Genomic DNA, 52524 nt, shown 5'->3' with positions numbered 1-52524 from the left:
CTACGCCACGATGAGCAGCCTTGTCACGTTCGCCGCGGTGTTCGCCGCGACGTACGCCCTGCATCCCGCCGCCGACCACTGGGTGCAGACCCAGAACCAGGCCGACCACAAGGGCTGCGACCCCGACCACGGCACCGGCCGGCACCAGCACTGCTCGACGCGACGGTCCCGCTGGTACTGCGTCAAGCACGTCGCGACCTACGGGCTCACCCAACTGGCCGGAATCGCCGTGCTGGTCGCGGCCTTCGGGCTCCGGCTCTCCCCGCTGTCCCTGACCGTGGGGATGGCGATCAACCTGGGCACCCACTACCTCGCCGACCGGCGGGTGCCGTTCCGGGCGATCGCCGAGCGGCTCGGCTCCGGGGGCTTCTACCAACTGGGCCTGCCCCGGGCCGGGCGGGACGACAACCCGTCGCTGGGCACCGGCGCCTACGCCCTGGACCAGTCCTGGCACATCGCGTTCCTGTTCTTCAGCGCGGTGGTCATCGCACTCTGACCGGCGCAGCACGAAGCCCTCCACCTTGAAGGTGGAGGGCTTCGCTGTACCTGGCGCCCTCAGCCTGACGGCGGGGGCGCCGCTTCGCGTCTCGGGGCGCAGTCCGGACCGATCGGCGGGTCCTGCTGGACGTCTCCGCAGTCGCCCCACCGGCAGGCGAGCACCAGGTGTCCCCCGCAGTCGCAGTTCAGCCAGCCGCGGGCGGATCGGGTGGCGGAGCCGCCGTCGTAGGGGTGGCCGCGCCGGCACGTCGCCGGCGGGTCGCCGACGAGTTCCCGCACCGGCCGGTGCTTGACGGCGGTGACGTCGGGGTGCGCGCGGGCCCAGGCGACCAGGCGGCCGACGGCGGCGACGCTGTCGACCCGGCGGGCGGAGAGCCGGTCGCCGGGCAGGCCGGGACGCCATCGGACGTCGACCTGCCAGCGGCGTACCCACTCGGACACGATGCGACCCTATCGAACATGCGTTCGATAGGGTCGCTGACCTGCCGGGGTGGACACTCGGGGGTCATGCCGCGCGGCGCAGTTGCCACCACTGGTGCGGCTCGGCGGCCTCGACAGACACGCCTGACAGCCCGGTACGGTGCCAGCCGTCGGCCTCATGCAGCGGGATCGGCTGGGCGAACAGATACGTCTCCCCAGGCAGCCCGCTCGGCTGAACCACGGTGGCATGCCGATGGGCATACGCCGCGGCGTACAAGTCGCGCCCTCGGTAGCCATGGCGCTCATAGTTGTCGGAGCACCGCAAGACGTCGGCCTCAGCCACGGCCGCAGCCCACGCCGCAGGCACCCACCCTCGCCCATCATGGACGATCGCTACGGACCAAACCTTGTCCGGCCGCTCATCGAGGCGGTGCTCGGCGTCGGCCCACATTTGGGCCAGCAGTAGCTGATCGGTGCGGATCTGGCCGAGGAGTTCCTCGTACCGCGAGTCCCCAGCCCGCACCAGGATGACGTCGCTTCTCACTGCGGGGACTCGGCGGCGTTGCGGATCTGGTACAGCCGGGCCGGGGTGAGGCGGGCTGCGCTGGCGATGTCGTCGCGGCGCAGCTCGGTCTTCATCAGGGCCCTGATCAGGGTGTCGCGGCGCTCGGCCAGCGCGCCGATCTGGGCGGCGGTTTCCTCCAGCTGCACGAGCAGCTGGGCCGTCCGGGTGGCCACCGCTCCGATGCTGTAGCTCTTCTCGATCGCGGTGGTGACGAGTTCTACGCCTGCCGGCGTGAGCGTCAGGGTGATGTCGTCCCAGAGGTCAGCGTCGTCCCGGATCTGATCGACGTGGACGGTCACTACGTCGCGGGCGGCGTCGAGCGTACCGATGCCGTGCAGGTCGCGGATGACTGCGGCGAGGTCGTCGATGCTGGTCCCGGCGGCGTGCTCGGCGGCCGGCTCCGTACCTGTGTCGGCATCGGGACCGGTCCAAACGCGGACTCGCCAGTTGCTGCCCTCCGCGAGGTTTTGGTCAGCGGCGACGGCGGCCGCGAACTGCGCGGCCGTGGTGTCGTCCTCGTCGCTCTCGACGGTCTCGGCGGGGTGGAGTGCCTGCCAGATGCTGCCGTCGGCGTTCCCGGCCTCGATTTGAACGGTGAAGGTTGCCATTGCGGTCTCCTGAGGTTGCCGTCGCTCTCGACAATCAGACTCTATAGCTGACTATAGGAATCAGTCAAGCCGGCTATAGAGTTAGATACCGATCACTGGGCCGCCGCCGGCGATACCGCCGTACAGGCCGGGCTGGCCGCTCAAGACGTGACACCCCAGGTCGATCGCTGCGAGCACTGCCGTGGCCGCGTCGACCCGGCCCACGGTGTCCAGCGTGACCGCGAGGGCCTGCCAGCTGTCCGGATCCGGGCTGAGCACCTCGACGGCGCGGTGACTGACGAGCAACGCCAGACGGTCCTGGTCAGTGACGACACGAGCCGCCTCCGCGAGACACAGCACCGGCAGGCCGACCACGCAGCCCTCTTCGTCGGCGACCTCGGCGATGACCTCACCCACGCCGATGGACTCGCGGCAGAACGCGACGATGGCGCTGGAGTCGAGGACGACCCTGACGGTCGGGTCGGTCACGCGGCGCGGGCCGGCAGGCCGAGCTGCTCGCGGGCCTCCGCCTCCAGCGCCGGCGTCCACCGGTCGCGGGCATCGTCCAGGCGGCGCCGGGCGCGCGCTTTACCCTCCTCGGTCACCTCGATACCGACTGCGGCGAGCATCGCCGTGGTGTCGGTGCCGGTGTCCGGTTCGTGGCTGGCCATGTCCGCAGAATACCCCTGGTCAGGCGGGTAGTCACCCACGACGTGGTGCGGCCCCCAACCCGCGTCAGGTTGGGGGCCGCGTTTCGCGGGTCGAGCGGGACTGAGCGTACTGCGCGGCGCGGAGGTGGTGGCTGGTGAGGCGGATGACGGCGGACGTGGCACGCCGCGTCGGGGCGACACCGTTCAGGCCAGGTGGCAGACCGCTCGTACCCTCAGCCCTGTGTTCCTGTCGCCCTACGTCTGGCCTGCGACGCTGCTCGCCCGGGCTGAGCTCGGCGACCTGGCGACGTGGATCGGCGCGATCGCCAACGTCGCCACCGTCGTCCTCGCATTGACAGCATCCCTCGTCGGTTTCCGGGTGTACCAGATCGAGTCCGGCCGCGACCAGCGGGCGGAGGAGGACCGTCGCGAACGTGCCGAGATCGAGCGACGCGGCCAGGCCCAGCTCGTCTCCGTGTGGTTTGACACGTCGACCCCGCCGAAAGAGATAGACACTGATGCACGCGGGCGCAAGATCTGGCCGGGAATTGTCCTGCCGGTTGACGGGGCCGGGCACCTGCTCAATGCATCCAACCTCCCCGTACACGACGCGGAGCTTCACTTCGTCGTCGTATATCCCGATGAGGCGCACATTCGCGCGGACCCGTGGGCTGATGCTCCTCTTCGTACCAGCCGCGGTGTGGCCTCGATCGGCACCGTCCCTCCTCACCGAGGGATTGTGAGCGTTCCGATACGGCCCTACCTGACCGCGGAGGCCGAGCACTCATTGTTGTGGCATCGCATAGAGGTCAGCGTCATTTTCCGCGACACCGCAGGGAGGCGCTGGCTACGTAACGCTGAGGGCTACCTAGTCGAAACGCCGGCACAGCCACCACCGCCCTAGAGTCACCGGCTCACGGCTCGCTGGTGCAAGTGAACGAACGGTCCGCGCACCCCTGCGCTGAAGTGCGCGGCGGCTTCGAGAGCGGTGCGGATCCGCCGGCCCGGCGGCTGGCCGGCGGTGGCGTACAGGGCGCCGAGGGCGATGTCCTGGCCGCAGCCCACCGCGGCGTACCCGTCGGCTGGTTGGGCGACCTGGAAATCACCCCAGACCTGGAAGAGGCGTCCACTGACGCCGACCAGGAAGCTGCCGCCCTCCTCGCGGCCGCGGTCGCGGGACAGCCATCCGCCCTTGTCGAGGCAGGCGCGTACGGCGTCGACGAATGTGGTGGCCATGTGCCGCTCCAGCCGGTCCGTGCCGGTCGGCGGCCGGGGGGCGTCGAGGGCGTAGCGGAGCAGCTGGCCCATGCGGAAGCTGTCGGTGAAACCCATCAGGTACGGGCCGGCCCTGAATACCTTCGCGTCGGCTCGGACGCTGGATGACCAGCCGGGACCGACGCCGGCGGAGTCCCCGCCGATGTGCACCGCGCCCTGGTGGACGAGGCCGACGATGGCGGTCACGCGAGCATCCGGCCGGTGCGGGGGTCGTACGGGACGGGCACGAGGACCCGCTCCGGCGGACGAGGGGTGAAGTGCAGATGGACTCCCACCGCCGCGGCGTTGGCGATGCTCGCGATCGGCCGACGGAGGTGGTCGATCGCGTCGAGGGCGGCCGTCACGGCGTCGGTGGGGTCGTCGGTGTCGGGCACCGTGATGCCCCGGTCGGCGAGGCCGATCCGGAGCTGTTCGATGGCGCTGCTGGCCGTGCTCACTGGATCGCCTCCCACGCCGTCCGCTCGATGGCGTCGCTGATGCTGGAGAGCAGGTCGGGTCCGGGCGGTGTGAGGTCGGCGTCGGTTACGACCGTCGCGGGGGCGGCCGGCGCCAGCCTGGTGTCTGCCTGCACCGGCTGGTGGCCACGGCCGGCCCGGTACGCGCGCAGCAGCAGCCCGCCCTGCACGACGTGGCCGTAGGCGGCCGGCTGCTCCTGGTGGAGGCGGGCCAGCTCGTCCTCACCGGGCCGGTACCACTCCCACGCTGGGGTCCGCGGGGCGCGGGCCGGCCACACCTTCGGGTAGCCGAGGCTCACCGCCATCTGCTCGCAGCTGCCGTCGCCGGCGCGACAAGCGAGCATGGACGGGGTGGTGCCCCGCGCCGCGTCGACGGTGACGGTAAAGCCGGTGCAGGTGGTGCAGTAGTAGGCGTTCAGAGCCCCGCCGAGGTGGGCGACGGTGAAGGCGTTGCGGGTATCCACCTTCGGTCCGCGGGCCAGGCGGCGGCGGAAGGCGCGGCTGTTGCTCATCGGGTCGGGACCTCCCGTGGTTCGGGGTGCTGGGTGGTTGGCCAGGCGACGGCGAGGCAGCGGCGGGTCAGCGCCACGGCCGGCGCCTCACCGGTGCTTGTCGGCCGGGCGGCCGAGGATCAGGTGGCCCTGCGGGTGGGTGAGCAGCACGCCGAGCGTCACGGACACGGCCGCGCCGAGCAGAGCCAGCCGGGACAGCCAGACGAAGCCCTGGTCGTGGAGGTAGAACGCGGCGACGACGTACACCGCGGTGGTGACGGTCGCCTGCAGGGCCACCATCCACTTGCTCATGAACCTGCGGCTGGGGAACAGGTCGACCGTGATGATCGCGAGGGACGTCAGCGCGATGCCGTGACTGACGCCGGTCGGGACGGGGGCGGTGAAGGCGGCGAGGGTGAGCGCGGCGGCGGCGAGGTTCAGGGCGAGGCTCGTGCGCTGCGTGTTGCCCCGCGGGAGGCGCAGTTTCATCAGTGCTCCACAGAGTCTGGGCGGGTAGTGGGACGGCGCGGCCGCCGTGGTGCTGCGGCCGCGCCGTGGTGGCTATCGGTTGCAGGTGGGGTCGTTCGGCACCACGGTGATCGCCGCGTACGGGCTGTCGCCGTGGTACGCGGAGTAGATCCGGTTGCCGTGGTCGCACTTCGTCGCCGCGTTGGAGAACCCGTCGGGGAAGGTGATGAGGTCGGCCGGGGTGCTGTTCTCGACCTTGGAGCGGGGGGCGTCGTTGAACGGCTCGGTGAGTTTGTTGTCGCAGCCGAACAGGGCGGTCAGTGCGAGCACGCCGGCGGCGGCCAGGGCTGCGGTGCGGTGTCGTTTGGTCAGCGTCACGGGATCCTCCAGGGGTCAGGCCGCGGCGGGCGCCGGCGGCTCGTACGGGATGGGTCGGGCGTTCGCGGGCAGGTACAGGGGGTGTCCGGGGTGGCCGGCGTTCGTGATGGCCAGCGCGGACAGCTGGACGCCGTGGTGGGCGGCGAGGTGGGCGACGTGGCGGCCGCGGTCGAGGTGCGTGGCGTGTGCGCCCCACGCGGCGATGATCGGACCGTGGCCCAACTGGTCGCCCGTGGCCGTCGCCTGGTGGGCGAAGAAGTCGTCCAGCAGCTGGTCGGTTTCCGGGCCGACCGGGTCCGGGTGCCGGCGCAGCGCGCGGGGGTCGGTGGACCGCAGGCCGAAGACGTTCAGGACGAGCAGGGCGCCGCAGTTCCAGGCGCGGGCGTATCCGAGGCAGCGGCGCACGGTCGGGTCCAGCGCGAGCGCGTCGGCGGTGCTCGGGTTGAGCATGACGAACGTCGCGGCCGGCCTGGTCTCGTTCCAGGCGCGGGTGAGCCGGTATCGGTACGGGTGGCAGTCGGCGCAGGCGGTGGTCGGCCCTTCGGGGTGCCGGCGGCACGCCTGGGCGGGCCCGAACGTCGCGGTCGCGGTCTCCCCCAACGCCGGGGTGTCGTGGTCGACGACGAGGCCGCCGGTACCGCGCCCCGGTGAGCGGTGGCCGGGTCCGGTCATCGGGCGGGTGCCGCGTCGCGCAGGTGGAAGGCGAGCCGGCCGCCGTAGTAGCGGGTGATCCGCTGGGTGGTGCGGAAGGTGACACCGGGCGCGCAGCTCTCCCAGGCGCAGATCGCGTTGCGGCTGATGCCGAAGGCGTCCCCGACGTCGAGCTGGGTGAGGTTGAGGCTGCGGCGGATCCGGGTGAGGTCGTTGATCAGGATCTCGCGGGCCAGTTCGTCCGCGGCCGCCGCGGCGGTGGGGCGCATGGTGGCGTACAGGGCGGCGAGCGGGTCGCCGTCGTCCGGGACGGCCAGGCCGGTGATCTCGATGTCGAGGCACCGGTCGTACATGCGGGCGAGGGTCTGGATGGTGCGGATCTGCCAGCTGGTGGCCTTCTCGGTGGCGTACAGGGATCGGGACTCGATGGGGTCGAAGCCGCGCTGCGCGTAGCGGGCGCTGACCTGCTCCCGGGTCAGTCCGAGGTCCTGCCGCAGTTGCCGCAGTTCGGCGCCGAGGGCGGCGCGGGCAGCGCGGTCCTCGGGGTGGTCGGCCTGGCTGTGCCAGGAGTTGGGGTCTCGCGGGCGGGAGCGGTACCGCCGCGTGGGGGTGGCGAGCATGGGGTGCCAATCGACGCTGGGGAGGTGCGGGGAAGGTAGAGCGCGCGCGGGGTTAGTGGCGCGCGCCGGTGATGTCAGCTCAGCGGCGGACGGTGAGCTGCGCGGTGACGGCGGCGTCGGCCGCCGGCGGGAGCAGCCACGGGACCGCCTGGAGGACTCGGCGCGGCAGTTCGGCGGCGAGCATCGGGCGGTGGGCGGGGAACACCGTGCCGTTGTAGCGGCGGCGCAGGTGCCGCTGGAGTGCCCGGTAGGAGGGTGCGAAGGTCCAGCAGGCGCGGCGGGCGTCGTCGGTCCCGGTCACGGCGGGCAGCTGCCCCCGGCCGTCGAACTCGCCGAGGTCGGTCGTGGCCAGCACGGTGACCATCCACGCCTCGTCGGAGGCACGGGGGTCGGGGACGTAGCGGGGCTCGGACACCCGCCAGGCGGCCATGGGCAGGCGCAGCCCGGTCTCCTCGGCCAGCTCCCGGACGGCGGCGTCGGCGGGGTTCTCCCCGGGGTCGACGTGCCCGCCGGGTAGCGCCCAGCCGTGGTCGTCGTCCCGCTCGACCATGAGGATCCACCGGTAGCCGCGGACGGTGGCGCTGACGAGGGCGTCGGCGGCCAGGGCCTCGCCCCAGTGGCCGAGCTCGTGGCGGCCGTACCGGATTCCGGTGGGCGCGAACGGGTTCACCGGGCGCCCGTCGACCACGTCGAAGGGGATCGCGGCGCGGTTCCGCCGCTCGGCCCAGTCGATGCGGGTCGGATCCATTTCGGGGTCGGCCCAGGCGGCTCCGGCGGCGATGCCGGCGAGCACGCTGGGATGGGTGTAGGTGAGGCCCTGGCCGATGTTGGATGTGCCCATGACGGGCTCCTTCCTCCTGGCGGGTCGCTCACCCGCACACACGCATTCTAGTTGATGCGTTCGACCCGGGCAACGGCCTGGGCGTGGCGAAGCCCCGCAGAACGCCAATACCTGCGGGGCTTCGACAGACGAGGCTACGCCTCGGGGTCGACCTTCGACGGACGACCGGGCCTGCGGGTCCAGGTGCGGTTGAACGCGTCGATGTCCTCGGCCCGCCAGATCCGGCCGCCGGCGAGCGGCAGTACCGGCTTCGGGAAGTCGGGCCGCTCCTCCAACTGCCGTACCCGGGCGGTCGAGACCCCGAGCCGGGCGGCAACCTCGGCGGCGCCGAGGAAGTCCATCTCCCGGGCGCGGGCGGCGGTGGACTCGACGAGCAGCCGGTCAGGCCCGTTGAGCATGTGCACGGCGGGCAGCAGCGTGACCCAGCCGAGCGCCTCACGGACGGCGTCGGTGTAGGTCTTGGCGTCGAGGATGCTGCGCAGTCGCAGCACCTGGGCGTGCTCGTTGTAGTGCGCGATGTTCGCGCTTCCGGCGGCCTCTTCCAGTTGGTCCCGCGTGAGCGGACCAGTGAACTCGGCCTCTGCGTACCAGTCCACGGTTGTGTTCCCCTTTCCCTGCGTTCGGGGAGGTGAGGGCGCTTGGAGATCGGAGGCTGGCCGGGACCGGCGCGTGGCCGGTCCCGGCGACCTCGGCTAGTCCTTGAAGGACCAGTCGAGGCCCGCGCTGATCAGGACCCGCAGGATCTCCAGCACGTGGGCAGGTTCCTTCGCGGCAACGAGCCAGTTGTCGTTGCCCTTGCGGAAGTGCCACATGCTGGTGCGGGTCTGCCGGACGAGGAAGCCTTGGCGCTCAGCTTCCTCGGCGATCAGCCGCATAGCCTCTCCGATTTCCATCCTCACCTCCTCTCTGTCCCCTTGATCATATCAAAAACCCTTACGCACACGCAAGGGTTTTGATCTGGGGCGGGATGGCATAAGGCCCCCCACCGCCAAGCGGTGAAGGGCCGTCGCCGACGAACCCGTCAGTCGGGAAGCCGGTCCCCGATCCACAGCCGGTCGCCGATGTCGTTCAGCTCCACCGGGAACCGGCCCACCACCCCGGCCAACACACCGGCGCCGAACTCACGGTCGACGACCGCCCTGACCGGGCACTCACGGAGCACCTCGCAGTCGGCGGTGTGGCGCAACACCCGACTGCCGTCGGCGCGCAGCTCCAGGACGTGCCCCTCCTCGTCCTCGTCGGGCGTGGCCTCGCCTACTTGGGCGGCGAGCCGGTCCCGGTCAGCGACCAGCTGGTCGATGTACGCCTCAAGGTGAGTCGTGCCGTCGTCCTCCAGGCCCAGCGCGGCGAGCAGCTTCTCTCGCAGCCGCGCGTTCGCGTCGATCGCCATGGTCCGGGTCGCCGCGGCCCGAGCCTCGGCCTCGTTCCGCGCCCGATCCGCCTGCAGCCGCAACTCGTGCGGGGACAGGCCCGTCGGCCGGACGAAGATCGCCTTGCAGTGGGTGCCGTCGCCGAACGCCAGGTCCGTCTCGACGTAGTTCTCGCCGGCGTGCTCGTCGAGGAGGTCCCGCAGTGCGGCGCCCATCGCCTCGATGAGCCGAGGCCCTCGCTTGATGACCACCTCGAAGTGTCCGGCCCCGCCGGGGCCCATCCGCACCAGGTGCGGCACCTCGTCCTGCAGTTCGGCGACCTGCGCGCGTAGCTTCCGCAGTTCCTCGGGCTGGTCGACGTCGGCCTTGACGCAGGCGGGGCAGGCCACCCACGCTGCGACGACCGCGGGGAGCATCGGCGCGGACACCGGGTTGCCGCAGTTGGAGCAGCGCAGCGGCCTCAGCTCGGCGTCCGCGTACAGCAGCTGCCCCAGGGCAGCCGTGACCCCGACGAGCAGGAGGTGGTTGTCGGCGATGCCAGGCGTGTACCCGCCGGCCTTGACCGCCGCCCGGGCGGCCTCGAAGGCGGGGTCGACGAGCTCCTGCGGCACGGGCGGGATGATGTGGTTGGTCTGCTCAGGCACGGGAGGTCTCCTTGGTGTTCCGCCGGCGGAGCATGGAGCGCCGGTCTCCGGGCGCGGCGGCACGGACCGCGGCGGCCCGCTCGGGTGGCACCCACCGCATGGCGCCCGACCGGACGCCGTAGTCGTCGAGGCTGCCGTCGAGGGTGAGCGCCGTCGAGGACCCCGCAGTCGACGCCGGGGTGGGGGCGGCCTTCGGGTGGCACGTCGGGCAGTCGGAAGCGAGCAGCCGGCCGCCGGCGATCGCGGCCTCGATCTCCGCGTCGGTGGCGTCGCCGAGGTGGGTGCCGCAGTCGTGGCAGTACCGCTGCACGGTGATCCGGGTGCTTTCGGTGCCGTCCGCGTTGCGGATGCGCTGGGGTGGCGTGTGCGGCCGACCGGCCGCGGTGATCGTGACGTCGATTGCGGGCTGTTCGGCGAGGCGTTCAGGCGCCATCGGGGCCTCCGGGTAGGTCAAGTAGGGGCATCTGGGCGGGGTACACGGCTGGCGCGGCCGTGGCCGGGCCGGCGTTGTCGGGTCGGGCGCACCGGTCGCACATGGCGGTCCGGGCGCCGTCCGGTGTGGTGGGGCTGAGCCGCCAGCCGGCGGCCCGGGCCTGTTCCTCGATGTGGGCCGGGCCGGCTCGGTGGAGGGTGCGGCCGCAGGTCGGGCCGGTTGGCCGGTCGTGGCCGTCGCGGGCCCGGCCGGCACACACCAGGACGTCGGTCATGCGGTGGGCGGGAGGCCGAACAGGTCGACCTGCCCGGCGCACTGGTTGAGGGGGTGGTCGGCGGGGAGTTCCTGCGTGGGGTCGGCGCCCTGCACCAGGGGGACGACGTGGTTGGCGGAGGCGGGGCCCCACTGGAAGAGCGCGTGGTACTCCTCGGCGGTGCCGCCGTGCTCGCCGGCGGCGTCCTCGCGGACCCGCTGCCACAGCCACCAGCCGAGGTACGCGCAGATCGCGGTGTCGTCGAGGTCGCACTCGCCGCTGATGTCGTTGAAGTAGCCGAGTATCCCCAGGTTGCCGTTGTTGGCCTTCCAGCTGGTGGCGTACCACTCGGGCCAGCGGTCCCGGTAGTCGTGCAGGTGCAGTCGCAGGTAGGTGGGCACGTCGAGGAACGTGAACGGTGTCTTGCCGTCGTTGCCGAGGTGGACGAGGTATCCGTCGCTGAGCATGGGGAGGTGCCGGTTGAAGACGCCCGGCCGGTCCGAGTCGCGCGGGCGTCGGCGCTCGACGATGAGGTACAGCTGTCCGTCGGCGAGCGGATCCTCCTCGTCCTCGTCGTCGGCCGCGGCGGCCGGCTCGGTTTCGGCCTCCGCCTGCGCGGTCTGGAGTTTCGCGGACTGCTCGGCGAGGTACTCGGCGACGGCCGGGTGCTCGGCGGGCCAGTCGACGAGGTCGTAGTGGCGGCCGAGGTAGCAGCCGTAGTGCAGGCTCCACCCGGACGTCGTCAAGGCCATGGCGGTCTCACGGTCGACCTCGGCGATGACCGCCTCGTTGCGCGGCGCGTCGGCCTCCTCACGCGGCTGGCGTTTGGCCCGCCATACCTGCCCAACCGCGACCAGGACGATCGGGTCACCGTTGTCGTACGCCGCGGTGGCGTACCGCAGCGCCGCGTCGGGGGCGAGGCCCTGCTCGAGGATGAGCCGGTCGGCGGCCGCCCGGATCAGGTGCTCACGCCGGTCCGGGCCGATGATCGGGTTCGCGAGGGTCATGTTGACGCCCACCGAAGGGCTCCTTCCAGGGGCAGTTGCAGAACGGGTGAGGTGCCGGCCGGCGCCGCCGTGGCGTGGGTTGGGCGGCGCCGGCCGGGATGGGTCAGGGCTTCTTGCCGCCGTCGCGGGCGCGCTTCTCGACGTCGGAAAGCTCGTAGCCCTCCGACTCGATGAAGCGGAGGTACTCGGACGGGCCCGGGTCGCTGCGGCGCCACGCGTCGCGGGGAAGGTTCTCCTCGTACGCGGCGAGGATCATCACCAGGGTCAGCATCTGCGCCCGGCCCTCGCTGGTGCACAGGTCGACCAGGAGCTGGCCGCGGTGGTGGTCGGAGCGGAAGCTCTCGTGCTCGACGCCGACGAGGTCGCGGGCGAACTTGTGGCTGCCCTCCATGGCGGTGCGGATCTGGTGGTCGCAGGAGGCGATCGCCTTGGCGATGAACGCCGCGGCGGTCTTCGGTGGGGTCTTGCGGGTGGCGAACTCCTTGAGCCACGCCTGGCGGACCTTGAGGGCGCTGTCCCACGCCTTGTTGGACTGGATGACGTCACGCCGCTCGGCGCGGGCCTGCTCGGCCTCCTCCGGGTCCATGTCGGCGAGCTTCGGCCGCTCGCCCAGGCCTGCCCCGTTCACATACGCGTGGGTGTGCTCGTAGCGCGGGTAGTTGGTGCAGGCGTACCCGACAACCCACTCGTAGCCGCCCTTGCCGTCCTTGACCACGTAGTCCTGATGCACGAACGCGGCGTGGCCCTTGCACTTCTTGTGGGTGGCCTCGGTCGCCTTCCGCGCGCCGATCTTCAGGTTCTTCAGCGACGCGACCTGGGGGTGCATGGTTCCCGGCCGGTCGATGACCTTGAGGCCCTTGCCGGTCAGCTCGGCGATCAGCGCATCCTGCTGCCGCTTCGACTCTCGCTCGTCGCGCAGCTGCTGTAGTTCGTGCTGGAACCTGCCGTTCTCGGCGGCCATCACCAGGACCTTCACGGCCTCGTCGTCGCCGTCGAACTCAGCGATGGCGGCGGCCTGGGTCAGGTCCAAGAACTCCCACTTCTGGGTCGCGGCCTGGGCCACCTCGCTGCCTGCCACGGCCAGCGCGGCGTCGACGACTCCCTTCGGCCGGGCAGTTCGCTTCGCGATCGCGCCGGCGGGCACGCCGAGCGCGGCCAGCTGATGGAAGGCCTTCGCGTCCTCGTGGGTCGTCAGGGCGGCACGGTGGTGGTTCTCCGCGAGCTGGTCGACCAGCCGGTCCGCTTCGTCTTGCTCGGTGGTGATGACGACGGGCACGGTGGGCCGGCCGGTCTGCACGGCGGCGAGGGTGCGGCGCTGTCCGTAGAGGACGACGATCTGGCCGTGGTCGTCGCGGTAGCCCACGATCGGGACCTTCACCCCGCGCTGGCGGACGCTGTCGATGAAGTCCTTGTCGAGGCGGGCGTCGAGGCGCACGTTCGCGCCGACGATCAGCGTCGCGGGGTCGACCTGGACGAGGGTCATGGTTTCGGTGGTGGCAGTGGGAGTTTCGGCGGTCGCAGACACGGCGGTCCTTCCAGCTCGGTTGCGGGTTGCGCGGGGTGGGCGATCAGGCGGGCCAGTAGCGGCGGGCCTCGTCGGCGATGCGGGGTGCTTCGGCCGTGACGTGGTTGGTCAGCCGCTTGGTGTTCTGGGTCGCGGCGTACTCGCTGGCCATGGCCTGGATGCGGTGGGCCGGCACTCGCTCCCGCAGCGGCCGGGCGGCCTGGCGGCGGATGCAGTCGGCGACCGGCACCGTGAGGAAGTCGTCGACGACCACCAGGCGGGCGCCGCACCGTTGGGCGAGTTCCTCCCAGAGGGCCATGCTCTCGTCGCGGAGGTTGGTGTCGTCGGTGACGACGGTGATCCCGGCGCGCAGGAGCGCGGCCACCGCGGCGTGCTGGGCGATGGTCACCTCCCGCTCGTGTTCGGGGGTGTAGTCGCGCACGCCGTGCATCTGGTCGCGAAGGTCGTCGCGGTTGAGGCGGGTGCGGCCGGTGGCCCGCGCCCAGGTGGTCTTCCCGGATCCGGGCAGGCCCACGGTCACGTACAGGACCGGCGCCGAGCTGGCCGTGAGTCCGCCGAGCGCGGCCCGCCAGGCGTCGGCGTCCGGGTGGTTCGGGTTGAAGTACAGGTCCTCGGCCAGGTCGCCGCAGACCTCCAGGTCGTAGTCGCGGTCGCTCACAGCTGGGCGCTCCCCTCGATGGCGACGGTCGCGCTGAGGACCGGGTGGGGCTGAAACGAGACGTCGGCGTGGAGGATCCGGCTGCGGGAGGCGACCTCCACCAGCCGGAGCGTCTCGGCCAGGTCGCCCAGGTTGGCGACCAGGCGGGTGGTCGGCTGGTCGCAGAGCAGGTCGGCGGTCACGTGGCGGATCGCGGCCGCGGTGGTCCAGTAGAAGGCCTCCGCGAGTTGCGCCGTGTCGAACGGCTCCATGCGGTGGGCGACGGTCGCGGCCCAGGCGGGGATCCGCGGGTCGCGCCGGTCGCGGATCGTGTGGTCCGGCAGCGGCATGCCCTTGGCCGGCAGGCCGGCGGCGGCCCGGGCGGCGGCGCCGTCGACCTTGGCGAGGGTGATGGGCCCGGCGTTGGTGAGCGCCCGGGTCCGCCGAGTGTGGTCGGCGGCCGTCCACGCGACGGCCAGTAGCACCAGGGCTTCCGTCCAGTCCTGCGGTCGGCTGGTCTTCGCGGTGGCTCCCGGGCCGGCCGGGGTGCTTCGTGTTGCGGTCGACGGGCCCGGCGCGGTGAGCGCACGGATCTCGTCGGCGAAGTCGCACATGGCGATGCCGTCGGATGGGGCATCGGAGTTTCTCCCGCGTAGGTCCAGCCGGTTGGCCAGGTCGCGCAGCGCGGTGTGGAGTTGCCGCCGGTCGGAGGTGAGCCGGTCGACCTCGTCGGAGGCCTCGTCGTGCATCCGGTGGGCGCGGTCGGCGTCGGCGCGCGCGTTGGCCAGGATCGAGTCGCGGACCTGGCGTGCCCGGTCGACGTCGGCGGCGGGCGGAGCGAACCTGGCGCCGCTGGCGAGGGCGTCCAGCACGGCCTTGGCGATCTGCTTGGGGGTGGTGCCGGGTGCACTCCAGATGGCCGCGAGGGCCATCTCGGCGGTGCGGACGTCGCCTTCGGTGTATGGCGTACTCACTGGTGCGGTCCCTTCGCGGGGTTGGCGTCGATCAGGGTGCGGATGGCGCGGATGGAGGGCCCGTCGTGCGGGGCCGCGTGGCCGGGGACGCGTGCGAGGACCCGCCCGAACAGGCGGTAGCTGCCGGTGCCCCGCGTGTGCCAGGTGACCTCGTACGCCCAGATGGCGCAGCAGTGGCAGGGCCCCGAGCGGTTGTGGACGGCTGGCGGGTTGGGGTGGGCGACCTGGACCTTGAGGTACGGGTGGCCGCTGGTGTCGTGGTGGGTGACGGCCAGGAGCCGCCAGCCGGCTGCCCGTGCGGTGTCGAGCAGCTGCGCGGCCGCGCGGGGCATCTCGGGGCAGGTGTGGCGGTCGTGGCGGTCGCGGGGGTCGCCCGGGGGGATGTCGAGGACCACGGTCGGGCGGTCGTCGACGTCGCCGTCGAGGACCACGCTGTTCGGCCCCGACGTGCCGGGGTGCGGGTCGATCCGGACCGGGTGGCCGTCGGGGGTGACCGCGTAGGCGAACTCCTGGCCGCAGCCGGTGCACCGGGCCCGGTTCGCGCGCCGGTTGGCGATCCGGGTCGCCCACTCCTTCGCGAGCTGGTGGGCGGTGGGGCCGCCGGGCAGCTCGACCAGGCCGAGGCTGGGCAGTTTGTCGCGCAGAAAGTCCGGCATGGCAGCGGCGTTGGGGGTGACCGCGGTGAGGTCGCCGGCGGTGACGGCGTCGAGGTCGGTGTGCCGCCACCACTGCGGTGCCAGCCGGTCGAGACCGGTGGCACCGCTGGCGACGGCCTCGTGGGCGGTGCGCTGGTCAGGCACGGACGCCGCCCTCGTGCAGGATGTAGCGGACGAACTCGGCGTTGAACAGGGCGTGGGGGCTGCGCTGGCGGCGGATGCGGCGGATCGCCTCGTGCGGGGTGAAGCCCAGGCGGGTCAGGGTGAACGCGACCACGAGGCCGGAGCGGTTGAGGCCGGCCTGGCAGCGGACGAGGACCTTGCGGCCGTCGCGTACGTCGTCGGCGACGCGGTCGGCGATGCTGCGGACCGTGTCCAGCTCGTTGTCGTCAAGGTCGCCGTCGATGATGCGCAGGACGGTGTGGGGGATGCCGGCGTCGGGGCCGTGGCCGTCGCGCTGGTAGAGGCTGACGACGGAGTCGAATTCGCCGGCCACGATGGCGGGGGTTGGGTCGTACAGGTCGCCGTAGTCGTGGCCGCCCATCCACAGGTTCGGGATGATCTCGTGCCACGGCTGGTTTGGGTACGTGGGCTGGAGCATGGTCGGTACACCTCCCGAGGCGGGTCGCTCACCCGCACACATGAAGTTTATCAGGCTGGTGGTGTGGACGCCACCCCGCGAGCGGGGCGCTCGCGGGGCGCGGCAGCCGTCGATCGGCGCTGCCGCGCCCCGCCCGGTCAGTCGGCGTCGGGGATGCGCCGCCGTACGGCGACCTCGGCCGCCCGGTGGCAGGTGAACTCCCGGCCGTCGGCGGTCTCGATCTGCACGTACTCGCCGCGCGGATGGACCTCGGACACCAGGTCGAAGACCGCGACCCCCAACTCCTCCACCAGCTCCGCCGTGCCGACGAACGAGCAGATCCATGCTTCCTGGTCGAGGATCAGCACGTCGCCGTCGTTCAGGTCGGCAGCCGGCGGCGCGGTGATCTCCGTGGAGATGTCGCTGCCGAGGTCGTTGTTGGTCATTCTCATCCTCCAAACCGCCGGGTCGCTCACCCGCACACATATATTTTAGCAGGGTGGGGAGGGTGCGGCAAACCGTAACCGCACCCCCGCCCACCCCGCCGCGCACCGGCTACTCGCCCTCGTCCGTCGCGTCGACCAGCCCGCCGGCGGCCGCCCGGACCAGCCACGCCCACGCCACCGGCGCGTCGACCGGCTCCCCCTCCTCGTTCTCCCGCATCCACCCGCCGCCGCGCAGACGCACGTACAGCGCCTTGGTGGCCACGTCCCGCACCGCGATCACGTCCCGCCCCGGCTCGCCCGGCACCACCCACGACCGCGGCGCGGCCGCCGGCGCCGGCTCCTCAACGCGCGCCCGCAGCTGCGCGGCGACCGACCCGGCGCCGTCGCGCCACCCGCACTCCCGCTGCCCACCGCTCGGGCAGGCGCAGCGGCCCGGCTGCTGGTTGGCCACCCGGTCGGCCAGGCGGGCCGCGTCGCGCAGCACCACGGCACGGATTTCGACCAGGCGCTGCGGGGTGAGGATGGCGCCGGCGTCGTCGAGCGCCCGGTAGACCTGCGGCACGTAGTCGCCCGGCTCGGCGACGCGCAGGGCGTCGGCGATGACATCCCGTAGCCGGGCTGCCGCGATGGTGCGGGACAGGGCGCGGGTGCCGGCGTGGATCTCGGCCAGTGCCGCCCTGACGTCCGCCGGCCGACTGGCCAGGTCAGTCTGGTTGGCCCAGGCGAGAACCCTGATGAGCGGGCTACCGGGGACGCTGACGCGGCCCTCTGGTGGCAGCACAACCTGTTGGTCGACGACGGTCATCGCGATTCCTCGGATCCGGGGGTAGCGGGCGTTGGTCGGTTCTGGTCGGGGGTCCAGCCGTCAGGCGGAACCCAGTGGGCGTCCATGCGGTAGGGGTGGTTGCGCCGCGGCTGCGGGTGGTAGTGGCATGTGGACCGGCAGCCGTCCGGGCCGAACGCGCAACCGTGGTCGCTGAACAGCGCGTACGCGGTCATCTCGATGGCGCCGCAGTGGCAGCACCGCCAGGCGGGCACGAGGTCGCCGGCCTGCGGGGTCGGCTCCCCTGGACGTGGGCCGGTGGCCCACGTCCAAGGGGTGCGGTACTGGCCGATCTGGTGCGCGGCGTGCCATGCCTCAGCGCGGGCCTGCTCACCCCAGAGGTCCAGTGCCAGCTGCGGGCTGTCGAGCATCAAGCGGTTGCCTCGTCGGTGAGTTCGGCGACGAGCAGCTCGACGGCGAGGCGGCGCAGCTCCGCCAGGGCGTCGTTGGCGTTAGGGCACACCGTGCCGCTGGCGCCGATCTCCACGACCCACCGGCCACGTCCGGTGATGTTGCGGCGGTTCGCCTCTCCGATGGGCGTGGGGTCGTCGTCGGGGCCGGTCTCGGCCACGATGTGGGTGCCGTAGTTGCGGATCCGCAGCTGCTTGTGGGCCCGGCCGAGCGGGGTGACCTGCCAGTAGTCGCCGGCCCGGGTCGGATTGCGCTCCACCCACTCGGCGGCGTGCATCTCGTTGATCTGGGCGGTGACTTTCCGGTCCCCGGAGACGTAGTGGTCACCGATCGCGTCGGTGAAGACACGGCCCTCGTCGACCTCGTCGAGGAGGCCCGCGCGGGTGGGGGTCATGGCCAACTGGTTCACAGGGCACCTGCCAGGGGGGTCGGGACGGTGTCGGGGCCGGGCTCGCCTGCTCCGGCGAGCGCACCAGCGGCCCCGTCGCGGTCAACACCAGCGGCGTACGGGTCGGCGGCGATGCGCCGGACGGTGTCCCAGTCGGCCCGAAGGATCGCCGCGTAGAGGGCCTGCGCGGTCTCGGCGGCGTAGTGGTCCGGACCGCCGGCGGCGAGCACGTGCGGCGGGTAGGTTTCCTCCGCCTCGGCGCGCGCGGCCGCGATCGCCGGCGGCACGGCGGGCAGCCGCAGGTCGGCGACCGATTCGCCCCGGCCGAACAGGCCCTCGGCGTACGCCACCGCGAGCTTGCTGGACAGCGTCGACCAGGCGGCTTCCGTGAGGTCCACCGCCGGGATGACCATGCAATCGCTGTCGTAGAGCGCGGCCAGGCGGACGTGCCCGCCGGCGACGCTGACGACGACCACAGCGGCAGCGGGGTAGGCGGCTCGGATCGCGGCGGCGAGGTCCCTGACGGCGGGGTGGTGGGCGTTCGCGGTGCTGCGGTGAGCGAGGGCCTGCTGTTGCGCGGTGACGCCCGTGACGTCGGCGACGCTGCTGTCGCCGCAGCTGCACCGCCAGCCGCTGCTACCGGCGGGCAGCCGGTACACCTCGGTCTGGTGCAGGGGCGCTACCGGCATGGTCTGGCCCAGCTCGTTGGCGATGATGTGCTGGAGCCAGGCGGGGACCGGTTCGCCCTGGAAGTCGATCGGGGTCCGGGTGCGGATGGCGCGGACCAGCGCGCGGATCGCGTGGTCGACCGCCGAGTCGGGTGCCTGCATCAGGCAGGCGGTGCAGAGGTCGCCGGTCATCGGGTCGAGCCCGGCGGCGATCTGCTCGGCGTCGGTGACCCACTGGCAGCCGCCGAGGCAGGCAGCGTCCTCGGTGCAGCCGCAGAGGCGACACCGGGCGGCGTCCGGGTCCACGTCGACGACCTGGCCGCTGGCGCGCAGCAGCCGTTCGAGGGCGGCGGCGGTCTCCAACCGCAGCGAGCCCCGGTCGATGGCCAGGCCCTCGGTGTTGAGTCGGTCGCCGAACTCGTCGGCTCGGGATGGGTTGTGGAACGGCCCGGCGGCGGCATGGTCGCCGTTGGGCAGGGTGAAGATGCGGACGAGCTTGTCCAATGTCGTGTCCTTCCGTTGCCGGTCGCTCACCAGCTGCCACCGATTCTACCAGAATGCGCAAGTACTTGCGCACCTGCGCTGTGGTCACACTCCGTCGACCAAAACCCGGAAAACCGGCTCCAGGCCCGGGGATCCGCGACACCCGCGATCACTGGCCGTCACCCTCGTTGACGATCTCGGCGTCCTGGACGTCGTCCTCATCCCGGCCAGCCGCCAGAGCCGCCGCCACCCGACCCGCCAACGCCTGCACCCGCTGCGCCGTCGCCAGCTCGATCGGGCCGCCCTCCGGCCCAGACACCTCCATCGCCGACCGCTTCGCGTAGTCAGCCGGCCAGATCCGCGACAGCAGATCCAGGCCCAACCGACCGTCCGGCGGCGCGAACTGCTCCTCGTTCTCCGGCTCCCCATCACGGCCGTACCTGGTCACCCGCTTCGTGACGAACCCACCCTTGATCGACTCCATGATCGAGTTGAGGACGTCGACCTGAAGCTCCGCGCGCGCGCGTTCGATCTGCTCCGCAAATTCCAGGAACTCCGGACGGGGAGACTCCTCGCGTGCCTCTGCCATCCACTGGTGGAAGGTGCTCTCGCCGATGCCGGCGTAGAGGGCTGCGTTGCGTACGGTGGCGCCGGCCTTGATGGCGGCGAGGAGTCGCTCGATGGTCTCCTCGGTCAGCTTGGAGGGCCGTCCGGGTGGGCGAGTGTTCTTCCGCGCGCCGCTGCTGGTGGTCATGGTCGCCGATGGTCGCTTTCTGGACTGGTCAGCGTCCTGCGCGACCGAGCTGGTAGAGGTGGGCGGCGAGGTCTCGACGTGCCCGGCCGGGGGTCCAGCCGTGGCCGCAGCGGGTGCCGCTGGTGCGGTGCTCGGCGAGGTAGCCGTTCAGGTACTGCCGGGCCTCACGCCAGCGGCGGCCGCGGATCCGGTCGACCTGGCGGCCGAGGGCGCTGCGGAGTCGTCGCCAGGCGCGCGGATCGCCGACGGCGAGGGCGTGGCGGAGCTGCCGAACGTCGCGGAACAGGCCGACCGGGTACACGTCGACCTGGTCCTCGATCGCCTCGCTGAGCCGGTCCAGGGCGCGCTGCGCGGCCGTGTGCAGCTCGACGAACTCGGCGGGGGTGATGGTGGCCGGCGGGGTGAGGTAGGCGGTGCAGGCGTCGACGGCGGCGCGGGCGCGGTGGTCGAGGTTCACTGTGGACTCCAGGGTCAGCTGGCGTTGCGGGTGCGGTGGACGGCGCGGGCGCTGAGCTGCTCGTCGAGCCACCGGCCGCGGGCGCGTTCCTGGGCGGCGGTCGGGGTCATGGAGCGCCGCCAGGGCTGGTCCGGAAGGTTCTGTCCGGCGGGCAGCGGCCGGTAGGTGGTGCGGCCGGTGCGGTCCCACACGTAGTTCCGGGAGCGGTGCACGCCGGTGTGGCCGGCGCGCAGGGCGCACCGCCAGTGGGCGTATCCGCCTCCCTGACCCGGGATGGGATGCCAGGGGGCGTGGTTGCAGTAGCCGGCGGCGCGAGCGCGGAGGTCGGCCCACCGGTTGTAGGTGCGGTGCCGCCAGATGTGCATGCGGGACCGGAGCCGAATCACGGCCATGACGGTGTCCTTCCGGAGCGGTGGGAGGAGGTGAGGCCTGCGGCTGCCTGGGCTACGCGGCCGCGGGGACCGGTTGCGCGGCGGCCGCCGGCGGGAGCGGCGAGGCTGCGGCGCGGGCGTCGGCGTCGTGCTCGGCTTCGATCACTGGGTCGCAGAGCAGGGCGTGGACCACGTCGTCGTAGATGAGCGCGGAGACCAGCGGGCCAGCGGGCAGTGGCGCGGCGGTGTTGAGGGGATCCGGGGCGCGGCCGAGGACCTGCGTGGGGCCGTCGACGGCGCGTGGGGTGCGGTCGAGGATCCGGGTGGGGCCGTCGAGAACCTGGGGGGAGGTCGTCATGGCCGGGACCATGCACCGGGCCGGGGGTTAGTGTCGCGGCGGCTGAAACGGGCCGACGCCCAGCACCTTGGGCAGGTGCTGGGCGTCGGGTGGTGGCGGGATCACTCCCCCTGGGCGTCCTAGGAAGACTGGGGCGTGGAGGTGATCGCGGTGACCGAAGCCGGCGCGTAGATCTGCTCGCCCGCGGCGATCCACGGCACGGTGAGCAGGGTGTACTCGGCGTCGGTGAGGAGGTCGTCGACGAGGACCGCCAAGGCGACGGCGTAGGCGCCCTCGCAGGTCTCGTGCAGCTCCTCAAGGAGGCCCCACGTGAGGCCGGGGCGCTTGTAGTCGTGGGGGTTGACGCGGCCGGACCGTACGGCGGCCTGGTAGGCCGTCTCCCGGGCGTCTGCCATTACGTCGGTCGTGCTCCGCTCGACGAGGGCGTTCAGCGCGGCGCGCTGGTGCTCGGGCATCTCGCGGACTCGCTCGATGATCCGGTGGAAGTCGCGTAGCTGCTGTGGGGTGGCCGGGTTGCTGAGGCTGAAGGCCGGCGTGCGGCGCTTGAGCAGGGTCAGGGCGGCCGCGCCCGCGAGGACCACCAGGCCGAGCGCGACGGCGAACGCCGCGTAGATCAGCGCGGTCCGGTAGAAGGTCGTGTCGGTCCGGCTGCCGATGGCGACGGCGGCCATGATGGCGCCGATGCTGACGGCCTCGAAGCCGCTGCGCCAGCTGGTCGTGGTGTAAAGCCAGCGTTTCAGCGGGCTGGTGAGTGGGGTGGGTTGGGGGTTGGCGAGTGACATTGGTCTGGGTCTCCCTCCTGATCGCCACCGGTGCGGCCGGATCCTCGTGGTGACGGTGCCGGCCGCACGGCGAGGCGATCAGGCCGCGGAGGCCAGGCCGCCGAGCACGCGGGCGGAGAAGGGGGGCTGATGGCGGGGGCGCTGGTTGGCCGGGTAGCTGGTGTAGGCGACCGCGTCGGGGCGGCCGAGGGCGTCGGTGGTGACGACGTCGCGCATCCAGACCTTGACGTAGTGGCCGTCGGGGGCGCCGACGGCGAGCTGGTCGGCCAGGAGGCGGGGGTCGTCGAGCAGGGTCTCGCAGGTCTCCAGCTGGCCGAGCGGGCCGGGGCCGATGCGGCCGGGGCGGTCGGTGGCGGGCTGGAAGGCGTACGTGGCCGTGAACATGGGTGACACTCCTCTTCCGTCTGGCGGGTCGCTCACCCGCACACATAGACAGTAGGGCCCCGGGGCGTGGTGACGCAACCCCGGGGCCGTGATTACTGTGCGAGATTTCGTTTCACCCGACGGACCATGCTCTCGATGACCTCCTCGACGGTGACGTTTCGCTTCGCGGCGAGGGCCTCGGCGAGCTGCAGGGCGAGCCGGACATGCCGGTCGCGGTTGTCCGGAAGGACCTGGGGGTTTGCCGCCCACCACAGGTGGTCAACGTAGGCGGCCTCAGCGACCCGGACGGTCGGGATGAGCTGGTGGTCTACGCGCAGTTCGGATCCGTCCGGTCCGCCGATCAGCTTCGGGTCGGTGAGGCGGGCGACGCGCATCCGCTCGGCGGCGTGCGCGGCGTGGGTGTGCTTGCGCATCAGGCCGGAGCGGCGGTTGACCGGGACGTGGGTGGCTGTGCAGTCGGGGCAGCGGCCGTAGGGGCTGGCGACCCAGCGGACGTCGACCGGTGTGCGGGAGAGGCACTTTCCGGCGGCGTCGGCCTGGGCTTGGGCGCGGCGGCCGGGTCCGTTGAAGGCCGGAAGGGTCGGCGCACCAGGCACACATATGGTGCAAATCCTCCATCCCTCTTCGGTGACCGCCGCGGCGTGGTCTGCGCCGGACAGCGTGAAGTGCCATCCCCACAGGGTGGTTGGGTAGCAGCTGGAGCAGGCCCTACTGGTGTGAACGTGGCCGCCCGCCACGGCGTACCACCGCTGCCACCGGTGGGCCTCGTAGATCGCCTCCAGAGGAGCCATCCGGGCGAGTTGGGCGTTCAACTGCTCGGCGAATCGGGGGTGGTCGTCGACCAGGCGCTCGTCGTCGAGGGCCGCGCGGATGCCGCCGGCGGTGAAGTCGGCGTAGTACAGCTCGGTGTCCACCGTGGCCGGGGTGAGTACCAACGCGCGGCCGCTGGCGTGCGTCGGGCAGACCGGGCCGCGCACCTTCCCCTCCGCCGGGTAGTCGAGCTGGCGGGCTTGCTCCGCGCACTGGCCGCAGACTGCGGTCAAGATCGCGTCAGGCGTGGTGATCTTCTGCATGTGGCCTCTTCCGGGCAGAACGGGGCCCGCCCTGGCCATTGACCAGGGCGGGTGAGGATCTTGGGGTGAGGGGCTGCCACTCCCCTGGGCTACTGCGGCAGCGCGACCTGCTCGGCCTGGCCGACCCAGTGCTTCACGTGGGTGGCCGCTTCTTCGCGGGTGAACTGCTCGTTGCCCGCGCCACCGCCCTCCCCGCAGGTGCAGGACCAGGCCCAGCCAGCGTTGAACCTGTGGTCGACGTACTTGACCTTGATCTCGTGGCCGGAGCGCCCCGGGTCGCCCTTCGGGAAGGCGCGGACCCCTTCGACGCGGGCGCGTGCGTCATCGGTGATGCTGAGCCCCTTCTCCGCGTTGTACTTGTCCGCGAAGACCTGAGCGTCGCTCTTGTCCTCGAAGACGCCGAGGATCGCGTACTCGTCGTACTCGCCCTTGCACACCATCGGAAGGCTCAGCATGGTCACTCCCCTCATCGCGGGTCGCTCACCCGCACACACATAGTTTAGGGGATGGGGGAGCGGGCCGCAACCCCGTTCGCCACCCAAACCGCGAGCGATCCGCCGTGATCGCCGAACGCGGACGTCGCCGGCGGCGTCCGACCTGGCCGTCATGACGGCTGGCAACACGTCATGACGGCCTGCCGGCCGGGCCAGGGAGCGGCGACCGCGCGGGGGACACCAGCGGGCCGCGCGGGAACCGCGCCCACGCGTGGCGCGCACGGGGACGCCCGTGGCGCCCGCGAGCGTGACGCAGGGTGAGACACACACACGTGTGTTCCACGGAGACACAGCAGGATTTCGGGGCCCAACGCGCCCAGCCGCGCGCGGGCGCGCGCGCGAGATTACACAGTGACCGTCCGTAATGGAAGCCGTCGAGGCGAGAAGAGGCCCCGCAGACAGCACTGCGCCCCCACGCACGGGCGTGGGGGCGCAGTGGGCCCGGCGGGCTGGCGCTCAGGCGGTGGCCGTAGCGGGCTCCCGGTCGACCAGGGCGACGTCCAGGTCGTCGTCGCCGGCGCCGGCGGGCGGGACCACCCGCAGCGGCGGGCGCGGCGCCGGGACCGACCGCGGCTCGGACTCGTCGTCGATCACCGCGTCATCGGCGGCGTCGACCGCCGGCGACTCTGCCCGATCGCTCGATCCGTCCTCGTCGGGGCGATCGTCAATCACGGCGCCGGGGTCGTCCTGACCGCTCGCCTCGCCGTGGACCCGGGCCCCGTCGAGCACCTTCGCGATCGCCGGAGGCAGGTCGCCGATCGGTCGACGATCGCCCGACAGGTGCTCGGCGGCGTACCGCTTGCGCCAGTCCGCGCGGATGTTACGAACGCGCGGCTCGCTCAGCTTGATCTTCGCGGCGATCGTCCCGGCGGTCGGCTCGAACCCGTTGCCCCGATCGATCGCGGCGGCGTACTCGCGGTACGCCTTCTCCCTGAGCTGCGACGATCGGTCGCCGCTCGCCTCGTCACGATCGCTCGACCCGCCGTCCGTGCCGTTCGCCGATCGGCCATCGCCGCCCCAACGCGATCGGCGATCGGTGCGGCCGCCCGATCGACGATCGGTGCGCCGATCGGTGCGGCTGTCACCACGATCGGTCTCCGGCTCCGATCGCCGATCGGTCGGGCCGTCACCACGATCGGTCTCCGGGTCCGATCGCCGATCGCTGGAATCGCCGCTCGGCGGGTCCGTCCGATCGTCGTCCGGGGTTGCGTTCGGGGCGTTCGGCGGGACCGGCTGGCCTCCGCTCGCCGGCGGTTCGGCGATCGCTCCCAGCTTCTGCTCGAGCTTCTGCTCGACGATCCGGCGGGCGAGGGAGCCGAGCCGAGGGCGCTTCTCCTCCGGCTCCGAGCCGATCGCCGATCGCGAGCGGTTGCGGTACTCGGCGAGCCGCTTGAGTCGCCCGGCGAGGAAGTGCAGGCTCAGCAGCTGCGCGATCGGGATGATGGAGGCGAAGACGCCGATCATGACGACCTGCCAGACGTGGAACTCAAGGGTTTCGCCGGGAACCAGCCGGCCCTCGTGGACCGGCAGGATGAGCGTCAGGACCCGGTAGCCGACGTTCGCCCCCAGGGTCACGATCAGCGCGCCGTAGGACACGAAGCGGGCGATCCGCCGCTGCTTCTTGGTGGCCCCGTCCATCTGCCGCAGGGCGTCCTCAAGGGAGCCGACGAGGAGGAACAGCTCGACGAGCGGCCAGACGATCCAGGCGTGCTCGGGATTCCAGCCGAACAGGATCGCCAGGCCCCGGAAGGCGAAGAAGCTCTCGAAGCCGGCGCCGGTGGAGATGGCCAGGGTGGCCAGGATCTGCGGGATGCTGAGCCAGACGACCGCCTTGAAGCTGGCGCCCGTCGGCGCGGCCGGGGTGGCCGGGGTCGTGGCGGTCATCGGGGTGGCGTCTCCTCGGTCGGGGCGGGGTCGGGGCCCGCCGTGTTCGCGTTGTTCAGCAGGTAGCGCAGGTTGCTCTCGGGCCGGCCCAGATCGCGTGCGACCTCTCGTAGCGGCAGGTCCAGCCCGTCGGGGTTGGTCAGCTTCATCAGGGCGTCACGGGCCTTGGCGCGCTCCTGGTGGTAGAGGTCCTTGAGCCGGTCGGCCTCGGTGAGGTGAGTCCTGGCGGCGGTGATGAGGTGATCGCGAGAGGTCATGTGGATCACGGTAGGTGCGGACCCCGACACCGCTGCGCAAGTGTTTGCGCGGCGGCGTGTCGCGGTTCTCTGTGGCCGGTGGCCGGGGCCCGTCTGGCCCCGGCCACCGCTCCTTCCGGTTGTCGGGTCGCTCACCCGAGCCCTTCCGATCGTCGGGTCGCTCACCCGGCTGCTCCTTCTCTCATTGGTGATGGCCGGCGATCGCCGGCAGGCGGGGTGGACTGTCCGCGCGGGCGAACAGCGCCACCCGGTGGGCGGTGGTGGCCAGCTGCTCCAGCAGGTGCTCGGCGTAGAGGGTCTGGTGCTCGGCGGGAGCGTCGGGCACCGTCGCCGAGACGGTGACCTCAAGCGCCGGCTGCCGTTGCTGGTACTGGACGAGGGTCATGACGATGCGCCCGAATTCGGGGACCTGGGCGACCATCGGTGGGCTGCGGTGCCCGCCGATGGCGCCGGTCAGGCCCGCCTCGCAGCGGAGCGCGTCGCACCACGTCGGGTGCGTCAGCTTCCGCGTCCACCGGCGCCCGGTGATGTTCACGCTGCCTCCCCGACCTGGACCTCGGCGTACTGGTGCTTGGTGGAGATGTCGCCCCAGACGCTGTGGCCCAGGTCGACGACCTCGTTGTTGTTGGCGGCGCGGCGCAGGGCGGTCGACACGGCGTTGGTGGTCGCGTCGATCGCGTGGGCGATCGCGCCGGTGGTGGCCCGGCCGTACTCGTGCTGCGCCAGGAACGCCAGCGCTCGCTCCCGCACCGATCCGTTCGGGATCCCAGCGGCGGCCGCCGACGGGGGCGTCGGGGCGCTGTCGCCGGCGTCCTGCTGGGCGGCGCGCGCGGCCGCGGCCTCGGTGGCCTTGCGGGCCCGCTCGACGCGCTCCTCCTGCCGGCGGCGGATGGTGTCCTCCAGCGCGGTGCGGCTCATGTCGTCGAGCTCGCGCAGGTTCTCGACCGCCCGTGCCGCCCACTGCCATCCGTCACGCTGGAACACGATCCGCCCGATCGTGGGTCGCATGGACCCCGGCGCTGACGACTGCACCACCGCCAGGCCCTTGGTGGTGGCTCCGCTGACCAGGGTCAGCGGGATCTCGTGCGGGGGCGGCATGTGCGAGGAGAGGATCATGTTGCCGGTCTCCTTGGAGTTGTTCCGGCAGCACACGATGTTCTGGCTCAGGTTGGTACGCAGCGCCATCGACCCGCCGAGCTTGTCGGCCGATGGGTACTGGGTGTCCAGGTTCAGGCGCATACCGAGCTTCGCCCAGGTGGCGACAGCGTTCTCGAACGACTCGGCCATCCCCGGTACCGCGAGGAACCGCTGACCCTCGGGGATGTAGATGTCGAGGATCGGCAGCTCCGGCAGCATATGGGGGTCGTAGAAGCCCATGCCGCGGACCGTGCGCCCCGCCGACGGCTCCCACTCGCGCAGCTTCATGTACCGCTGGCGGACGCCGGCGACGGCGTTGAGGCCCATCCACAGGTCGACGACATCGTCCATGTTGTCCTCGTTACCGGTGGCCTTGTACGGCGCGAGGCCGTCCTCGCCGCCCCAGGCCGGCATGGAGAGGCCGTCCTGGGAGTCGAGGATCACCGGCACGGTGAGTCCGGCGGCGACGCCCTGGACGCAGCTGACGCTCATGCCTTCGCTCTTGCCGGTGCGGTTGTCGCCGGAGTGCAGGGCGTGGGTGACGCCAGAGCGGCGCTCGTAGAGCCGCAGCCGGCCCCGCTGCCCGTCCGGGTACATGTGGAACAGGTACGTGCCGTCATCGTCGACGCCGAGCCACGTCTCGTCGAACTCGACGACCTCGCTGGTCGGGTTCCGCTTCGCGACGGTGACGTGGCCACGGTTGTTGCTGTCGTCGCGGGCGCCCTCGGCGACCACGGCGTAGGTGGGCATGCTGTACGCGGAGGCGATGTCACCGGCGGCCTGGATGAGGTGCTTGGTCTGCTGGCGGCGCAGCACGACGTCGAAGTCGAAGTCGTCGGGGCCGCGTACGGTCAGGTTTTCCATGACCGCGCCGCGCAGTGGGCCGTTCGGGCAGGCCAGCTCCTCTTCCCAGATCTGCTCCTGCTCCAGGGCGATGTCCTCGCCCTTGCCGCGGATCCGGTGGTGCCACAGCCAGATCGAGCCGAAGGCCACGGTGCCGGCCACGAGGGCAGTGCGGGAGGGCACGGTGGTGACGCCGTTGATCGCGGCGATGATCAGCCACATCGTGGCCGTCAACCACATCGACCAGGCGTACATCAGCTTCTGCGCGTCTACGCGGTCGCGGCGGGCCCAGAGGTCCCGGTGGGACATCTTCCGGACGCGCGCCCAGCTGTAGACGCCGGCCGCGCCGACCGCGCCGATGGTGGCGGCGGTCTCGGGGCCGTCGGGGGTTTCGTGCAGGATCGCGGCGACGCCGGCGAGGATCACCGCGGCGTAGATCGGTGCGAGGCCACGGCGGTGGGTGTAGGCCCGCTTGCTCGCCCACCAGGTGCCCTTGGCCGTGCCCCGGATGACGCGGGCCAGCCGGCGACGCGTGCGCCGGTTGACGGACGGCGTCTCCTCCTGCCGGTCCGGGAAGTTCCGGGAGATGACGATCGGCACTGCGGGCTCCTGTCTCAAGTCAATGGGGGTTGGGGTGCCTGCCCGGGGTCGGGGGCGGGCAGGCACCCCGGCTCGGGCGTCAGCTGCTGTAGGCGCCCTGCTTGGCCATGCCGCCCAGCTCGGCGGCGCGGGTGGCGAGGTCGTGGTGACCCTGGAAGAGGGTCACCAGCCGCCGGGCGGCGTTCATGGCCGACTCGGCGGCGGTCATGCGCTGCTGGGCGGACGTCGCCCGCAGGCGGCTGGCCTCCATGCAGGTCGCCGCGGCGTTCTTGATGTTCTGCGGGAAGTCGAGGCTGCCGACGCTCGCGGCGAACCGCTCGTCGACGGCGAACTCCTCGCGGGCCCGGGCGTAGTCCGCCGTCGCGTCCTCGAACTCGGTGGTCGACCGCTTGAGCTTCGCCTGGGCCTCAAGCAGGCCGGTTTCGGTGTTGACGACCTCGCCGCCGGTCACGGTGTGCACTGCCATCGGTTTTCCTCCACTGTGGGTCTGGGTGTTGTCGGCCACCAGGCGCAGGTTCGGCTTGGTGGGTTTTGCCTGTTCGCCAGTGAGAACCTCACGAATGGCCTTCGCGAGGGTCGCCTGGCTCCAGTGACTGCCGTGACGGCCGGTGGCGATTCCGAGAGCGGCCTTTTCCACGTCACCGGGGCCGTAGCCCTGCTTCCTGGCGTCGTGCACGGCGGACTCGGCTGCCAGCCGGAGCTCGGCGCTGGCCCACTTGTCGATCTTGGCGAACTCGTCCTCGACGGTCGGCTTCTGGGTGGGGGCGGTCGGGGTCGGCGCCGGCTTCTGTGCGGGGACGGTCGGCCGTTTGCCGGCCAGGTAGTCCTCCGGCGTGACGCCGAGGTCGATGTCCTCGGCGAGCGGCGTCTTCCGCCGCTCCCACCAGTCGATCGTTGCGTCCCGGCCGGCGTCCCAGCCGACCTTCGCGCCGGCCCAGCCGGCCCTGCCGTAGAGCGCCGCGCCGTAGAGCAGGCCGGCGGCGACCTGTCCGGCCTTGACGCCGGCGGGTGCCGGCTCGGCGTCGGGCAGGGGCTTCCGGTCCGCGCGTGCCTCCTTCCGGGCGGCGCTGGCCGCCTTGCGATTGGCGACGACCGCTTTGCCGGCCTTGGTGGTGCCGTTGACGGCTCCCACGGTCAGGCCGGTGAGCAGCACCACCGCGATGATCATTCCGACGATTTCCATTGGGTGGGGACCTCCTAGAGTCCGAGCAGCTGGACGGCGGGCCAGGCCACGACGGCGGCGACGGTCTCGAGCGCGCCCTGGCCGAGTTCGCCGACCTTGCCGGGGACCGTGGCGATGGCGTACGGCAGGAGCAGGGTGCCGGCCAGGACCTTGAGGCCGATCTCGCGCTTCTTGAAGGCGAAGCCGACCCAGAAGGCGAGGACGATCGCGGCGAGCGACCAGAGGACCGTCCCGGGGGTGGTGAGCGCCGGCCGGTCGAGCAGGTCGCCGAGAAGGCTGCCGACCTGGTCGTTGACCCAGGTGACGCCGTCATGTGCCCACCCGCCGATGGCGGTGCTTCCGACGCCGACGCTGAACGTGACCAGGCCGATCATGACGCAGCGGGGCAGAGCCTGGTTACCGAAGATCCAGATGCAGGCTGCGGCGATGCCGACGACGAGGCCGGCGCTGATGGTGACGCCCTCTTCCATTTCTGTGTGCCCTCCTCTCAGGGCTTGCGGGGGCCGGCCGACGCCGGCGGAGTGTTCTGCGGGTTGCTGGCGCGCACCTGATCGGTGATGCTCCGCAACGAGTCGTTGATGGTGCGGAGCCACTGCTGCTGCACTCCCTTGGGCAGCTCCGCGACCTCGGCGCGCAGGAGGTCGTAGTTGACCTGGACCGTGGCGGCGAGGTCGCCGCGCGCCTTGGCCCGCTTCTCCGACCAGAAGACCCGGCGCCGTCGAGCGCGCTCCTCTTGGCGCTGGCTCATCGGGTCACCTTGGTCTGGCCGCCGGGGGTGACGGTGCAGCGGGCGTGGATGCGGCCGCCGCCGAGGGTGTGGATGTCGATGCGCCACCGGGACAGGTCGGTGCGGAGGTTGCCGTTGCTCGCCTCGACCATCTCCTCCAGGACCGCCCGCAGCGCTGCGGCGTCTCGGGGGTCGAGGTTCCGGTCCTCCTGGTGCCGGCGGGTGCCGTACCAGAAGAGCCGGACCGTGTATCGACGAGCGTTCACCCTCCACCTTCCACAGTGCATAGGACTGAATACGGGTCAACCGTAGACAGTCCTATGCACTGTGCGCAAGGGGTTGCGGGGCGTGTTTAGCGTTGGCGCAAAGAACGCAGGGTCCACACGCAGGTCAGGGCCGCCACGGCCACGACGGCTGCGGCGACCAGCGGCGCGCGCAGTCCCCACTCGGCGGCGATCAGTCCACCCAGGAGCGCGCCGATCGGGGAGGTGCCGTTACCGACCACGCGGAACGCGGAGATGACTCGACCCAGCAGCTCCGGTGGAGTGTGGGTCTGGCGAGCGCTGACGACGCACACGGACACCACGGAGACCCCGGCGAACGCCACGGCCAGCGCGGCACCGGCGGCGACAGGGCTCGATGTGGCCGCCAGGACGAGCCATGAGAGGCCCTGCGCGGCGAGGCCGGCGACCATCGTGGTCCGTGGGCCCCACCGGCGGATGATCCGGGAGACGACGGCCCCGCCGGCGATGCCACCAACGGCCAGGGCGACGAGCAGGAGGCCGTACCCGGCGGTGCTGATCCCCAGGCCGGCGCGGTCGGTGGCGAACAGCACCAGGATGCCCATCACCATGTTGGCGCTGAGGTTCGCCACGGCGGTGAGGATGGCCAGGGCGCGCAGTTGGGCGTGCCCGGCGAGGTACGCGGCCCCCGCCCGCAGCGCGGACCACACCGACTGATGCGGGCCCTGAGGCTGGCGGGTGGCCGCCTCGCTCGGCACGGCGCGCAGCAGGACCGCGGACGCGGCGAACGAGACGGCGTCGCCGGCGAACGGGAGCCACGGCGCGGTGGAGAAGGCCAGGCTGCCGGCCGGTGGGCCGAGCAGCTGCCGGCCGGCGTTGTACGAGGACTGCAGGTGGCCGTTGGTGCGGTGCAGCTCGTCCGGCTCGGTGGCCAGGTCCGCGACGACGGCCTCCGCCGCAGCGGAGTGGAATGCGACCCCGGCGACCATGATGAAGGCGCAGACCGCGATCGCCGCGACGCTGACGGAGCCGAGGGCGACGAGTCCGGCCAGCACGGCCACGGCGGCAGCACGGACCAGGTCAGCCACGATCATCGTCGTCCGTTTGGGCCACCGGTCGACGTAGACGCCGGCGAGCGGCGCGATGACGACCCAGGGCGCGTACTCGGCGGCGGTGACGGCGGCAACCGCGGCGGGGTCGCGGGTGATCGCCGCGGCGGCGAGCGGCGCCGCCGCGAGGAACACGCCGTCGCCGGCGGAGGAGACGCCTTGGGCGGCGACCAGGGCTCGCAGGCCCCGCCGGCGGCCGGGCTGGGCGAGGCCGGCCCGGTTCGGCTCGGTCGTCATGGCCACGTGCGCCTCCTCCGTCGGCTGGCGGTCAGATCCGTCCGGACGTGATGCCCTCGACGTGATCGGCCCACTCGCCGGAGAGCAGGATGATCGGCTGCTGCTGGTCGAGCGGCAGCTTGGTGTCGGCCAGCATGACGCGGCCGTCGGGGTGCTTGGCGATGGCCAGGCATCCCTGGTCGTTGGTGCTGTCGCCGCCGGGGGCGAGCGGGGTGGCCGTGCCATCCCAGATGCGGCCGCTCGGGATGCGGAACTCGCCGAAGCCTGCCTGGTCCTGCCAGTCGTCCTGAGACACGGTGGTCTCCCTTCGATGTGAGTGGGGGGTTACTGGCGCAGGAGTCCGGCGATGAGTTCGGCGGATTCCTGCGGGCTGAGGGCGGCGTCGGCCATGCGCTGCCACACCGTCTCGTAGGCGGCGACATCGTCGCTGCCGCTGAACGACATCTCGACGGCGGGAAGCTCGACCTGCACGAGGGTCGGCTCCTGCGTCTCCGTGCGGAATTGGGTGATCATGAAGGCGCACATCGGGGCTTGCCGCATCGGCGTGTCGGTCGGGATGACCTGCACGGTGATGTTCGGTGGCTCGGCGCCTGCGAGCATCTGCCGCCACACTTCGTTCCGGTCCGCGGACCGGAAGTTGAGGGGCTGCCAGCGCAATGCCGCCTCGGTGACGATGGCGTGGTACTCCGGAGCGCCGGCCGATCGGAGTCGGCGCCCGCGCTCAAGGCGGGCCTCGACTGCCTCGTCGACGCCTTCCTCGACGGTCCGGACGGCGAGGAGCGCGGCCCGGGCGTAAGCCGCGGTGTGGAACATGCCGGGGACCATGAACGGCTGGAAGTGCCGGATCCGCTGAGCCTTGGCGTCCTGCCGCAACAGGGCCTGCTGGGCGTTCAACAGCGACCCTCGGAAGATCGCCCGGTACGACGTCACCTCGGTCACCGCCGACGTCGTCAACTGGCGAATGCGGCGGCGCGTCTCATTGTCGGCGTCCGTCGCGGCGAGCCAGCGCTCCACCTCGCCCGGGTCCGGCCGGAATCGGGCGGTCTCCACTCGGGACACCCTCACCTGGGTGATGCCGATGAGCGCGGCCAACTCAGTCCCGGTGAGCCCCGCCTGTAGGCGCAGCGCCTTGAGCTCCTTACCCAGGGCTTCCCGGGGTCGCAGCGGTTCCTGCCCTTCCAAGGTGGTCCTCTCCTTCGCGTCACCCTGAACGCTATTCGTAGTTATGCACTTGTGGCAAGGAAACCGCAGACGCGGCGGGTCGCGCGTCATGCCGTCATGACGACAGAACGTCATGGCGTGTGGTCGGCCATCATGACGGCATGGCGGAAGGTGATCCGGCGACTTCACCGAACAACCAGACCGACGCAAGCGCAGACGACCGACCTTCCAGCAGCAAGTTCGCCGATTCGTGCAGCCGGACGTGCGGTTGTACCGTCACCCGGACGCCCGGCCCATGTGCCAGTCGGCGCAACAGATGGCTCGTCACCGAGCGCGACTGTCAGCGAGAAAAAGTTCCCGCTGGAGGAGTGGCTTACCGCGCAGACAGAGTGGCTTCCCACCATCGCGCCGCCTGCTCGCCGAGACGCCCAGCCGAGCGGCGCAGTCGCCGTCCGCACCTCCGACCGAGAGGTCGGTCCGCCTACTCGACACCTGGCGAACTACCTCGACGCCCTGCGTGCTGGTGACGCACCTGACTCACAAGACTGCGCGACTCCTTGCGCGCCTAATTCCCTTCCGCCCGCAGGCACGGCAGAGTGTGCGCTCGAACAGCATGCAGAGAGGACTGACTGGATGACCGACACACACACATCTGCCGTGCCCGCGCCGCGGCACGCCGACTCGGAGCCCACGCCGGCACGCCGCCGACGGGTCTACTCGGTGATCAACCAAAAGGGCGGCTCGACGAAGACCACCACGTCCATCAACCTGGGCGCGGCGCTGGCCGCCCGAGGGCTACGCGTGCGGGTCATCGACACCGACCCGCAGGAGGGCTCCGCGACGCACTGGCTGCCCCCCACCGACCGGGACCAGATAGGGCGCGGTCTGCTGGACGTGTACGCCGACGAGCGCAACCTGGACCAGGCCACCTCCCGCACGACCGTGCCGAACCTCTACATCGTGCCCAGCTGGACCAGTCTGCGCGCGGTGGAGAAGGAACGTGACGCCGGAAGTGAGCTGGTGCTCCGCGCCGCCCTGGCGGCAAGTGAGGCCCCGATCGACGTCGAGATCGTCGACTGTCCGCACACCCTGGACGTGCTGGCGATCGGCGCGACCGGCGCCGCTGACGAGCTCATCATCCCCGTGCAGGCGTCCGAGCTGGACGTCGTTGGGATGGAGGAGCTGCTCAAGATGGTCAAGAAGGTCCGGGCCCGGATCAACCCGGACCTGACGATCGCGGCCATCATCGTCGGCAGGGTCAAGGGCAACTCCGGTTTCGACAAGGCGCTGCTGGAGGGCTTCAAGCGGGACTATCCGGACGCGGTCGTCGGCTCGGTCGTCGACTCGGTGCGGATGCGGGAAGCAACCGCCGCGCACCAGCCCATCACGGTGTACGAGCCGTCAGGACGGGCGGCCCGGGACTTCCTGGGCATCGCCGACCAGCTGATCGCGCGGGGTGAGAGCTGATGGTGAAGGCACAGCGGCCTACCCTTACCCCCCCACCCGCGCGGGGGATCTTCGAAGACATGGTCGACGAGGCGCAGGGCAAGCCCCCGGTTCAGGCTGCCGCTCCGCCGGCGGAGCGGGTCACCGAGCCGGAGCCCGAAGCCCCGGTCCCGGCCGCGCCGTCGAAGGAGATCGAGGCGGCCCCGGCGGTGCAGGTGGCCGTGCCCGACGGTCGGCCGGTCGCTCGCCGGCGGGCACCTGCGGCCCGGACTCAGTCGGTTGTCGTGCCCCCGGCTCCGGCTGGATTCCTGACGTCGAAGAAGCCGCTGCAGGTCAAGATGGACCCGCAGCAGCACTGGGACCTTCGCAGCGGCACGTTCATGCGGGGTCGGGACATGTCCAGCGTCGTGTCGGCGCTGGTCAGCGCCTTCAACGCCGACCCGGACCTGTGGCTGGCCCTGATCGACCGGGCCAACGAGGATCGGGTGAGTCTCGGCGAGGTGCTGGCGCCGGCGCTTGAGCAGTTGCGCGACCGCTGAGATACGGCGACGAGGGGCCGCAACCCCACATCTCGGGGATGCGGCCCCTCGTCGGCCGTTCAGTCGTCGGACGGGAGGAGGTCTGCCAGGGAGTCGACGTTGCGGTTCTGGCGCCTCTCCCGGTACTCGGCGCAGTAGTGCGGCACCAGGACAAGCATGTCGGGGCTGTGGCGGATGCCCTCCAGGTCGATGACGTACGGCTCGCCTCTGCGTACCGCGAAGCGCTCCTTCTCCGCCGGCACCTCGGATGCCTTGACCAGGTCGGGCTGGAAGGTGCGGCTGCGGCCGTTCTGTAGGCGGCCCCAAATCACGGGCCTCTTGCAGTCGGAGCACTTCCCTCGATTCACCACCTGCATGCTCTCTTCGTACCGCATGGCCCGGATGGTTCTCCAGGGGTTCTGCCGGCTGTCATGACGGCATGTTGGCCAGCCTGCTGTCATGACAGCCGGGTCACCGGAGCCCAGGAATCGCGTCGACGTAGGTCGGTACGCCGTTCGGGTCGAGAGTCCACGGCCCGTGCCGGTCGAGGAGCACCACCCGCCCGGACGCCAGTACCACCGGCGCGACGGCGGGGTCGACGTCCTGGTGCACGAGGAGCCCTCGCTGTCTGGCCGCAGTGCGTTCGGACTCGGTCCAGCCGTGGCAGCCGGTGACGCCGGTCCCGCAGAGCAGCATCAGGTTGTGCAGGGCATGGGCGTCGGCGCGGCGGGTGCCGCCCATGCCGCGCGGCCGCCGGTGGTGGATGGACACGCGCTCCCGGGACAGGCGGACCAGCGATCCAGTGCCGTGCTCGGCGAGGCACCAGGGCGTGCGGGCCTCGCAGTTTCCGCCGGAGCGAACGAGCAGCTGCTGCTGGATCCACTCCCACGCATCGGCGCCGAGTCGGTCGCCGGATCCGCACCGGCAGACCAGGTCGCTGTCGACCTCGTCAGGGAGCAGACCGCCGCAGCGGCGGCAGCCTGCCCAGGACGGGGTTCCGATGAGGCTCACAGGAGCACCAGGCCCCGGGCGTGGGGCAGGAGGACGTCGCCGTGGCAGGGCTGGTCGACACCGCAGAAGCACATGATGTTGTGCCCGACGATGCGTGGCAACGCGGCGCGGAGCCGCTTCCATTTCGCCTGCCCGTCGACGAGCGGCAGGCGGTCGGGCTCCTGGCCGCCGGGCACCCATTCGGCGAACGCGTCGACGGCCATCTGCTGGGCGGCCGGTCTGGTGTCCGCGAGGCCTGCGGCGAGGATCGCCTGAAGCGTGAACGGGTTGCCGAGCGGTCCCGGCCGGGTGATGTCGACGGTGCCGGACGGCTTCTTCCAGCCCCTTATCCGCTTCCGCTGGATGCGTTGCGGGATCTGGGTGTGCAGCATGGTGGTGTTCCTCCCCTTGTCCGGGTCGCTCACCCGGGGTGCGCGGTCGACGTCGTTGTACGCGCCGGCGGCTGGTTACGTCTCGATGAGGGCGGCCTGCCGCTCGTAGGCTGCGGCCGCGTTGTGGTCGAAGAGCAGGACTTTGCCGGGGTCGACGGCGGCGGTTGGCTCGACGAGGATCTGCTCGCTCATGCCGTGTTGGGCGAGCAGCGCCCGGATCCAGTCGGCGTCGCTCGGGTGGCACAGGGCGGTGCGTCGGGTGTCCTCGGTGATCTGCGCCCAGAATCGCCGGCTGTCGTCCGGGGTCACCAGTCCAACTCCGTGACCATGCGCCGATCTGGACCGGTGAACGTGAGCACCGTCGAACGCTCGTTGAGCCGCGACCACAGGGTGTGTCCGACTCGGGTTGCCAGGCCGACCTGGATCTTTTCGCCACGGTCGTTGTAGGCGTCCCGGGACCGCAGGTTGGTGGTGAAGATCGTCCGATAGCCCTGGTTGAGCCGGTACGACAGCAGCTCGTGGATGGTCTCCTGGAAGAACCGGCTGGCTTCCTCGTCCATGGCCTGGCCGATGTCGTCGAGGATGAGCAGTTCCGCGTTGTACGCCCGGTCGCGGATCTCCCACACCGGCTCCTTGCTGCCATTGGGTCGCAGCGCCTGGAGGTAGCCGTTGAGGGTCCAGGCCCGCACGAGCAACTGCTTGCGAATGACCTGACCTCGGCGGTTGCGCATCATCGCGCCGTTGCGGGCGGCCTCCGCGGCGGTGGCGTACGCGGCCTGGGTCTTCCCCGAGCCAGTGCGCCCGGCCAGGACCAGGGTCAGGAGATCGGGGTCTCCGAGCCACTCGGCGAGCCCGCCGGGGTGCTGGTCCGGATCGAGGCTGGCCAGACCGACCTCGGCGGCCATCCGGGCCGACGGCAAACACGCCTGCAGCGCCCGCTCACGGGCCTCGGCCTGTTGCCGCAGTACAACGTCGCTGACCGGGAGGTCGTCGTCGGATGCTGAACGGGGCACCGGCACTCCGGCGTCGCGGGCCTCTCGGGCGAGCCGGGCGCGTTCCTCGAATTCGGGGACGAGTTGACCTCGCAGGCGCTGCGGGATCAGCCCAGCAAGCCCCTGAGCGAGCGCGCCGGCCGCCTGCGGCTCCTGCCTACGTGCGCCGCTGTTGATCGCTCTGGCGACCCCTGGGGCCGTCTGAGTGATCATTTCTGCGGCAGCCGGAGGGGTCGGCTGGGTTACCACTGGTCACCTCCCGTGGCTGCGCCGGCCATCGCCGGGCGGGTGGTTACGCCGTCGGACCAGGCGTCGTTGACGTTCAGCGTGCCGGCGGCCTGGGCGGGACGGCGGTTTTGCTGCTGGGGCTGGACACCTCGGCGCCGGTTCAGAACCCGCTGCATGGCCTGGGTGGAGGGCACCCCGTCGGAGCGCAGGTCGTTGAGGGCGAACTTGATCTCCCGCTCGGAGAAGTGCTCGAGGAACGGCTTCACCAGGCTGGCGAGACGGTGCTGGACCTGGGATCCGGCGATCGGGGTGTTGTGCCTGGCGTTGTAGGCGATCCAGTCCCGGGCGATACCCATCGCAACATCGTGGGTGCTGGGCTCGCGCTGCGGCTTTGGTGCCTTCGCCGTCTTCTTCGGAGTTCCTTTGCGTGGCGCTGGAATAGCTCCGTCGAGCGACATCTGGATCGGCTCGTCCAGGAGCTCGCCATCGCCGCCGCGCCGATCATCCGCAGGATGATCGGAACTCTGGGTCAAGTGGTTCTTGGTGTGTGGTTCTTGGTTGTGTGTCACCGGTGACACGGGGGGGGTGTCACCGGTGACATGGGCCCCCTCCTCACTGGTGATTGGGGGGGGCGTGTCACCGGTGACATGGGGGGAGGGGGTGTCACTGGTGACACGGGGAGGGGGTGTCACTGGTGACACGGGGGTCTGGGCTGCGGTTTCTTCGACGACCTGTCCGAAGATCAACCGATAGACCGTCGGCAGCTGGGCACCGGTCGCCGGATCGTATTGCTCCTCGCCCTTGATGGCGTTCAGGGCTTCCAGCTCGCGCAGCGCCCTACCTACGGTCGATTCGCTGAGCCCGGTGCCCGGGTAGCCCTTCTTGGGGTCACCCTTGGCGAGGGTCCTCTTCGACGGCCGGCACTGCTCGTAGGTGGCCGTGCCGGGGTTGAACGTTCCGTACAGGGCGAGGTGGACGTACACGGTCAGCGCGTTGGCGGTCGGCTGCTTCCAAACCAGCCACGCCGGGACCATCGCGAAACCCCGTCCGGGCTGGGTGCCGGTCATCGCCTCGGGGGTCATGCGGCCGCCCCCTGCGCAACAGGATTCGGGATGTCGGTCATCGGCAATTCGCCGAAGTGGAACCACTCGCCAATAGGGCTCTGTGAGGTCATGAGGCATCACCACAGACACGGGGGGTCGTCATGGCGCAGGTGTGTACCGGGCGCGCGGGGTTAACGTCGCGCCGCCGGGACGGCCGGGTTGCTAGGCGTGCAGGCGTGCCGTGTGCCATCATGGGCACACAAGCAACACCCCAGGGGCTGCACACGTGGTGGCTCCTCGGGACTGGAACGACGGTCGCGCTGGGTCGGGAAACTCGGGCTGCGGCCGTCGTTGCTTTTTGTCTGTAGTTGTTGCTGCTAGGCCGCGAACTCCAGCGGCAGTGTGTCTGCGGGGGCCGGTGCGGGCCACGCCTCCGGCAGGCCGGCAGCGCGTGCCGCGAGGTTGGCGACGTGATCCGACACCGGTATGCCGAGTTCATCGGCTTCGCGTTGGTATCGGGCGAGATGATCCTCTGGGAAGCGCACGGAGTGGCGAGTGCCACCCTTCGTGGGTCGTCCCGTCTTCGTGCCAGCCATGCCAAGTTTCTACACCCTTTCTGATTCAGAATCACGCACGCGGTGGGCGTGTTGCGCCGCCACACCACGCCGGCCCGCAATTCCCAGCCCGCCGGGCTCGCTGCGGTAGGGTCTTCCTCGTCCATTTGCGAGCTGTTCAGCGGGCCCGGCCACGCCGGGCCCGTGCTCGTTTCTCATGCGGCGAGCTGCTCGGGCGCAGGATCTGGCCCGTCGACCACACCGCCGTCGACGGCCTGGTGCTCCCGCCACAGCCGGCGAACCGTGTCCGCCGCCAGCTGCGTCTCCACGGCCACGACCTCGGCCGAAACGCCGGCGGACATCATCCGCACAGCGAGGGCCTGCCGACGGGCCTGCAGGTGATAGAAACTCGCCGCCGGCGCCGGAGCCGACCGCGCAGGCCGCTTCGCCGTCTTCGGCGGCTCGGGCACCTCCATGCCGCGCCGCTCGTTCGCTGACGCGCCACCCCAGACGCCGTGCTCCTCCCCGGTGATCAGTGCGTACGTCAGGCACTGGGGGCGTACGTCGCAGCCCTGGCAGATCCGCTTCGCGGGCACGGCCGACCGGCCGCCCTCGGGATAGAAAGCCTCCGGGTCGGTCTGCGCGCACAGGCCCGCCTGCGACCAGGATCCCGGGCCGCCGTCCTTGGCATCGATCACCCCGGCGTCCACCCACGGCTGCAGGTCGAGCACCTTGATGAACGTCACGACGCCGCCCTCGCTGCCTTCTCTGCTTCCTTGCGCTTACGGCGCGCGGCCCGGGTCAGCCGAACCTGCGTATACCAGGTCCGCCTCCGCTCGGCCCGTGGCAGGGTGTCCGCCGCCGGGCGCAGGGCCTCCGGGAGCTTCCACAGCTCCACCATCTTTTCGTTCGCGCCCTTGTGGTCGTAGCTGGTCGACGCGCCCCGATAGACCTCGTAGTCGCCGTACTCGCCCGGCCGGACGCCCTCCAGCAGCGGCACGAGTTCCTTCTTCCGCTTCTCGGCGGCGTTGGCCTCGGCGTTGGCCTCGGCCACCAGGGCAGCCGCCCACTCGATCGTCGGGTCGTCCGGATCCGGGCCGAGGATCGTGTACGACTCACCCGACCGTCCGGCCTCCGCCGCGGCGTCGAGGTTCCAGCAGTGCGCCCGGGCCGGGCACAGCTGGCAGATCCGGTCGCTGGACGGGCCGGGCCGGTCACGGGGCAGGTCGACGCCGAGGTCCAGCGCGGTGCCGACGCTGACGAGTTTTGACAGGGACTGCTCGGCGGTCTCCCGGTCGTACAGCCACTCGAACGTTTCCTCCTCGCCGTTCTCCCGCCGGATATACATCAGGCGCAGCCGGCGAATCGGGTATCCGGCCAGGTCGAGGGCCAGCCCGTACAGGTCGAGCTGCTCTTCGTTGTCGGGCCACGGGCCCTGCTGGCCGATGATGTCCCACGCCCCGTCGCCGGAGGTCTTCCAATCGGTGGCGGTGGCGGTGATCGGGTCGTACTCGTCGATCTCGACGGGCTTGTCCAGCCCGGGAAGACGCAGCGCAAGCTTGTAGATCCGCCACGGGTAGCGCGCCCTCCGGGCGATGGTCGCACCCTCGTGGATGGCCGTACCGACGTCCGCCTTGCGGGTGTCCTCGGGCAGCGGCACGTAACCGGCCGGCGGGGACTCCCGGTACTGGATGGACCTGCGGCATTTCCCGGCGTCGGAGGCGCCGATGCTCCACCCCGGGCCGGCCTTCCGCTCGGCTCGCTGGGCCCGGCTGTGCTCGGCCACGTCGGACATCACGGTCCGCGTATCGACCGCGTGTGCCTGGCCGGCCAGCTCCCACGCGGGGTCGAGCTGGAAGCCGGCGCAGCCGGCGGGTAGGGCGTCAAGGTGGTCGGGGGCGGACCGTCCACACGTGCAGACAGCGGGGAACGGGCCGACGGGCCATCCCTGATTGAGGATGGCCGCGGCTTGTGCCACCAGAGGTGGCAGAGAGACCGAGGTCAAGGGGTTGCCCTTCCAACTGTCGACGGGTCGCTCACCCGTCGTGCTCTTCGCCGAGCGGCCCCGGGCCCGCACGGTATGCGCGGGTCAGGGCTTCTGTATCGGACTAAACGTACTCTAGATCATCGAAAGCGCGCAAGGTGTTGCGCACCAAGGTAGGGTGACCCCGGAGGCCACCCCGGTAGCTGATACTCAACGGGCCCCTCCCGACCGGCCGCGGCTGCTCCTCTCAGCCCCAGCACCCCGCTGCCGAAGCAGGGCACCCGACCAGGACCACCCGGACCGACGGAAGAGGAGCAGCGTGAGCCAAGACGCCGCACCCCCCGAGGGGCTGTCCCTGCGGGCCCAGGCCCGCCTGGCCCACGTCGACGCGGTCCGCGACGCCGCCGAGTACCTCATCCAGCAGGCACCCACCAGCACCGACCAGCACGCGGCACCCGGCGAGTACATCACCGCCGCCCGCCGCGCCCGACTGCTCGCACTGCAACTGCTCGACCGCGCCGTCCTCTTGGAACTGTCCGCCGGCGCAACGTGGGACGTGGTCGCCGACCGGCTGAGCTGGCCACTCGACACGGTGCTGGCCCGCTACGAGGACATGTGGAAGGCGTGGAAGACCAGCCCGGACGCGGGGACCACGGCCGAGCAGGTCGACTCCTGGTACTCGCGGGTGTGCCCAGGAGCCCCGCCGAACGCGGTGTCGGCGGGGCTCTTCTAGGCCCGCTACTTCCGGCCGAACAAGACGTCCAACGGCGCGTGGTCCGGGGCGTTCGCGTACGCGTCCGCCTCTGCGGTCCGGCCCGCCGACCGCAACAGCCCGCCCACCATCTCCCGCAGGGCGTGGACCAGCGTCCGCATCTGGGCTTCGTCGAAGTCCTCGACGTTGCGCCGGAACTGCGCCACCCAGCGACGCCCCAAAGCGGCCTGGGCGATCCCGCAGATCGTCGCCTGCTCGGCGAACTCCGCCCGCAGCATTCCCAGCACGTCATCGCCCGCCGGCGCGCTGGCCACCGGCGAGCTGACCGGCACCGCGCTCTCCGCGGCCGCGGCCGCGGCGGTCGGGGGCGGGGTCGGCTGCGCCTGCGGGCGGGAACCGGCCGCCCGGGCCGCCGGCCCCGGCGACGTCGGCCGGACAACCGCCGCCTGCGCCTGCTCCATCGCCGCGAGCCGCCGCTCGCGCGCCGCCTCCTCCTGCGCGGCCCTCTCCGCCTCGCGGAGCTTGTCGAACTCCTCGGTGACGTACAGGCCGGACAGTTTCCGGGGGAACGCCTTGCGGAACCCGGCGGCCTCCGCGCACTTCGCGGTCATCACGGCCGGCTTGCCGCCCAGCGCGGCAGGCTTCCACTGCGCGGTGACCTCGACGCCGGCCTTGTACCGCTCGCCCTGCGGGCCCTTCCACACGTCCTTCGTGGCGGCGTACTCGTCGTACATCGCCACGCCCCACACCGGGCCGTCGAAGCCCTTGCGGAGGATCCCGACCCGGGCCGCGACCGGCGCCCGGTCGCGGTGCGGCCAGAAGTCCATCCACTGCCCGTCCGGGCCACACCACTGGGGGCCGACCTGACCGACGTACTCACCCGTGTCCTCGGCCAGGCCCTGGAACCCGCCGATGCCCGTGTGCGACACGTAGCGGTTCCCACCCGGCGCCGTGGAGTCCTTGTACTGGAAGAGGTAGACCTCCTTGCGCCACGGGTCCAGACCGCGCTCAAGGCTCGTCATCAGGAAGATCGCGACCTGCTTCGGGTCGTAGTCGGCCTTCATGCCGAGCGGCGCGAGCAGCGTCAGCTGGGCGGCGTCGAGAGTCACCTGGGTCGACGTGAACTTCAGCTCGATGCCCGCGACCGGGGTCGGAATGTGGATCACGCCCTGCGGGTCGGTGTAGGCCCGCGCCACCGCCGGTCGAGCCGTCGGCAGGACGGCTACCTCGCCGGCGGCGGCCGGACGGACCGCGACGTCGCGGCTCTGCGTCGGGGCCTCGTCGACGACGACGCCCTCTTCCACCGCGTCCGCGTCCGCGGTCTCGTCGGTGGGAATGGTGTCCGTGGTCATGGTTGCCTCCCGTAGCCCCGTCGCTCTCGGGGCCCATAGTGAAGGCGGGCGACGTTACTGTCACCCGCACACACATAGTCTACCTGCCTAGATCGACAGTGCGCAAGTTGTTGCGCACTTGGCGGCGGGCGGCCGGAACTGAAGAGGGCCCTCCCCGGCGATCGACCTGTTTGTCCGCTTCATCGCGCGAGCGACTGCGCTCCACGGACGGGTGGCTGGACCGGACGGAAGGACCCCGCAAGGGGCGCCCGACCAACCGGAGACCGATCGTCGAGCAAATCCAGCCGCAGCTGCCCACTCAGGCCGGGCCAGGGAAGGCCCGTCCCACCCATGCTAGACCCTGATCACACACACCAGCGACCTCCCGGGGCATGCGCCCTGTACGCGGCTATGCTGCCTGCGCGATCCCGTGAGCGAAGGGCGGCAGGTGGAGGTCCAGCACGATCCCCGGTTCCAGCGTGCGCTACTGCAGCTGGCGCAGGCCGACGACGACCAATTCCGGCAGGCCCTGACTCACTACCTGCTCGTCAACCACTCCGCGGCCCTCAGCGCCGTACTCCACCACCCGGCGCTGCGCGGCCGCACGGTCCGCACCCTGTCCTGGCTGCTGCGCCAGGCCGACAAGCGGGACCGGGCCGGCCAGCCAGTCGATGAGCGCCGCCGCTGGCAGGCCATCCGCAACGCCGCCCGGGCCGAACGACAGACGATCAACGAGCTCCCAGAGCCCGTCGACGCGGACGCCTCACCCCGGCGCCGCGCGCTCCAGCGCCTCGCGGAGGAGTTCCAGCCCGAATGGGCCCGCCTGGTCCAGGCGGCGGGCGGCAACCCGAAGAAGGTGTCCCTTCGCCGGCTCGCCGCCCTCCACCAGGAGCGCTTCGCCACCCTGCGTCGCGAGGAACGCGACAAGCAGGGCGACTAGGACGCCAGGTCGTAATCCTTGCGCCGGCTCGTGGCCTCCTCGATGGGGGTGGTCACGTGGTGCAGCACCGTCTTGTACGCGGCGTGCGACGCGACCGCCACCACGGTGATCACCTGCAGCACGGTCATGCCGTCGCCGAGCGTCCCGTCGGCCAGGCAGCCGAGGACGCCGAGGACGACCGCGACCAGCACCGCGACGGTCTGCCGGACGGGCTTCGACCACTGCGGCTGGTTGACGATCGAGACGAGGAACGGAGTGACGACGCCGACCAGCAGCGCCCACGACGGGGTGTCCTGCACCCAGGCAATGAGATCCATGCCGCCCACGATCAGGTAGGGCAGGCGTTAGCGTCTCGGCCGTCTACTCCTCGTCCTCAGCGCACAGGGTGACCTGCTTGGTGCCGCTGGTCGTCAGGACGGTCGCGGCCTGCGAGTGATAACCGTCCGGGCATGTCGGGCCGGCCGCGCCGTCGGCGCCCGGAGGCCCGGACGGCCCGGGTGGCCCCGCAGGCCCGGAAGGCCCCGGCGGACCGTCCGGGCCTGCCGGGCCTGCGGGGCCTGCTGGGCCGGCGGCGCCAGCGACGCCGGCGACGCCGGCGCGCGACACCCCATCAGCGCCGTCTTCTCCAGGCGGACCGGTCGCGCCGGGCTGACCTGCCGAGCCCCGCGGTCCGGACGGCCCAGCCGGACCCGATGGCCCCGACGGCCCGGAGGGGCCAGCCGGACCGTCCGGACCGGTCGGGCCCTGGTCGCCGCGCAGCTCGGCGGGGTCCTCGACGCACGTCATGCCGGCCTGGCGTACCTGGTCGCACAGCTGCTCGGCCACCGTCACCGCGGTCGCCTCCCGCCGCTCGGCGGCACCTGTACGGGCCGTCGCGGACCGCAGCGCGTACCCCATCAGCCCGCAGGTCAGACCGATCAACAGCGCCAGCGCGACCACCCGGCCGCGCGGCCACCGCCGTACCGTCGACTCTCGTACGCCCCGCCTCATGCCGCTGCTCCGTTCAGTCTGGACACCTCTTGCTCGAGGTGCGTGATCCGCTCCGTCTGCCGGACGATCTGCTCGGTCAACGCCTCGACCTTCCGGCCGAGACCAGCCACGGAGTCTTCGGCCTGGCGCCGCGCCTCACGCTCCTGGTCCAACTCGACCTGCGTGGCCGCGTGGTCCCTGACCTCCTGCTTGTACCGCTCATCGGCGGCAACGAGCTGGCCCCGGTCGTGACCGATCATCTTCGCGAGGATGATCACGGCGGTCGTGAACGTGCCGAAGGCGCCGAGGCCGGGAAGCAGCGTCTCCACCTGCGACGTGTCCACCCGATACCCCCGCTTTCCACCGCAACCTGGCCGGCGCCACGGTAGGGCCGCCCGTCGGCTTGCGTCCTCACTGACCGTGAATGTCGCCAACACCTTGCATAATCGCGGGGTGGCGATCGTTGATCTCGACCGAAGGCTGGTCCGCTCTCAAAGTCGGGGACGAAGCGCGCTGACCGTGGTCCTCGCTGCTGGCGCTTTCGCGCTCCTCGCGGTCGCCCCCGAGCACCGCGCCGCCGCCGAGGAAAACACCACGTCGATCGTCATCGTCGCCCAGCCGGCTGACCGCGCTGCCGCAGCCATCCACCTCGCCGACGGGTCCACCGAATCCCCACCGATAGGCCGGGAAGTCATCCTGGCCGAGCCACCCGCGAGCGTGCAGGTGCTGCTGTTCGGTCAGGACGTCACCGATCCGGTGTCCTGCGCCATCGTCATCGACGGCCAGGTGCTCGACCAGTCCGGTCCGGCCGGCGTGGCCTCCTGCCAGTGGGACGGCCCGGGTCGTTAGAGCTGCGGCATGCCGGCGTGGTCGGCCGCCGCCCCCACGTCGTAGACCCGGACCTCCAGCGGCATGCTGCCGAAGCCGCGCAGGGCCACACTCCCCGACGCCATCTGACCCGTCACCGGGAACGTCAACAGCGCCGGCAGCGCGACGTTGCTGACTGATGTGCCGGTGATGAACCCGCCGCGCCACTCGTATCGCCGGTTCCCGGAGCCCGAGGGAAAGGGATCCCGCCCACAGTCGACGGCCACAGTTCCGTTGGGCCGCTTGACGCGGATCGTCAGGTCACCGGCCGTCGTCACCGACGCCTGGCAGCGAAAGAGCACTTCGTACGCGCGGTTCGGCGCGAACCCGTCGCTGATCGTCATGATCGTTGTCTCGGTCGTGGTCATTGTCGTCACCGGGTTTCCGACCGCCCACCCCCGAGCGACCAGCCCACGCCCCTGATCAGCGCCGTCGATCGTGAAGCCGGTCGGCGTGAACGCGTACTCGACGACCCCGGTGAGTGGATCCGTCCACGCGAGCATCCGCCACGAGTAGTCCGTGTCCGAGGCGACGAGGCTGGTGCCGGCCGCGCCCGCCGACGCGGCCGGACCGCGGATCGTGAAACGGCGTTTCCCGCCGGTGATGCTGCTCGCCTGGATCGTCGGCTCATCCCAGCCCCGACCGAGCAAGTCCCATTTGATGCTGGCGATCGCGCCGCCCTCGTAGACGGTCTCGCCCATCTCCACCCGGGGCGCCGCCGCCCGCGTGTAGAACGTCGCACCCGTGATGACCTTGCCGTTGATCGCGGTCGCTTCGATCTTGTCGGCGGTGACCGCGCCAGCGGCGATCTTCCCGGCGGTCACGGCGTTGGCGGCCAGCTTGTCGGCGGTGATCGCGTTCGCCGCGACCTTATCGGCGGTTACCGCGAGCGCCGCGATCTTGCCCGCCGTCACCGCCTCCGCAGCGATCTTCTCGGCCTGCACCGCCCCAGCCGCGAGTTGGAGGGTCTGCACTGCTCCGGCCACGATCTTCGGCGTGCTGATCGAGTCATCGGCCAGCTTCGTGGTCGTGACCGCCCCCGCGGCGATCTTCGCCGCGGTGACCGCCCCGTCGGCGAGCTCCAACTCGTCGGTGATCTGGTCGATCACCTCCTGCGGCACTGTGTCCGCGACGACCCGACCGCCGTTGGCACCGACCACCGCGTACGAGCCGTCTTCCTGCCGGCCCACCTGGAGCACGCTCGTGCCCGACTCGTCGTACACCTCCAGCGTGCCGGCCTCGATACTCGACCGGCTGAGCTGCGGTCCCCGCTCCACGGCCTCCAAGCGACGTTCCAGCTCCACGATTCGGGCTGCGAGCCTGGCCACCACCAGGTCCGTCATGCGGAGCCTCCGTAGACGAATCGGTCGCTGCGCATCAGCGCCACCCGCGCCCGGTGCTCGCCGGTCAGGGACCAGCCGATCACGCGGGACCAGATCGACACGTCCCCCAGCCACGGCACGGTGGCCTGCACGAGGATGTCGTCGCCCGGCGCCCACGACCCCAGCACGGCGTTGGGATGGTCGTCGACCTCGATCTCCGCGATCTCGGGCAGGCCCTGCCGGGCGGTGAGGTCGTCGCGGCACAGCGCGTCCATCCGGCTCGCCGCGGTGACGCTCTTGTCGCTGCGTACGGCGACCCGCCGGAGCCGGCCGTCGATCACAGGCAGGCGACTGAACACCATCTTGCGACCCTCACCCGCGCCCAGGCCCACGACCTCGTTGGCGTAGTCGTCGCCGCTGCGCAGTACCGGCACCACGCCGGTCACGTTGTCGCCCTGCACGAACGCCAGGTCACTCCTGCGGCGACCAAGCCGCGGGTACCCGAGCCGCAGCGTGTGCGTCACGGCCGTCGACCCGGGCGACGACCAGGCCGCCTCCTCCACCCACTCCAGGGGTGCCTCGCGGGCCAGCTGCTCGATCTCCCGGCCGCAGTCCGTGGCATCCCACCACGACAACTGGTACGGCTCCTGGGTGGTGCCGATCCGCACCGGGGTGTCACCGACGACCTGCACGCCCAGGTCGCCGTTGGCGAACGTCTGCAGGTGGTCCCAGACGTGCCGGATCGCGGCCGCCGGGTCGACCGTCACCGGCCGCCACTCGCCGAGGTACGGAATCCCGTGCGGGTACGCGGACACCCCGGCGGCTTCGATCCGCCACTGCGCGCCCTCGAACCCGGAGCTGACCACGATGCCCGCCCACCGGATCTGCTGGTCGGCCTCCGCGTACAGCATCGTGCCCCACTCCTCAAGGAGCAGCCGGCCGTCGCCGGCGCGTAGCTGGCCGACGTCCGGCTTGATGGTGCCGCGCAGCGACCCGGACCGGGACAGTCCCCAGGTCAGCTCATCGCGGTTCAGGGGCAGGTCCCAGTCGAGGATCTCCCCGGTGAGCGCACGAGCGGCGATGTACCGCCACGTCACTCGGGGACCTCAACGAACTCCAGGTCGGACACCACGGTGGTGCCCTGGTACCCGCGCAGGAGGCCCGTGCCGGACGAGCCGCGCAGGCTGAGGATGGCCTGAAGGGCGATCGGGACGGACGTGCCGCGCAGCGACGCGGGGATGGCCAGTTCGTCGGCGGTCATGAGGGTCCGGTCGATGCCGTTGCCGGCCACCGCAGAGTTGGTGTCGAAGCGGGTCTCCTGCCCGAAGGTCGCGGCGCCGATCCGGTTGCGGAGGTATCCATCGGTCTTGTCGTTGTAGATCAGCGCCCCGCCGACGTGCGTGGTCATCTTCACCTGCGTCGCCCAGCTCGGGACGGCGACGGACTTCACAGCCACCCCCGGCCAGTCCTTCCAAACCGTCGTCGACGTGACGTCGTCGTTCGCGGCCGGCGACGACACCACGACCCGACGCTCACGGCGCGGGTTGGCGATCTTCCGCAAATCCTTGATCATCGCCTGAGTGAAGGTGCCGGTCGACGGCGGAATGTCGATACGAGCCAGCTCGATGCCGGTGTAGCCCAGGCCGAGCTGGGCGAGGGTCGTCGTGCCCGCTGGCACGCCCGGCACCCGCACCGACCTGATGTACGGACCGACCGTCGGGTCCGTCGGGTCCGGCCACGGCTCGCCGGCCAACCACGGGTCTTCCACCCGGGCGATGATCAGATCCGAGCGGCCACCGGACGAGGTGGTGGCCGGGATCGGCACCGGATCGTCGGTCGTGTTCCGGCCGGTGTACGCCTGGTGCATCTGCCCGGTCGCCCGGCACAGGATCGAACAGGCCCCGGGGGAGACGGTGACGCTGCCGCCGGGCACGGCGAGCGCCCGCACGGTCAGGTCGCCGGCGGCGACGACGCCCTCGTTGCCGCGGCAGGCGACGTACGCGAGCACCCGGGCGACCTCGGCGCTGTGCTGCGCGCCCCCGCCGACCATCCAGGGGACTGAATCCCATCCGGCCACCACGTGCCTCCTACAGCCCGGTGTACGTCTTCTGCCACGCGAATTTCAGCGCGGCGGTGCCGCTAACGTCCTGACCGCGCAGGGCGATCTCGTAAGCGCCCGGAGGCACCGACGCGTCAGCCAGCCGCACCGAGCTGCGCGTCAGCGCGCCGGCGAACGATCCCCCGTCGCCGCGCAGCACCGTGCGCCGCCACGGCCGGGTGTCGACGGTGATGGCCTGCCCGGCCGGGATCGACAGGGACAGCGCCAGGGACCACAAGCCGGTCACCTGCACGACCGGATCAGTGACCGGCCCGTACAGGGTCATCACCGGCCACGCCGGCAGGTCCCCGCCAACGGTGACGTGACCGGGCACCACCACCGCCGGCACCGTCGTCAACGGCGTCGTCAGCGGTGACACCAGGCCACCCGAGGGGGGCGGCACCAGCGGCACCACCGTCTGCTCGACCTGCGGGTCGTACCAGCAGTCGTCCACCATGGCGAAGTCGGCCACGACGGGGATGACGCCTTGGCGTGGCTGCCGCAGGGCGGGAGCGAACCGGCGCGGCCGGCCGTACGCCACGCGTGCCCGGCCCGCGACCACCGTGGACAACTCGGCGACCGCACCCGGCGTCGACCGCACCGGGTCGGCCCGCCACACCCGCGCCAGATCCGCCTGCCGCTGCCGCACCTCACCCTCGCCGGCGCCGAGGATCAGCAGCTCGAACGTGACGGTGGCCGCACCGCGATAGTCCTGGCCCATCGCGCGCCCGTCACCGCGTGGGCGAGCCGAGTCGTCGGTGATCAGCTCCACCCCGCCGATCTGCGGTTCGGAGGCCAGCATCACCCCCGACGAGCGGGGCCCCCACGTGTACGCGGTGCCCGGGTAGGTCAGGGTCCACTCATCCGGTGCCGGCAACGACCCCACCCCGCCTCATCACCCGCAGCTGGAACATCAGCTCCTCAATCTGGTCGTGCACGCTCGCCCCCGGGACTGCCTGCATCGTCAGCGACCCGATCAGCGGCGCCAGGCCGGCCGCCTCGTCGGCACCGCTACGGCCGGGGGCCGGGGTGACCGGGCCGGCCGCCGCAGCAGAGGTCGTCACCGCGCCGGCGAGCCGCTCGGCGGCCTGCACGGCGCTCGGCCGGCTCTTGTCGATGCCGATGGTGTAGCCGGCCACCATCTGCGCGCCGATCCGCATGAACACCCGGCTCGGGCTCTTGATGCCGAGGGCGTCCTTCGCGCCGCGGATCGCCGACCCGACGACGCCCTTCGCCGCGTCGACCGCCTGTCCGGTGGCACCCTTGATGCCGGCGACCAGGCCGGCGATGAGCTGCCGCCCGGCACCCTTCAGCAGCGAGCCGAGGTCACCGAGCCGGCCGGGGAGGCCCTTGATCGTGGACGCCGTGTCGGACACGCCGCTGGACACCGACGCCCGCGCCGCCGCCCACATCGACGAAAACGCCGACGTCACCCGCGCCTTCGCGGCGTCGACCGCCCCGGACAGCCGGCCGGGCAGTTGGAGGGCGTAGGACACCACCGCTGCGACACCGGCCGAGAACAGAGCACCTGCCCGCGCCCACAGGTCCGACACGATGGCCGACACCCGGCTGGGCAGCTGCTGGAACCACGACCCGACTGCGGCGACCCCGCCGGCCACGACGGCGACCAGCTGCCCGATAGCCGCGGCCGTGCGCTCGGGTAGCTCCAGGAAGTAGCGGATGATCGACGCGACGCCGAACCCCACCCAATACGCGGCCTGGTTCAGGGCCGTCAGGAACAGCGACCCGAGTAGCCCCGGCAGCGCCACGAGCGCGGCGAGGATCCGACCCGGCAGCGCCGCGAACCAGCCGCCCACCGCCAACAGCCAGCCGGGCAGGGTGACGGTGAAGAACTGGCCGATCGACGTGCCCACCGACTGGATCAGGGCCCAGGCCGAGGCGAAGAATCCGCCCACCGCGGCCGCCGCTCGGCCGAGCACCCCCGGGATGCCGAGGACCGCGCCGACCAGCCCGGTGAACAGGCCAGCCGCCCACGCCAGGACCGGCGCGAGTTTCAGCAGCCAGATGAGCAGCTGCACGCCGACCACGCCGATCCGCACCATGTACGGCAGCAGCGGCACCACCGAGACCAGGAGCTGCGTCATCGCCAGCGCCAGCTGGATGCCCGCGTCGACGAGGTCGGGCAACTGCGGGGCGAGCGCCAGCAGCGCGTCGAGCAAGGCGCCACCCAACGCGGTGGCGATCTTGGTGACCGCCGGGACGAGTTGCCCGGTGAACATCTGCTGCAACGCCGGCAGGTTCGCCATCAGCTGCGCGGCGATGACCCGGGCGAGCTGCACGATCACCGGCACCAGCGGCATCACCGCCCGAGCCAGGGCCAGGCCGGCCATCGCGGCGGGCTCCAGGCCGCCGGCGATGAGCTGCTGGAGGATGGGCAGCAGGGTGGTGGCCAGCTGCACGCCCATCCGCGCCCAGACGCCGAGCAGCGGGCCGGCCTGCCGGGCCACCACGGACAGGATCCCGGCGACCAGGGTCAGCCCATTGGCCAGCTGGGCGCCCAGGAGCGGAAGGAGCGGCGCGACCGCCCGGGCAACGTCGGACAACGCCCGACCCACGGGCGTCGCGGCGGGGGCGAGGAGCCGCAGCCCCTCCGCGAGCGCGGACACCAGGACGGTCAGGCCAGGCGACAGGGCAACCGCGAGGTCCCCGACGATCGACGCGAGCGGCCCGAGCCCACCGACGACGGCCGACAGGACCGGCGACAGGGCGGACCCGACCTGCGCGAGGGCGGTGAACACGGCGACCAGGGCCTGCTGACCCTGCACCGAGTTCGCCGCGGTGTTGAGGGTGTCCAGGACCTGCTTGACGAGGGTGAACGCGCCGCCGCCGGTGGCCTCGTTCGCGGCGGCGAACACCCCGCGCAGGAT

71 protein-coding genes (2 of these 71 only partly in view) are annotated in these 52524 nt (G+C 71.6%); 7 read left to right on the top strand and 64 right to left on the bottom strand.

The genetic code is table 11. From position 1 onward, the window contains the following. Window positions 1-496, top strand: the 3' portion of a protein-coding gene (locus tag OOJ91_RS34195; protein ID WP_266251820.1) for a transcriptional regulator. The gene continues 5 nt to the left of window position 1, outside the view; only the last 496 of its 501 coding nucleotides appear in the window; its start codon lies off the left edge, out of view; the stop codon is at window positions 494-496. A 59-nt stretch (window positions 497-555) separates the two neighbouring features. Here the strand turns inward: OOJ91_RS34195 and OOJ91_RS34190 are convergent, their stop codons facing one another. The 5 genes from OOJ91_RS34190 to OOJ91_RS34170 form a co-directional block, all read right to left on the bottom strand. After that, the gene (locus OOJ91_RS34190; RefSeq protein ID WP_266251818.1) at window positions 556-939 is read right to left on the bottom strand and encodes a hypothetical protein; all 384 of its coding nucleotides are present in this window, start codon (window positions 937-939) and stop codon (window positions 556-558) included. Between the two features lie 64 nt (window positions 940-1003). Beyond that, window positions 1004-1462: a hypothetical protein gene (locus OOJ91_RS34185; protein ID WP_266251816.1), complete on the bottom strand. Its 459-nt coding sequence runs from the start codon at window positions 1460-1462 to the stop codon at window positions 1004-1006. After that, window positions 1459-2091: a hypothetical protein gene (locus tag OOJ91_RS34180; RefSeq protein WP_266251814.1), complete on the bottom strand. Its 633-nt coding sequence runs from the start codon at window positions 2089-2091 to the stop codon at window positions 1459-1461. Before OOJ91_RS34180 ends, OOJ91_RS34185 begins: the two co-directional genes overlap by 4 nt. An 81-nt stretch (window positions 2092-2172) precedes the next feature. After that, complete coding sequence (locus OOJ91_RS34175; protein ID WP_266251812.1) at window positions 2173-2559, bottom strand: hypothetical protein; 387 nt, start codon at window positions 2557-2559, stop codon at window positions 2173-2175. Further along, complete coding sequence (locus OOJ91_RS34170) at window positions 2556-2741, bottom strand: hypothetical protein (protein ID WP_266251810.1); 186 nt, start codon at window positions 2739-2741, stop codon at window positions 2556-2558. Before OOJ91_RS34170 ends, OOJ91_RS34175 begins: the two co-directional genes overlap by 4 nt. A gap of 220 nt (window positions 2742-2961) precedes the next feature. Here OOJ91_RS34170 and OOJ91_RS34165 point away from each other — a divergent pair, with 220 nt between their 5' ends. Beyond that, entirely contained in the window at window positions 2962-3624 is a 663-nt protein-coding gene (locus tag OOJ91_RS34165; protein WP_266251808.1) for a hypothetical protein, read from the top strand. A 2-nt stretch (window positions 3625-3626) separates the two neighbouring features. On the opposite strand, the gene OOJ91_RS34160 is transcribed toward OOJ91_RS34165, so the two are convergent. From OOJ91_RS34160 to OOJ91_RS33955, 42 genes are all read right to left on the bottom strand, one after another. After that, window positions 3627-4181 carry a hypothetical protein gene (locus OOJ91_RS34160; protein ID WP_266251806.1) on the bottom strand — a complete coding sequence of 185 codons (555 nt, stop codon included), beginning with the start codon at window positions 4179-4181 and terminating at the stop codon, window positions 3627-3629. Then, window positions 4178-4432 (bottom strand): hypothetical protein, encoded by a 255-nt coding sequence (locus OOJ91_RS34155; RefSeq protein ID WP_266251804.1) that lies wholly within the window; start codon window positions 4430-4432, stop codon window positions 4178-4180. Before OOJ91_RS34155 ends, OOJ91_RS34160 begins: the two co-directional genes overlap by 4 nt. Continuing rightward, the gene (locus OOJ91_RS34150; RefSeq protein WP_266251802.1) at window positions 4429-4962 is read right to left on the bottom strand and encodes a hypothetical protein; all 534 of its coding nucleotides are present in this window, start codon (window positions 4960-4962) and stop codon (window positions 4429-4431) included. Before OOJ91_RS34150 ends, OOJ91_RS34155 begins: the two co-directional genes overlap by 4 nt. Before the next feature lie 87 nt (window positions 4963-5049). Continuing rightward, window positions 5050-5430 (bottom strand): hypothetical protein, encoded by a 381-nt coding sequence (locus tag OOJ91_RS34145; protein ID WP_266251800.1) that lies wholly within the window; start codon window positions 5428-5430, stop codon window positions 5050-5052. A gap of 72 nt (window positions 5431-5502) precedes the next feature. Further along, entirely contained in the window at window positions 5503-5787 is a 285-nt protein-coding gene (locus OOJ91_RS34140; RefSeq protein WP_266251798.1) for a hypothetical protein, read from the bottom strand. A 15-nt stretch (window positions 5788-5802) separates the two neighbouring features. After that, complete coding sequence (locus OOJ91_RS34135) at window positions 5803-6459, bottom strand: DUF1643 domain-containing protein (protein ID WP_266251796.1); 657 nt, start codon at window positions 6457-6459, stop codon at window positions 5803-5805. Next, window positions 6456-7058 carry a helix-turn-helix transcriptional regulator gene (locus OOJ91_RS34130; protein WP_266251794.1) on the bottom strand — a complete coding sequence of 201 codons (603 nt, stop codon included), beginning with the start codon at window positions 7056-7058 and terminating at the stop codon, window positions 6456-6458. The genes OOJ91_RS34135 and OOJ91_RS34130 overlap by 4 nt, the downstream gene beginning before the upstream one ends. Window positions 7059-7137: 79 nt before the next feature. Beyond that, window positions 7138-7899 (bottom strand): NUDIX domain-containing protein, encoded by a 762-nt coding sequence (locus tag OOJ91_RS34125; RefSeq protein ID WP_266251792.1) that lies wholly within the window; start codon window positions 7897-7899, stop codon window positions 7138-7140. A gap of 134 nt (window positions 7900-8033) precedes the next feature. Beyond that, the gene (locus OOJ91_RS34120; RefSeq protein WP_266251790.1) at window positions 8034-8495 is read right to left on the bottom strand and encodes a helix-turn-helix transcriptional regulator; all 462 of its coding nucleotides are present in this window, start codon (window positions 8493-8495) and stop codon (window positions 8034-8036) included. 96 nt (window positions 8496-8591) lie between these two features. Further along, complete coding sequence (locus OOJ91_RS34115) at window positions 8592-8792, bottom strand: hypothetical protein (protein ID WP_266251788.1); 201 nt, start codon at window positions 8790-8792, stop codon at window positions 8592-8594. Between the two features lie 128 nt (window positions 8793-8920). After that, window positions 8921-9913: a hypothetical protein gene (locus OOJ91_RS34110; RefSeq protein WP_266251786.1), complete on the bottom strand. Its 993-nt coding sequence runs from the start codon at window positions 9911-9913 to the stop codon at window positions 8921-8923. After that, entirely contained in the window at window positions 9906-10346 is a 441-nt protein-coding gene (locus tag OOJ91_RS34105; RefSeq protein WP_266251784.1) for a hypothetical protein, read from the bottom strand. The genes OOJ91_RS34110 and OOJ91_RS34105 overlap by 8 nt, the downstream gene beginning before the upstream one ends. A 270-nt stretch (window positions 10347-10616) precedes the next feature. After that, complete coding sequence (locus OOJ91_RS34100) at window positions 10617-11618, bottom strand: hypothetical protein (RefSeq protein WP_266251782.1); 1002 nt, start codon at window positions 11616-11618, stop codon at window positions 10617-10619. A gap of 91 nt (window positions 11619-11709) precedes the next feature. Next, window positions 11710-13089: a ParB/RepB/Spo0J family partition protein gene (locus tag OOJ91_RS34095; RefSeq protein ID WP_266251780.1), complete on the bottom strand. Its 1380-nt coding sequence runs from the start codon at window positions 13087-13089 to the stop codon at window positions 11710-11712. An 85-nt stretch (window positions 13090-13174) separates the two neighbouring features. Further along, window positions 13175-13789, bottom strand: a complete 615-nt coding sequence (locus OOJ91_RS34090; protein ID WP_266251778.1) for an AAA family ATPase — start codon at window positions 13787-13789, stop codon at window positions 13175-13177. Next, complete coding sequence (locus OOJ91_RS34085; RefSeq protein ID WP_266251776.1) at window positions 13786-14742, bottom strand: hypothetical protein; 957 nt, start codon at window positions 14740-14742, stop codon at window positions 13786-13788. The genes OOJ91_RS34090 and OOJ91_RS34085 overlap by 4 nt, the downstream gene beginning before the upstream one ends. Next, window positions 14739-15542, bottom strand: a complete 804-nt coding sequence (locus OOJ91_RS34080; RefSeq protein ID WP_266251774.1) for a hypothetical protein — start codon at window positions 15540-15542, stop codon at window positions 14739-14741. The genes OOJ91_RS34085 and OOJ91_RS34080 overlap by 4 nt, the downstream gene beginning before the upstream one ends. Further along, on the bottom strand, window positions 15535-15999 hold the full coding sequence (locus OOJ91_RS34075; RefSeq protein WP_266251772.1) for a protein-tyrosine phosphatase family protein: 465 nt from the start codon (window positions 15997-15999) through the stop codon (window positions 15535-15537). Before OOJ91_RS34075 ends, OOJ91_RS34080 begins: the two co-directional genes overlap by 8 nt. A gap of 137 nt (window positions 16000-16136) precedes the next feature. Then, window positions 16137-16424, bottom strand: a complete 288-nt coding sequence (locus OOJ91_RS34070) for a hypothetical protein (RefSeq protein ID WP_266251771.1) — start codon at window positions 16422-16424, stop codon at window positions 16137-16139. A gap of 109 nt (window positions 16425-16533) precedes the next feature. After that, the gene (locus OOJ91_RS34065) at window positions 16534-17229 is read right to left on the bottom strand and encodes a hypothetical protein (RefSeq protein WP_266251769.1); all 696 of its coding nucleotides are present in this window, start codon (window positions 17227-17229) and stop codon (window positions 16534-16536) included. Beyond that, window positions 17226-17618: a hypothetical protein gene (locus OOJ91_RS34060; RefSeq protein WP_266251767.1), complete on the bottom strand. Its 393-nt coding sequence runs from the start codon at window positions 17616-17618 to the stop codon at window positions 17226-17228. The genes OOJ91_RS34065 and OOJ91_RS34060 overlap by 4 nt, the downstream gene beginning before the upstream one ends. Continuing rightward, the gene (locus tag OOJ91_RS34055; protein ID WP_266251765.1) at window positions 17618-18052 is read right to left on the bottom strand and encodes a hypothetical protein; all 435 of its coding nucleotides are present in this window, start codon (window positions 18050-18052) and stop codon (window positions 17618-17620) included. Before OOJ91_RS34055 ends, OOJ91_RS34060 begins: the two co-directional genes overlap by 1 nt. 11 nt (window positions 18053-18063) lie before the next feature. Next, complete coding sequence (locus tag OOJ91_RS34050; RefSeq protein ID WP_266251764.1) at window positions 18064-19218, bottom strand: hypothetical protein; 1155 nt, start codon at window positions 19216-19218, stop codon at window positions 18064-18066. Between the two features lie 148 nt (window positions 19219-19366). Further along, window positions 19367-19951, bottom strand: coding sequence for a transposase (locus tag OOJ91_RS34045; protein WP_266251762.1), 585 nt, complete (start codon window positions 19949-19951; stop codon window positions 19367-19369). Window positions 19952-19979: 28 nt separating this feature from the next. Then, complete coding sequence (locus OOJ91_RS34040) at window positions 19980-20408, bottom strand: hypothetical protein (RefSeq protein ID WP_266251761.1); 429 nt, start codon at window positions 20406-20408, stop codon at window positions 19980-19982. Between the two features lie 14 nt (window positions 20409-20422). Then, window positions 20423-20800: a hypothetical protein gene (locus tag OOJ91_RS34035; protein ID WP_266251759.1), complete on the bottom strand. Its 378-nt coding sequence runs from the start codon at window positions 20798-20800 to the stop codon at window positions 20423-20425. A gap of 52 nt (window positions 20801-20852) precedes the next feature. Next, complete coding sequence (locus OOJ91_RS34030) at window positions 20853-21137, bottom strand: hypothetical protein (RefSeq protein ID WP_266251757.1); 285 nt, start codon at window positions 21135-21137, stop codon at window positions 20853-20855. Window positions 21138-21256: 119 nt separating this feature from the next. After that, window positions 21257-21919 (bottom strand): hypothetical protein, encoded by a 663-nt coding sequence (locus OOJ91_RS34025; RefSeq protein ID WP_266251755.1) that lies wholly within the window; start codon window positions 21917-21919, stop codon window positions 21257-21259. Between the two features lie 78 nt (window positions 21920-21997). Beyond that, on the bottom strand, window positions 21998-22303 hold the full coding sequence (locus tag OOJ91_RS34020; protein WP_266251754.1) for a hypothetical protein: 306 nt from the start codon (window positions 22301-22303) through the stop codon (window positions 21998-22000). Window positions 22304-22395: 92 nt separating this feature from the next. Further along, the gene (locus tag OOJ91_RS34015) at window positions 22396-23376 is read right to left on the bottom strand and encodes a hypothetical protein (protein ID WP_266251752.1); all 981 of its coding nucleotides are present in this window, start codon (window positions 23374-23376) and stop codon (window positions 22396-22398) included. 89 nt (window positions 23377-23465) lie between these two features. Then, a complete protein-coding gene (locus OOJ91_RS34010) occupies window positions 23466-23831 on the bottom strand; it encodes a hypothetical protein (RefSeq protein ID WP_266251750.1) in 366 nt (121 codons plus the stop codon). Between the two features lie 495 nt (window positions 23832-24326). Continuing rightward, window positions 24327-25754 carry a hypothetical protein gene (locus OOJ91_RS34005; protein WP_266251748.1) on the bottom strand — a complete coding sequence of 476 codons (1428 nt, stop codon included), beginning with the start codon at window positions 25752-25754 and terminating at the stop codon, window positions 24327-24329. Then, window positions 25751-26011: a hypothetical protein gene (locus tag OOJ91_RS34000; RefSeq protein ID WP_266251747.1), complete on the bottom strand. Its 261-nt coding sequence runs from the start codon at window positions 26009-26011 to the stop codon at window positions 25751-25753. The genes OOJ91_RS34005 and OOJ91_RS34000 overlap by 4 nt, the downstream gene beginning before the upstream one ends. A gap of 181 nt (window positions 26012-26192) precedes the next feature. Next, a complete protein-coding gene (locus OOJ91_RS33995; protein WP_266251745.1) occupies window positions 26193-26546 on the bottom strand; it encodes a hypothetical protein in 354 nt (117 codons plus the stop codon). Then, complete coding sequence (locus OOJ91_RS33990; protein WP_266251744.1) at window positions 26543-28591, bottom strand: hypothetical protein; 2049 nt, start codon at window positions 28589-28591, stop codon at window positions 26543-26545. Before OOJ91_RS33990 ends, OOJ91_RS33995 begins: the two co-directional genes overlap by 4 nt. 79 nt (window positions 28592-28670) lie before the next feature. After that, complete coding sequence (locus tag OOJ91_RS33985; RefSeq protein ID WP_266251743.1) at window positions 28671-29774, bottom strand: hypothetical protein; 1104 nt, start codon at window positions 29772-29774, stop codon at window positions 28671-28673. A gap of 14 nt (window positions 29775-29788) precedes the next feature. Beyond that, window positions 29789-30244 carry a hypothetical protein gene (locus tag OOJ91_RS33980; protein WP_266251741.1) on the bottom strand — a complete coding sequence of 152 codons (456 nt, stop codon included), beginning with the start codon at window positions 30242-30244 and terminating at the stop codon, window positions 29789-29791. Window positions 30245-30261: 17 nt separating this feature from the next. Next, the gene (locus OOJ91_RS33975) at window positions 30262-30522 is read right to left on the bottom strand and encodes a hypothetical protein (RefSeq protein WP_266251739.1); all 261 of its coding nucleotides are present in this window, start codon (window positions 30520-30522) and stop codon (window positions 30262-30264) included. Further along, window positions 30519-30767 carry a hypothetical protein gene (locus tag OOJ91_RS33970; protein ID WP_266251738.1) on the bottom strand — a complete coding sequence of 83 codons (249 nt, stop codon included), beginning with the start codon at window positions 30765-30767 and terminating at the stop codon, window positions 30519-30521. Before OOJ91_RS33970 ends, OOJ91_RS33975 begins: the two co-directional genes overlap by 4 nt. An 86-nt stretch (window positions 30768-30853) precedes the next feature. Beyond that, complete coding sequence (locus tag OOJ91_RS33965; RefSeq protein ID WP_266251879.1) at window positions 30854-32089, bottom strand: MFS transporter; 1236 nt, start codon at window positions 32087-32089, stop codon at window positions 30854-30856. 31 nt (window positions 32090-32120) lie between these two features. Further along, window positions 32121-32384, bottom strand: a complete 264-nt coding sequence (locus tag OOJ91_RS33960; RefSeq protein ID WP_266251736.1) for a hypothetical protein — start codon at window positions 32382-32384, stop codon at window positions 32121-32123. Between the two features lie 29 nt (window positions 32385-32413). Continuing rightward, a complete protein-coding gene (locus OOJ91_RS33955; RefSeq protein WP_266251735.1) occupies window positions 32414-33361 on the bottom strand; it encodes a helix-turn-helix domain-containing protein in 948 nt (315 codons plus the stop codon). A gap of 522 nt (window positions 33362-33883) precedes the next feature. On the opposite strand from OOJ91_RS33955, the gene OOJ91_RS33950 reads away from it, so the two are divergent. Both OOJ91_RS33950 and OOJ91_RS33945 read left to right on the top strand, forming a co-directional pair. Further along, a complete protein-coding gene (locus OOJ91_RS33950; protein ID WP_266251733.1) occupies window positions 33884-34717 on the top strand; it encodes a ParA family protein in 834 nt (277 codons plus the stop codon). Then, entirely contained in the window at window positions 34717-35235 is a 519-nt protein-coding gene (locus OOJ91_RS33945) for a hypothetical protein (protein WP_266251731.1), read from the top strand. The genes OOJ91_RS33950 and OOJ91_RS33945 overlap by 1 nt, the downstream gene beginning before the upstream one ends. A gap of 59 nt (window positions 35236-35294) precedes the next feature. Here OOJ91_RS33945 and OOJ91_RS33940 read toward each other — a convergent pair whose 3' ends face one another. The 8 genes from OOJ91_RS33940 to OOJ91_RS33905 all read right to left on the bottom strand — a co-directional run bounded on the left by OOJ91_RS33940 (window position 35295) and on the right by OOJ91_RS33905 (window position 41208). Then, complete coding sequence (locus tag OOJ91_RS33940; protein WP_266251729.1) at window positions 35295-35609, bottom strand: hypothetical protein; 315 nt, start codon at window positions 35607-35609, stop codon at window positions 35295-35297. Between the two features lie 76 nt (window positions 35610-35685). After that, on the bottom strand, window positions 35686-36225 hold the full coding sequence (locus OOJ91_RS33935) for a hypothetical protein (protein ID WP_266251727.1): 540 nt from the start codon (window positions 36223-36225) through the stop codon (window positions 35686-35688). Beyond that, on the bottom strand, window positions 36222-36596 hold the full coding sequence (locus OOJ91_RS33930) for a DUF4326 domain-containing protein (protein WP_266251724.1): 375 nt from the start codon (window positions 36594-36596) through the stop codon (window positions 36222-36224). Before OOJ91_RS33930 ends, OOJ91_RS33935 begins: the two co-directional genes overlap by 4 nt. A gap of 75 nt (window positions 36597-36671) precedes the next feature. Further along, a complete protein-coding gene (locus OOJ91_RS33925; protein WP_266251721.1) occupies window positions 36672-36905 on the bottom strand; it encodes a hypothetical protein in 234 nt (77 codons plus the stop codon). Continuing rightward, window positions 36902-37609 carry a hypothetical protein gene (locus OOJ91_RS33920; RefSeq protein ID WP_266251719.1) on the bottom strand — a complete coding sequence of 236 codons (708 nt, stop codon included), beginning with the start codon at window positions 37607-37609 and terminating at the stop codon, window positions 36902-36904. Before OOJ91_RS33920 ends, OOJ91_RS33925 begins: the two co-directional genes overlap by 4 nt. A 221-nt stretch (window positions 37610-37830) precedes the next feature. Beyond that, a complete protein-coding gene (locus tag OOJ91_RS33915) occupies window positions 37831-38898 on the bottom strand; it encodes a hypothetical protein (protein ID WP_266251716.1) in 1068 nt (355 codons plus the stop codon). Between the two features lie 730 nt (window positions 38899-39628). Next, window positions 39629-40159, bottom strand: a complete 531-nt coding sequence (locus OOJ91_RS33910; protein WP_266251714.1) for a WhiB family transcriptional regulator — start codon at window positions 40157-40159, stop codon at window positions 39629-39631. After that, a complete protein-coding gene (locus OOJ91_RS33905) occupies window positions 40156-41208 on the bottom strand; it encodes a hypothetical protein (protein ID WP_266251711.1) in 1053 nt (350 codons plus the stop codon). The genes OOJ91_RS33910 and OOJ91_RS33905 overlap by 4 nt, the downstream gene beginning before the upstream one ends. A 508-nt stretch (window positions 41209-41716) precedes the next feature. Between OOJ91_RS33905 and OOJ91_RS33900 the strand changes: the two genes are divergently transcribed. Beyond that, window positions 41717-42130 carry a hypothetical protein gene (locus tag OOJ91_RS33900; RefSeq protein ID WP_266251708.1) on the top strand — a complete coding sequence of 138 codons (414 nt, stop codon included), beginning with the start codon at window positions 41717-41719 and terminating at the stop codon, window positions 42128-42130. A gap of 5 nt (window positions 42131-42135) precedes the next feature. Here the strand turns inward: OOJ91_RS33900 and OOJ91_RS33895 are convergent, their stop codons facing one another. Then, window positions 42136-43461, bottom strand: coding sequence for a recombinase RecT (locus OOJ91_RS33895; protein ID WP_266251705.1), 1326 nt, complete (start codon window positions 43459-43461; stop codon window positions 42136-42138). Window positions 43462-43870: 409 nt separating this feature from the next. Here OOJ91_RS33895 and OOJ91_RS33890 point away from each other — a divergent pair, with 409 nt between their 5' ends. After that, a complete protein-coding gene (locus OOJ91_RS33890) occupies window positions 43871-44380 on the top strand; it encodes a hypothetical protein (protein ID WP_266251702.1) in 510 nt (169 codons plus the stop codon). Here OOJ91_RS33890 and OOJ91_RS33885 read toward each other — a convergent pair. The 3 genes from OOJ91_RS33885 to OOJ91_RS33875 are packed head-to-tail and all read right to left on the bottom strand — an operon-like array spanning window position 44377 to window position 45678. Beyond that, window positions 44377-44697 carry a hypothetical protein gene (locus OOJ91_RS33885; protein WP_266251700.1) on the bottom strand — a complete coding sequence of 107 codons (321 nt, stop codon included), beginning with the start codon at window positions 44695-44697 and terminating at the stop codon, window positions 44377-44379. The genes OOJ91_RS33890 and OOJ91_RS33885 overlap by 4 nt on opposite strands. 43 nt (window positions 44698-44740) lie before the next feature. Further along, a complete protein-coding gene (locus OOJ91_RS33880) occupies window positions 44741-45370 on the bottom strand; it encodes a hypothetical protein (protein WP_266251698.1) in 630 nt (209 codons plus the stop codon). Further along, window positions 45367-45678: a hypothetical protein gene (locus tag OOJ91_RS33875; protein WP_266251696.1), complete on the bottom strand. Its 312-nt coding sequence runs from the start codon at window positions 45676-45678 to the stop codon at window positions 45367-45369. Before OOJ91_RS33875 ends, OOJ91_RS33880 begins: the two co-directional genes overlap by 4 nt. Before the next feature lie 91 nt (window positions 45679-45769). Between OOJ91_RS33875 and OOJ91_RS33870 the strand changes: the two genes are divergently transcribed. Next, window positions 45770-46198 (top strand): hypothetical protein, encoded by a 429-nt coding sequence (locus OOJ91_RS33870; RefSeq protein WP_266251694.1) that lies wholly within the window; start codon window positions 45770-45772, stop codon window positions 46196-46198. Here OOJ91_RS33870 and OOJ91_RS33865 read toward each other — a convergent pair. The 5 genes in view from OOJ91_RS33865 to OOJ91_RS33845 are tightly spaced (at most 10 nt apart) and all read right to left on the bottom strand, a layout consistent with a single transcriptional unit that may run on beyond the window. Continuing rightward, window positions 46195-47559 (bottom strand): hypothetical protein, encoded by a 1365-nt coding sequence (locus tag OOJ91_RS33865; protein WP_266251692.1) that lies wholly within the window; start codon window positions 47557-47559, stop codon window positions 46195-46197. The genes OOJ91_RS33870 and OOJ91_RS33865 overlap by 4 nt on opposite strands. Beyond that, entirely contained in the window at window positions 47556-48635 is a 1080-nt protein-coding gene (locus OOJ91_RS33860) for a hypothetical protein (RefSeq protein WP_266251690.1), read from the bottom strand. The genes OOJ91_RS33865 and OOJ91_RS33860 overlap by 4 nt, the downstream gene beginning before the upstream one ends. Next, a complete protein-coding gene (locus OOJ91_RS33855) occupies window positions 48632-49615 on the bottom strand; it encodes a hypothetical protein (RefSeq protein ID WP_266251688.1) in 984 nt (327 codons plus the stop codon). The genes OOJ91_RS33860 and OOJ91_RS33855 overlap by 4 nt, the downstream gene beginning before the upstream one ends. A 10-nt stretch (window positions 49616-49625) precedes the next feature. Beyond that, on the bottom strand, window positions 49626-50513 hold the full coding sequence (locus OOJ91_RS33850; protein WP_266251686.1) for a hypothetical protein: 888 nt from the start codon (window positions 50511-50513) through the stop codon (window positions 49626-49628). After that, window positions 50497-52524: the 3' portion of a phage tail protein gene (locus OOJ91_RS33845; protein ID WP_266251684.1), read on the bottom strand. It continues 1287 nt past the right edge of the window; only the last 2028 of its 3315 coding nucleotides appear in the window; its start codon lies beyond the right edge, outside the window; it ends in the stop codon at window positions 50497-50499. The genes OOJ91_RS33850 and OOJ91_RS33845 overlap by 17 nt, the downstream gene beginning before the upstream one ends.

Origin of the sequence: Micromonospora lupini, assembly GCF_026342015.1 — a bacterium.
Classification (GTDB): Bacteria; Actinomycetota; Actinomycetes; order Mycobacteriales; family Micromonosporaceae; genus Micromonospora; species Micromonospora lupini_B.
Note: the sequence above shows the minus strand (reverse complement) of the source record. Positions and strands in the feature narration are given on the sequence as shown.

Excerpts from the sequence above, each read along its gene's own strand:
- OOJ91_RS34180 (WP_266251814.1), bottom strand. The coding sequence starts at position 2,091 with ATGGCAACCTTCACCGTTCAAATCGAGGCCGGGAACGCCGACGGCAGC.
- OOJ91_RS34170 (WP_266251810.1), bottom strand. The coding sequence starts at position 2,741 with ATGGCCAGCCACGAACCGGACACCGGCACCGACACCACGGCGATGCTC.
- OOJ91_RS34150 (WP_266251802.1), bottom strand. The coding sequence starts at position 4,962 with ATGAGCAACAGCCGCGCCTTCCGCCGCCGCCTGGCCCGCGGACCGAAG.
- OOJ91_RS34145 (WP_266251800.1), bottom strand. The coding sequence starts at position 5,430 with ATGAAACTGCGCCTCCCGCGGGGCAACACGCAGCGCACGAGCCTCGCC.
- OOJ91_RS34135 (WP_266251796.1), bottom strand. The coding sequence starts at position 6,459 with ATGACCGGACCCGGCCACCGCTCACCGGGGCGCGGTACCGGCGGCCTC.
- OOJ91_RS34130 (WP_266251794.1), bottom strand. The coding sequence starts at position 7,058 with ATGCTCGCCACCCCCACGCGGCGGTACCGCTCCCGCCCGCGAGACCCC.
- OOJ91_RS34125 (WP_266251792.1), bottom strand. The coding sequence starts at position 7,899 with ATGGGCACATCCAACATCGGCCAGGGCCTCACCTACACCCATCCCAGC.
- OOJ91_RS34115 (WP_266251788.1), bottom strand. The coding sequence starts at position 8,792 with ATGGAAATCGGAGAGGCTATGCGGCTGATCGCCGAGGAAGCTGAGCGC.
- OOJ91_RS34105 (WP_266251784.1), bottom strand. The coding sequence starts at position 10,346 with ATGGCGCCTGAACGCCTCGCCGAACAGCCCGCAATCGACGTCACGATC.
- OOJ91_RS34095 (WP_266251780.1), bottom strand. The coding sequence starts at position 13,089 with ATGACCCTCGTCCAGGTCGACCCCGCGACGCTGATCGTCGGCGCGAAC.
- OOJ91_RS34075 (WP_266251772.1), bottom strand. The coding sequence starts at position 15,999 with ATGCTCCAGCCCACGTACCCAAACCAGCCGTGGCACGAGATCATCCCG.
- OOJ91_RS34070 (WP_266251771.1), bottom strand. The coding sequence starts at position 16,424 with ATGACCAACAACGACCTCGGCAGCGACATCTCCACGGAGATCACCGCG.
- OOJ91_RS34065 (WP_266251769.1), bottom strand. The coding sequence starts at position 17,229 with ATGACCGTCGTCGACCAACAGGTTGTGCTGCCACCAGAGGGCCGCGTC.
- OOJ91_RS34060 (WP_266251767.1), bottom strand. The coding sequence starts at position 17,618 with ATGCTCGACAGCCCGCAGCTGGCACTGGACCTCTGGGGTGAGCAGGCC.
- OOJ91_RS34055 (WP_266251765.1), bottom strand. The coding sequence starts at position 18,052 with ATGACCCCCACCCGCGCGGGCCTCCTCGACGAGGTCGACGAGGGCCGT.
- OOJ91_RS34045 (WP_266251762.1), bottom strand. The coding sequence starts at position 19,951 with ATGACCACCAGCAGCGGCGCGCGGAAGAACACTCGCCCACCCGGACGG.
- OOJ91_RS34035 (WP_266251759.1), bottom strand. The coding sequence starts at position 20,800 with ATGGCCGTGATTCGGCTCCGGTCCCGCATGCACATCTGGCGGCACCGC.
- OOJ91_RS34030 (WP_266251757.1), bottom strand. The coding sequence starts at position 21,137 with ATGACGACCTCCCCCCAGGTTCTCGACGGCCCCACCCGGATCCTCGAC.
- OOJ91_RS34025 (WP_266251755.1), bottom strand. The coding sequence starts at position 21,919 with ATGTCACTCGCCAACCCCCAACCCACCCCACTCACCAGCCCGCTGAAA.
- OOJ91_RS34020 (WP_266251754.1), bottom strand. The coding sequence starts at position 22,303 with ATGTTCACGGCCACGTACGCCTTCCAGCCCGCCACCGACCGCCCCGGC.
- OOJ91_RS34015 (WP_266251752.1), bottom strand. The coding sequence starts at position 23,376 with ATGCAGAAGATCACCACGCCTGACGCGATCTTGACCGCAGTCTGCGGC.
- OOJ91_RS34010 (WP_266251750.1), bottom strand. The coding sequence starts at position 23,831 with ATGCTGAGCCTTCCGATGGTGTGCAAGGGCGAGTACGACGAGTACGCG.
- OOJ91_RS34005 (WP_266251748.1), bottom strand. The coding sequence starts at position 25,754 with ATGACCGCCACGACCCCGGCCACCCCGGCCGCGCCGACGGGCGCCAGC.
- OOJ91_RS34000 (WP_266251747.1), bottom strand. The coding sequence starts at position 26,011 with ATGACCTCTCGCGATCACCTCATCACCGCCGCCAGGACTCACCTCACC.
- OOJ91_RS33985 (WP_266251743.1), bottom strand. The coding sequence starts at position 29,774 with ATGGAAATCGTCGGAATGATCATCGCGGTGGTGCTGCTCACCGGCCTG.
- OOJ91_RS33980 (WP_266251741.1), bottom strand. The coding sequence starts at position 30,244 with ATGGAAGAGGGCGTCACCATCAGCGCCGGCCTCGTCGTCGGCATCGCC.
- OOJ91_RS33975 (WP_266251739.1), bottom strand. The coding sequence starts at position 30,522 with ATGAGCCAGCGCCAAGAGGAGCGCGCTCGACGGCGCCGGGTCTTCTGG.
- OOJ91_RS33965 (WP_266251879.1), bottom strand. The coding sequence starts at position 32,089 with ATGACGACCGAGCCGAACCGGGCCGGCCTCGCCCAGCCCGGCCGCCGG.
- OOJ91_RS33955 (WP_266251735.1), bottom strand. The coding sequence starts at position 33,361 with ATGACGCGCGACCCGCCGCGTCTGCGGTTTCCTTGCCACAAGTGCATA.
- OOJ91_RS33950 (WP_266251733.1), top strand. The coding sequence starts at position 33,884 with ATGACCGACACACACACATCTGCCGTGCCCGCGCCGCGGCACGCCGAC.
- OOJ91_RS33945 (WP_266251731.1), top strand. The coding sequence starts at position 34,717 with ATGGTGAAGGCACAGCGGCCTACCCTTACCCCCCCACCCGCGCGGGGG.
- OOJ91_RS33940 (WP_266251729.1), bottom strand. The coding sequence starts at position 35,609 with ATGCGGTACGAAGAGAGCATGCAGGTGGTGAATCGAGGGAAGTGCTCC.
- OOJ91_RS33930 (WP_266251724.1), bottom strand. The coding sequence starts at position 36,596 with ATGCTGCACACCCAGATCCCGCAACGCATCCAGCGGAAGCGGATAAGG.
- OOJ91_RS33915 (WP_266251716.1), bottom strand. The coding sequence starts at position 38,898 with ATGACCCCCGAGGCGATGACCGGCACCCAGCCCGGACGGGGTTTCGCG.
- OOJ91_RS33905 (WP_266251711.1), bottom strand. The coding sequence starts at position 41,208 with ATGTCCGACGTGGCCGAGCACAGCCGGGCCCAGCGAGCCGAGCGGAAG.
- OOJ91_RS33895 (WP_266251705.1), bottom strand. The coding sequence starts at position 43,461 with ATGACCACGGACACCATTCCCACCGACGAGACCGCGGACGCGGACGCG.
- OOJ91_RS33885 (WP_266251700.1), bottom strand. The coding sequence starts at position 44,697 with ATGGATCTCATTGCCTGGGTGCAGGACACCCCGTCGTGGGCGCTGCTG.
- OOJ91_RS33880 (WP_266251698.1), bottom strand. The coding sequence starts at position 45,370 with ATGAGGCGGGGCGTACGAGAGTCGACGGTACGGCGGTGGCCGCGCGGC.
- OOJ91_RS33865 (WP_266251692.1), bottom strand. The coding sequence starts at position 47,559 with ATGACGGACCTGGTGGTGGCCAGGCTCGCAGCCCGAATCGTGGAGCTG.